The sequence below is a fragment of the Micromonospora sp. NPDC047465 genome, from assembly GCF_040643125.1.
Taxonomy (GTDB): Bacteria; Actinomycetota; Actinomycetes; order Mycobacteriales; family Micromonosporaceae; genus Micromonospora.
Genome location: NZ_JBEYTP010000023.1, coordinates 1 through 55,970 on the forward strand (window position 1 = coordinate 1; position 55,970 = coordinate 55,970).

General features: G+C 70.2%; 58 protein-coding genes and 3 pseudogenes (1 of these 61 running past the window's edge). 28 read left to right on the forward strand and 33 right to left on the reverse strand.

The window, feature by feature from the left end:
* Positions 1-154 precede the first annotated feature (154 nt).
* The 3 genes from ABZ793_RS20735 to ABZ793_RS20745 form a co-directional block, all read right to left on the reverse strand.
* Complete coding sequence (locus ABZ793_RS20735; protein WP_357459604.1) at positions 155-907, reverse strand: SDR family oxidoreductase; 753 nt, start codon at positions 905-907, stop codon at positions 155-157.
* 62 nt (positions 908-969) lie between these two features.
* On the reverse strand, positions 970-1,557 hold the full coding sequence (locus ABZ793_RS20740; RefSeq protein WP_357459608.1) for a hypothetical protein: 588 nt from the start codon (positions 1,555-1,557) through the stop codon (positions 970-972).
* 220 nt (positions 1,558-1,777) lie between these two features.
* Positions 1,778-2,311, reverse strand: a complete 534-nt coding sequence (locus tag ABZ793_RS20745; RefSeq protein ID WP_357459611.1) for an HAD domain-containing protein — start codon at positions 2,309-2,311, stop codon at positions 1,778-1,780.
* Positions 2,312-2,494: 183 nt separating this feature from the next.
* On the opposite strand from ABZ793_RS20745, the gene ABZ793_RS20750 reads away from it, so the two are divergent.
* The 5 genes from ABZ793_RS20750 to ABZ793_RS20770 all read left to right on the forward strand — a co-directional run bounded on the left by ABZ793_RS20750 (position 2,495) and on the right by ABZ793_RS20770 (position 5,341).
* Positions 2,495-3,247, forward strand: a complete 753-nt coding sequence (locus ABZ793_RS20750; RefSeq protein WP_357459614.1) for a hypothetical protein — start codon at positions 2,495-2,497, stop codon at positions 3,245-3,247.
* Positions 3,248-3,570: 323 nt separating this feature from the next.
* Entirely contained in the window at positions 3,571-3,897 is a 327-nt protein-coding gene (locus ABZ793_RS20755; protein ID WP_357459616.1) for a DUF6331 family protein, read from the forward strand.
* A 183-nt stretch (positions 3,898-4,080) separates the two neighbouring features.
* A complete protein-coding gene (locus ABZ793_RS20760) occupies positions 4,081-4,533 on the forward strand; it encodes a hypothetical protein (RefSeq protein ID WP_357459619.1) in 453 nt (150 codons plus the stop codon).
* Positions 4,530-4,928: a hypothetical protein gene (locus ABZ793_RS20765; protein ID WP_357459622.1), complete on the forward strand. Its 399-nt coding sequence runs from the start codon at positions 4,530-4,532 to the stop codon at positions 4,926-4,928. Before ABZ793_RS20760 ends, ABZ793_RS20765 begins: the two co-directional genes overlap by 4 nt.
* 260 nt (positions 4,929-5,188) lie before the next feature.
* Positions 5,189-5,341 (forward strand): hypothetical protein, encoded by a 153-nt coding sequence (locus ABZ793_RS20770; protein WP_357459625.1) that lies wholly within the window; start codon positions 5,189-5,191, stop codon positions 5,339-5,341.
* A 73-nt stretch (positions 5,342-5,414) separates the two neighbouring features.
* Here the strand turns inward: ABZ793_RS20770 and ABZ793_RS20775 are convergent, their stop codons facing one another.
* The 9 genes from ABZ793_RS20775 to ABZ793_RS20815 form a co-directional block, all read right to left on the reverse strand.
* Positions 5,415-6,938, reverse strand: coding sequence for an aldehyde dehydrogenase family protein (locus ABZ793_RS20775; protein ID WP_357459628.1), 1,524 nt, complete (start codon positions 6,936-6,938; stop codon positions 5,415-5,417).
* Positions 6,931-8,418: an NAD(P)/FAD-dependent oxidoreductase gene (locus ABZ793_RS20780; RefSeq protein ID WP_357459630.1), complete on the reverse strand. Its 1,488-nt coding sequence runs from the start codon at positions 8,416-8,418 to the stop codon at positions 6,931-6,933. The genes ABZ793_RS20775 and ABZ793_RS20780 overlap by 8 nt, the downstream gene beginning before the upstream one ends.
* The gene (locus tag ABZ793_RS20785; protein WP_357459633.1) at positions 8,402-8,701 is read right to left on the reverse strand and encodes a (2Fe-2S)-binding protein; all 300 of its coding nucleotides are present in this window, start codon (positions 8,699-8,701) and stop codon (positions 8,402-8,404) included. Before ABZ793_RS20785 ends, ABZ793_RS20780 begins: the two co-directional genes overlap by 17 nt.
* A complete protein-coding gene (locus tag ABZ793_RS20790; RefSeq protein WP_357459636.1) occupies positions 8,698-9,855 on the reverse strand; it encodes an FAD-binding oxidoreductase in 1,158 nt (385 codons plus the stop codon). Before ABZ793_RS20790 ends, ABZ793_RS20785 begins: the two co-directional genes overlap by 4 nt.
* A gap of 96 nt (positions 9,856-9,951) precedes the next feature.
* Positions 9,952-10,635, reverse strand: a complete 684-nt coding sequence (locus ABZ793_RS20795; RefSeq protein ID WP_357459638.1) for a GntR family transcriptional regulator — start codon at positions 10,633-10,635, stop codon at positions 9,952-9,954.
* On the reverse strand, positions 10,632-11,633 hold the full coding sequence (locus ABZ793_RS20800; protein ID WP_357459640.1) for a proline racemase family protein: 1,002 nt from the start codon (positions 11,631-11,633) through the stop codon (positions 10,632-10,634). The genes ABZ793_RS20795 and ABZ793_RS20800 overlap by 4 nt, the downstream gene beginning before the upstream one ends.
* A complete protein-coding gene (locus ABZ793_RS20805; protein ID WP_357459643.1) occupies positions 11,630-12,535 on the reverse strand; it encodes a dihydrodipicolinate synthase family protein in 906 nt (301 codons plus the stop codon). Before ABZ793_RS20805 ends, ABZ793_RS20800 begins: the two co-directional genes overlap by 4 nt.
* Positions 12,536-12,585: 50 nt before the next feature.
* Entirely contained in the window at positions 12,586-13,905 is a 1,320-nt protein-coding gene (locus ABZ793_RS20810; RefSeq protein ID WP_357459646.1) for an aminopeptidase P family protein, read from the reverse strand.
* Complete coding sequence (locus ABZ793_RS20815; RefSeq protein ID WP_357459649.1) at positions 13,898-15,247, reverse strand: alpha/beta fold hydrolase; 1,350 nt, start codon at positions 15,245-15,247, stop codon at positions 13,898-13,900. Before ABZ793_RS20815 ends, ABZ793_RS20810 begins: the two co-directional genes overlap by 8 nt.
* A 431-nt stretch (positions 15,248-15,678) precedes the next feature.
* Here ABZ793_RS20815 and ABZ793_RS20820 point away from each other — a divergent pair, with 431 nt between their 5' ends.
* The 4 genes and pseudogenes from ABZ793_RS20820 to ABZ793_RS20835 form a co-directional block, all read left to right on the forward strand.
* Positions 15,679-16,035 carry a sigma factor gene (locus tag ABZ793_RS20820; RefSeq protein ID WP_357459652.1) on the forward strand — a complete coding sequence of 119 codons (357 nt, stop codon included), beginning with the start codon at positions 15,679-15,681 and terminating at the stop codon, positions 16,033-16,035.
* Entirely contained in the window at positions 16,032-16,940 is a 909-nt protein-coding gene (locus tag ABZ793_RS20825) for a CU044_5270 family protein (RefSeq protein WP_357459655.1), read from the forward strand. The genes ABZ793_RS20820 and ABZ793_RS20825 overlap by 4 nt, the downstream gene beginning before the upstream one ends.
* A 92-nt stretch (positions 16,941-17,032) precedes the next feature.
* Entirely contained in the window at positions 17,033-17,359 is a 327-nt protein-coding gene (locus tag ABZ793_RS20830; protein ID WP_357459657.1) for a sigma factor, read from the forward strand.
* A pseudogene (locus ABZ793_RS20835) lies at positions 17,341-17,500 on the forward strand (IS5/IS1182 family transposase); the annotation flags it as partial. The gene ABZ793_RS20830 and the pseudogene ABZ793_RS20835, both read left to right, overlap by 19 nt.
* Here ABZ793_RS20835 and ABZ793_RS20840 read toward each other — a convergent pair.
* The 3 genes from ABZ793_RS20840 to ABZ793_RS20850 all read right to left on the reverse strand — a co-directional run bounded on the left by ABZ793_RS20840 (position 17,484) and on the right by ABZ793_RS20850 (position 21,184).
* Positions 17,484-17,972, reverse strand: coding sequence for a DinB family protein (locus tag ABZ793_RS20840; protein ID WP_357459660.1), 489 nt, complete (start codon positions 17,970-17,972; stop codon positions 17,484-17,486). The pseudogene ABZ793_RS20835 and the gene ABZ793_RS20840 sit on opposite strands and share 17 nt — an antisense overlap.
* A gap of 153 nt (positions 17,973-18,125) precedes the next feature.
* The gene (locus ABZ793_RS20845; protein ID WP_357459663.1) at positions 18,126-20,495 is read right to left on the reverse strand and encodes an ABC transporter permease; all 2,370 of its coding nucleotides are present in this window, start codon (positions 20,493-20,495) and stop codon (positions 18,126-18,128) included.
* Positions 20,492-21,184: an ABC transporter ATP-binding protein gene (locus tag ABZ793_RS20850; RefSeq protein ID WP_357459666.1), complete on the reverse strand. Its 693-nt coding sequence runs from the start codon at positions 21,182-21,184 to the stop codon at positions 20,492-20,494. The genes ABZ793_RS20845 and ABZ793_RS20850 overlap by 4 nt, the downstream gene beginning before the upstream one ends.
* A 152-nt stretch (positions 21,185-21,336) precedes the next feature.
* Here ABZ793_RS20850 and ABZ793_RS20855 point away from each other — a divergent pair, with 152 nt between their 5' ends.
* Together ABZ793_RS20855 and ABZ793_RS20860 are read left to right on the forward strand one after the other, a co-directional pair.
* Positions 21,337-22,143, forward strand: coding sequence for a histidine kinase (locus ABZ793_RS20855; RefSeq protein WP_357459668.1), 807 nt, complete (start codon positions 21,337-21,339; stop codon positions 22,141-22,143).
* Positions 22,144-22,184: 41 nt separating this feature from the next.
* Positions 22,185-22,862 carry a response regulator transcription factor gene (locus ABZ793_RS20860; RefSeq protein ID WP_357459671.1) on the forward strand — a complete coding sequence of 226 codons (678 nt, stop codon included), beginning with the start codon at positions 22,185-22,187 and terminating at the stop codon, positions 22,860-22,862.
* A 324-nt stretch (positions 22,863-23,186) separates the two neighbouring features.
* On the opposite strand, the gene ABZ793_RS20865 is transcribed toward ABZ793_RS20860, so the two are convergent.
* Positions 23,187-23,951 carry a hypothetical protein gene (locus tag ABZ793_RS20865; RefSeq protein WP_357459674.1) on the reverse strand — a complete coding sequence of 255 codons (765 nt, stop codon included), beginning with the start codon at positions 23,949-23,951 and terminating at the stop codon, positions 23,187-23,189.
* 78 nt (positions 23,952-24,029) lie between these two features.
* Here ABZ793_RS20865 and ABZ793_RS20870 point away from each other — a divergent pair, with 78 nt between their 5' ends.
* From ABZ793_RS20870 to ABZ793_RS20885, 4 genes and pseudogenes are all read left to right on the forward strand, one after another.
* The gene (locus ABZ793_RS20870) at positions 24,030-24,572 is read left to right on the forward strand and encodes a replication-relaxation family protein (protein ID WP_357459878.1); all 543 of its coding nucleotides are present in this window, start codon (positions 24,030-24,032) and stop codon (positions 24,570-24,572) included.
* A gap of 46 nt (positions 24,573-24,618) precedes the next feature.
* The gene (locus tag ABZ793_RS20875; protein ID WP_357459677.1) at positions 24,619-25,266 is read left to right on the forward strand and encodes a hypothetical protein; all 648 of its coding nucleotides are present in this window, start codon (positions 24,619-24,621) and stop codon (positions 25,264-25,266) included.
* A 165-nt stretch (positions 25,267-25,431) separates the two neighbouring features.
* A pseudogene (locus ABZ793_RS20880) lies at positions 25,432-25,774 on the forward strand (transposase); the annotation flags it as partial.
* Between the two features lie 16 nt (positions 25,775-25,790).
* Positions 25,791-26,075 (forward strand): hypothetical protein, encoded by a 285-nt coding sequence (locus tag ABZ793_RS20885; RefSeq protein WP_357459882.1) that lies wholly within the window; start codon positions 25,791-25,793, stop codon positions 26,073-26,075.
* Positions 26,076-26,410: 335 nt separating this feature from the next.
* Here the strand turns inward: ABZ793_RS20885 and ABZ793_RS20890 are convergent, their stop codons facing one another.
* Positions 26,411-27,289, reverse strand: coding sequence for an RNA polymerase sigma-70 factor (locus ABZ793_RS20890; RefSeq protein ID WP_357459679.1), 879 nt, complete (start codon positions 27,287-27,289; stop codon positions 26,411-26,413).
* 463 nt (positions 27,290-27,752) lie between these two features.
* On the opposite strand from ABZ793_RS20890, the gene ABZ793_RS20895 reads away from it, so the two are divergent.
* Positions 27,753-27,908 carry a hypothetical protein gene (locus ABZ793_RS20895; protein ID WP_357459682.1) on the forward strand — a complete coding sequence of 52 codons (156 nt, stop codon included), beginning with the start codon at positions 27,753-27,755 and terminating at the stop codon, positions 27,906-27,908.
* A gap of 141 nt (positions 27,909-28,049) precedes the next feature.
* Positions 28,050-28,808: an NAD(P)H-binding protein gene (locus ABZ793_RS20900; protein WP_357459684.1), complete on the forward strand. Its 759-nt coding sequence runs from the start codon at positions 28,050-28,052 to the stop codon at positions 28,806-28,808.
* A 641-nt stretch (positions 28,809-29,449) separates the two neighbouring features.
* Here the strand turns inward: ABZ793_RS20900 and ABZ793_RS20905 are convergent.
* Positions 29,450-29,542 (reverse strand): annotated as a pseudogene (locus ABZ793_RS20905) (methyltransferase type 11); the annotation flags it as partial.
* Positions 29,543-29,661: 119 nt separating this feature from the next.
* Between ABZ793_RS20905 and ABZ793_RS20910 the strand changes: the two are divergent.
* Positions 29,662-30,021, forward strand: a complete 360-nt coding sequence (locus tag ABZ793_RS20910) for a hypothetical protein (protein ID WP_357459687.1) — start codon at positions 29,662-29,664, stop codon at positions 30,019-30,021.
* Here the strand turns inward: ABZ793_RS20910 and ABZ793_RS20915 are convergent.
* The 3 genes from ABZ793_RS20915 to rpmF are packed head-to-tail and all read right to left on the reverse strand — an operon-like array spanning position 30,012 to position 32,144.
* Entirely contained in the window at positions 30,012-30,740 is a 729-nt protein-coding gene (locus ABZ793_RS20915) for a methyltransferase domain-containing protein (RefSeq protein WP_357459690.1), read from the reverse strand. The two genes, ABZ793_RS20910 and ABZ793_RS20915, sit on opposite strands and share 10 nt — an antisense overlap.
* A 1-nt stretch (position 30,741) precedes the next feature.
* Positions 30,742-31,968, reverse strand: a complete 1,227-nt coding sequence (locus tag ABZ793_RS20920; RefSeq protein ID WP_357459692.1) for a GTP-binding protein — start codon at positions 31,966-31,968, stop codon at positions 30,742-30,744.
* Positions 31,965-32,144 (reverse strand): 50S ribosomal protein L32, encoded by a 180-nt coding sequence (gene rpmF, locus ABZ793_RS20925; protein ID WP_357459694.1) that lies wholly within the window; start codon positions 32,142-32,144, stop codon positions 31,965-31,967. Before rpmF ends, ABZ793_RS20920 begins: the two co-directional genes overlap by 4 nt.
* A gap of 436 nt (positions 32,145-32,580) precedes the next feature.
* Between rpmF and ABZ793_RS20930 the strand changes: the two genes are divergently transcribed.
* Together ABZ793_RS20930 and ABZ793_RS20935 are read left to right on the forward strand one after the other, a co-directional pair.
* Positions 32,581-33,372, forward strand: a complete 792-nt coding sequence (locus ABZ793_RS20930) for a hypothetical protein (protein WP_357459697.1) — start codon at positions 32,581-32,583, stop codon at positions 33,370-33,372.
* Complete coding sequence (locus tag ABZ793_RS20935; RefSeq protein ID WP_357459699.1) at positions 33,369-34,514, forward strand: class I SAM-dependent methyltransferase; 1,146 nt, start codon at positions 33,369-33,371, stop codon at positions 34,512-34,514. The genes ABZ793_RS20930 and ABZ793_RS20935 overlap by 4 nt, the downstream gene beginning before the upstream one ends.
* A gap of 52 nt (positions 34,515-34,566) precedes the next feature.
* Here ABZ793_RS20935 and ABZ793_RS20940 read toward each other — a convergent pair whose 3' ends face one another.
* On the reverse strand, positions 34,567-35,292 hold the full coding sequence (locus ABZ793_RS20940) for a class I SAM-dependent methyltransferase (protein WP_357459701.1): 726 nt from the start codon (positions 35,290-35,292) through the stop codon (positions 34,567-34,569).
* Between the two features lie 87 nt (positions 35,293-35,379).
* Here ABZ793_RS20940 and ABZ793_RS20945 point away from each other — a divergent pair, with 87 nt between their 5' ends.
* From ABZ793_RS20945 to ABZ793_RS20970, 6 genes are all read left to right on the forward strand, one after another.
* Positions 35,380-37,365, forward strand: a complete 1,986-nt coding sequence (locus ABZ793_RS20945) for a condensation domain-containing protein (RefSeq protein ID WP_357459703.1) — start codon at positions 35,380-35,382, stop codon at positions 37,363-37,365.
* Positions 37,366-37,381: 16 nt separating this feature from the next.
* Positions 37,382-38,308 (forward strand): NAD(P)/FAD-dependent oxidoreductase, encoded by a 927-nt coding sequence (locus ABZ793_RS20950; RefSeq protein ID WP_357459706.1) that lies wholly within the window; start codon positions 37,382-37,384, stop codon positions 38,306-38,308.
* 375 nt (positions 38,309-38,683) lie between these two features.
* Positions 38,684-39,118 carry a transposase gene (locus ABZ793_RS20955; protein ID WP_357459709.1) on the forward strand — a complete coding sequence of 145 codons (435 nt, stop codon included), beginning with the start codon at positions 38,684-38,686 and terminating at the stop codon, positions 39,116-39,118.
* A 350-nt stretch (positions 39,119-39,468) separates the two neighbouring features.
* The gene (locus ABZ793_RS20960) at positions 39,469-39,843 is read left to right on the forward strand and encodes a metalloregulator ArsR/SmtB family transcription factor (protein WP_357459712.1); all 375 of its coding nucleotides are present in this window, start codon (positions 39,469-39,471) and stop codon (positions 39,841-39,843) included.
* On the forward strand, positions 39,840-40,346 hold the full coding sequence (locus ABZ793_RS20965) for an SRPBCC domain-containing protein (RefSeq protein WP_357459715.1): 507 nt from the start codon (positions 39,840-39,842) through the stop codon (positions 40,344-40,346). The genes ABZ793_RS20960 and ABZ793_RS20965 overlap by 4 nt, the downstream gene beginning before the upstream one ends.
* Positions 40,334-40,897 carry a dihydrofolate reductase family protein gene (locus ABZ793_RS20970; RefSeq protein ID WP_357459717.1) on the forward strand — a complete coding sequence of 188 codons (564 nt, stop codon included), beginning with the start codon at positions 40,334-40,336 and terminating at the stop codon, positions 40,895-40,897. The genes ABZ793_RS20965 and ABZ793_RS20970 overlap by 13 nt, the downstream gene beginning before the upstream one ends.
* Here ABZ793_RS20970 and ABZ793_RS20975 read toward each other — a convergent pair.
* On the reverse strand, positions 40,876-41,259 hold the full coding sequence (locus tag ABZ793_RS20975) for a CheR family methyltransferase (protein ID WP_357459721.1): 384 nt from the start codon (positions 41,257-41,259) through the stop codon (positions 40,876-40,878). The genes ABZ793_RS20970 and ABZ793_RS20975 overlap by 22 nt on opposite strands.
* Positions 41,260-41,568: 309 nt before the next feature.
* On the opposite strand from ABZ793_RS20975, the gene ABZ793_RS20980 reads away from it, so the two are divergent.
* Both ABZ793_RS20980 and ABZ793_RS20985 read left to right on the forward strand, forming a co-directional pair.
* On the forward strand, positions 41,569-42,132 hold the full coding sequence (locus ABZ793_RS20980; RefSeq protein ID WP_357459723.1) for a hypothetical protein: 564 nt from the start codon (positions 41,569-41,571) through the stop codon (positions 42,130-42,132).
* Positions 42,133-42,159: 27 nt separating this feature from the next.
* The gene (locus tag ABZ793_RS20985) at positions 42,160-42,342 is read left to right on the forward strand and encodes a hypothetical protein (protein ID WP_357459725.1); all 183 of its coding nucleotides are present in this window, start codon (positions 42,160-42,162) and stop codon (positions 42,340-42,342) included.
* A 621-nt stretch (positions 42,343-42,963) separates the two neighbouring features.
* On the opposite strand, the gene ABZ793_RS20990 is transcribed toward ABZ793_RS20985, so the two are convergent.
* The 10 genes from ABZ793_RS20990 to ABZ793_RS21035 form a co-directional block, all read right to left on the reverse strand.
* A complete protein-coding gene (locus ABZ793_RS20990; protein WP_357459728.1) occupies positions 42,964-45,723 on the reverse strand; it encodes a DNRLRE domain-containing protein in 2,760 nt (919 codons plus the stop codon).
* A 20-nt stretch (positions 45,724-45,743) separates the two neighbouring features.
* Positions 45,744-47,138, reverse strand: coding sequence for a DNRLRE domain-containing protein (locus ABZ793_RS20995; RefSeq protein WP_357459731.1), 1,395 nt, complete (start codon positions 47,136-47,138; stop codon positions 45,744-45,746).
* A gap of 11 nt (positions 47,139-47,149) precedes the next feature.
* A complete protein-coding gene (locus tag ABZ793_RS21000; protein ID WP_357459734.1) occupies positions 47,150-48,208 on the reverse strand; it encodes a dihydrodipicolinate synthase family protein in 1,059 nt (352 codons plus the stop codon).
* On the reverse strand, positions 48,208-49,251 hold the full coding sequence (locus tag ABZ793_RS21005; RefSeq protein WP_357459736.1) for an NAD-dependent epimerase/dehydratase family protein: 1,044 nt from the start codon (positions 49,249-49,251) through the stop codon (positions 48,208-48,210). Before ABZ793_RS21005 ends, ABZ793_RS21000 begins: the two co-directional genes overlap by 1 nt.
* Complete coding sequence (locus ABZ793_RS21010; protein ID WP_357459738.1) at positions 49,232-50,776, reverse strand: beta-N-acetylhexosaminidase; 1,545 nt, start codon at positions 50,774-50,776, stop codon at positions 49,232-49,234. The genes ABZ793_RS21005 and ABZ793_RS21010 overlap by 20 nt, the downstream gene beginning before the upstream one ends.
* The gene (locus tag ABZ793_RS21015; RefSeq protein WP_357459740.1) at positions 50,776-51,591 is read right to left on the reverse strand and encodes a sugar phosphate isomerase/epimerase family protein; all 816 of its coding nucleotides are present in this window, start codon (positions 51,589-51,591) and stop codon (positions 50,776-50,778) included. Before ABZ793_RS21015 ends, ABZ793_RS21010 begins: the two co-directional genes overlap by 1 nt.
* Before the next feature lie 76 nt (positions 51,592-51,667).
* Positions 51,668-52,696 (reverse strand): Gfo/Idh/MocA family oxidoreductase, encoded by a 1,029-nt coding sequence (locus ABZ793_RS21020; RefSeq protein ID WP_357459743.1) that lies wholly within the window; start codon positions 52,694-52,696, stop codon positions 51,668-51,670.
* Between the two features lie 111 nt (positions 52,697-52,807).
* Entirely contained in the window at positions 52,808-53,668 is an 861-nt protein-coding gene (locus ABZ793_RS21025; RefSeq protein ID WP_350705222.1) for a carbohydrate ABC transporter permease, read from the reverse strand.
* On the reverse strand, positions 53,661-54,629 hold the full coding sequence (locus ABZ793_RS21030; RefSeq protein ID WP_350705220.1) for a sugar ABC transporter permease: 969 nt from the start codon (positions 54,627-54,629) through the stop codon (positions 53,661-53,663). Before ABZ793_RS21030 ends, ABZ793_RS21025 begins: the two co-directional genes overlap by 8 nt.
* Before the next feature lie 35 nt (positions 54,630-54,664).
* Positions 54,665-55,970 carry the 3' portion of a sugar ABC transporter substrate-binding protein gene (locus ABZ793_RS21035; RefSeq protein ID WP_357459746.1) on the reverse strand. Its footprint extends 14 nt past the window's final position, so 1,306 of the gene's 1,320 nt are visible here — the last part of the coding sequence; its start codon lies off the right edge, out of view — the gene reads right to left on this strand; it ends in the stop codon at positions 54,665-54,667.

Consider the following 55,970-nt stretch of genomic DNA (forward strand, 5'->3'; position numbering starts at 1 on the left):
ATCCGCCGCTACATCATCTGGCGGAACAAGAACGCCACCGACAAGCGCCTACGTCAGGTAGTCAACAGGGCGAACGTTGCCTGACGCGGCACTAGTTGACGACATCGGCGCGCGGCCCGTCCCGGTAAGGAACGGGCCGCGCGGGACAGTAGGGTCAGTGCGCGGTTTGCCCGCCGTCGACGACGTAGATCCCGCCGGTCGCGAAGGACGCGAGCGGCGAGGCGAGGTAGAGCACCATGCCGGTCATCTCCTCGGGCTCGGCCGGCCGGCCAAGCTGGGAGCCGGCGACGACGACATCGCGCATCGCCGGGTCATCGAGCCAGCCCTTGGTCATCCCGGTGGCGACCAGGCCCGGCGCGAGCGCGTTCACGCGGACTCCTGCGGTGGCGTAGTCGATGGCCGCGGCCTTGGTCAGGCCGACAACGCCGTGCTTGGCGGCGACATACGGAGACATTCCCGGGTCGGCGATCACCCCGGCGATCGAGGCGGTGTTGATGATCGATCCACCGCCGTGCTCGGCCATGTAGGCGATCTCGTGCTTAAGGGCGAGGAAGACGCCCTTGAGGTCAACGTTGATGGTCCGATCCCAGTCCGCCTCGGTCTGCTCGAGCAGCGGACCCGTGGGAGGGAGCACTCCGGCGTTGTTGAAGGCGACGTCGAGTCCGCCGTACGTCGAGACCGCGGTCCGCACGAGGTTTTCGACCTCGTCGTTCTTCGTGACGTCGGTGCGGACGTACATCGCTGTGCCGCCGTCGGCGGTGACCAGGTCGACGGTCTCGGCAGCGCGCTCGTCCACGTCACCGATGACGACCTTGGCTCCCTGGCGGGCGAACGCGCGGGCAGTCGCCCGGCCGATGCCGGTCGCACCTCCGGTGATCAAGACGACCTTGTCGGTGAAGTCCAGCAACGGCGCAACCATGAGAGCTCTCCCTTCTGGGCGATCGGTCGATCACCCAGATAATTGAATGTTCAAGTATCTTGTGCAGCGCACCCGGCGCCGCCTTTATTCCCCGACAGCCGGCGTTTGATCCACCCAGCCGGGTGTCTGGCAAGCGTGCCGGCGAGCAAAGCAACGCGCGGCGAGCGGCTGGCGGCGAGTGGCGAGCGCACGTCTAGGAGTGCTTTCTTCTCCTCCGGCCCGTCGAGCACGATCTGCCGCTCGCCGTCTGTCAGTTCGCTCCAGGGCACATCGGTGCGCATGCCGAACTCTCGTGCGATGTCGGGCTGGACGTTGAACCCGAAACATCTGCCAAGGGACGGCGGCACCGTCGTCGATGGTCTTGGACGGGTCGGGGACGAATGCGGCGTCATCGACCGCGCGTACGACGCCGATCCCTTGGCAGCCGGGACAGGCGCCAGTGGAGTTGAAGGAAGGTCCTCCGCGCTCGGCGGGTGCACCCGCTCACCGCACACCGGGCAGTCGAACGCGACCTCTGCCGCGACGTCGATCGTCGGGGAGCCCGATGACCGTTGGGGCACACGTGCGAGGAGAGTCGTGGGAACATTCAGCCGCAGGACGCTCAGCAGTTCGGTGGAGGTGCCGAAGGTAGAGCGCACGCCTGGCACGCCGGGGAACGACTACTGACTCCAGCGCGACCGGCTCACACCCCAACGCCGGCTCTTCGGACAAGCCACTTCCCGGACCCGCCACCAACCAGCCTAGAACGTTGGTCGCCGCACCGTCTTGGCACAGAGGGGAGCCAAGACCGAGCGCTGTCTGGATCGACCATCTATGACGTTGTGTGACACGCGGTTAGGGGCATGAGCGTGCAGCTGATCAAGCGCCGTCGTTACCTTGCCCGAGCCATTGATGCACCGCCGCGAACGCTGCATCGGTCAGTCCCGCAAATGGGTCGACACGGTGCAGCAGCGCCTGTCCCGGGTGGTTCGCGGCTACCCATCGCCGGTCGGCGTCGGTTATCTCATCGTCAAGCCAGACGAAAGGGCGGCCGGCCGCCCACCGAGTGAGGAACACCGTCTTCCAGTGCAGACCATGCTCAGGTTCCTCACCGGAGTCCGGCCACTCCACCACTGGGAGCACCGGAAGGCCCAGTCGTGGCGAGATGATCTCGTTTGCCTCCGCCATCCATGTAGTGGCCCAGACCAACTGGCATCCCAGGGCCAGCAGGCGCCGTCCGTCATCGAGGTCAAGCCGATCCAGGAGAGGATTGCCCCAGCCGTCCGGTGCCTCGGCGTTTACCTCTACCCCGGTCGAAGGGCGGTCCCTTGTCGTCGACCGGCCCCTGAACGGGATGAGCACGCCATCTACGTCGAGAAAGATCAGCGGTGGTTGAGCGACGCTGGGAAGCACTCCCGAACCGTATCGCTGATCAGGGTGCCCTCCGGGAGCCGGTCTCTCCGCACACAGCAATCAGGAGCGTGCAGCCGTGGGGCGATTGCAGACGGTCATGGGACGGCCAAGCGCCGATGCTCAGTCGGCGGCAAGAGCGGATGTGGCTGTTCGCCGGAGGGAGGGCACGACTACGGTGCTGCTGTGATGGCGTGGGAGCTTTGGCGGCAGGACGACAACGGCAACCGGGTCCGGATGGGCACCTTCGCTGACCGGGTTGAGGCGCTGGCCAAGGTCCTGGCGCTGGAGTCTGGTGTGGTGCACAAGCAGACCTACTGGGTCGACGGGCCACCCGGGCCGGTCTGCCGCACAAACCGCGACCTGTACCGGCGCCTTGCCCGGGAAGGCGAAGGTATGAACGCGGCCGCGCGTAGTTTGGACGTGTTCCTGCGTTCGTGGTGGCGCGTTGCCCGGCCGCTGTCGGGTCGGGCCTCGCTGGACCTGGATTCGGTTGCCGCGATGGTCGTGGCGGCAGGCATGGTCGAGCCGGCGCCGCTGCAGGCATCCTGGCGTTCCGCCTCGTTTCGCTACACGGACGAGCCGACGTCGTATGCCGACTGGGAAGCCATCGTGCTGTCTCAGATCGCGGACCTGGCCGACTTCGCCGATCAGGGACCGCTGGACGAGTACGCCCGGTTAGGCATTGACGCCCCCCGGACGGCAGGATGCGTGCGAGCCACGGACATCCGCTGGTACAACTTTGATCCGCAGGCGTACCTGGAATGTGGGATGGCCGGAGCACTGGGCGGCTGGAGCGAAGACGACGGCCTACGGAAACCAGTTCCTGGCCCCGTCGTGCCGTTGGTGAACGAACCGGAGCCGGGCGAGCACACCATCGGCTTCCTCGGCTGGGCCGATCTCGCAGAACTGGCCCGGTGCGGGCAGGAGTACGAGTAGCACCGCGGCCGAACTCAGCCCGACAGACCGCTTGCAACGCTTGCGGCAACGCCACTGGAGCGACATCAAGCCGCACCTCGTGTAGCAGCCGCCCTCATCCCAACAGGCAGGCGCACACGCTCACCTCGGCCAATGCACCTCATCGGCACGGCCGAGAGCGGGCGGGCGACCGTGCCGGGGTCCTAACTCAATGACTTTTCGGCGACGCGATCGCCGGACGATCCGGGCCGGTGGCCGTCAAATACCGCAGAAATGTGGTCCGGTGACGGGCGCTAGCATCGGCTACCGTCACCGTTGCGGTGGGCTCAGCGGAAGGAGCGGCAATGGTGGACGTGTCGGTCGAAATACCACCGCCCCTCAGCAAGTGCATCACCTTTTGCGAGGTCGAGTGTGTCCGCGCGTGCTGCGGGATCGACGCCGTCTCCACCGATCCCGCCCTTATCGAAACGTGGTGCCGTCAGGTGGGGTCGGTCGCCGTGGTCAAGGCTCGGCTTCAACTGGCCGAGCTGATCGAGGTGGTCGAGGACCGCTCGCACCGCGTCACGTCGACATTCCTGAACCACCGCACGCACGATGACGCCGCGCGGCGTCAGTTGCTGGACTTCCTGGCCGCGTTCGAATCGGGACTGGCGGCCGGCGACGCGGCGTGAGCGGTCGCGTGCCCATCTCCGTCGCAACCTCCCTACACATACTGCTTGAGTAGATCCTTGCCTCCCGCCATCACTGTCTGCCGCCGACCCGCCCTCCGGGGAGCGGGCCGCCGCCCGGTCCGCTACGTCAAGCGGACCTTGACGCACGTACGGACGCTGCCGGAACAGACTGAGTCGGCTCTCGTGTCACGGACCGCGTCCCCGGCCCCGGCCGGGGTGCGGCTCGCGCCGTTCGCGGTGGTGGAGGTTCCGTTGACCGTGGGAGTCCGACAGCTCCCGGCCGAGCAGAGCGTCACCGTCACGATCGACGCCCCGCACGGCATGCTGCCGGACGGGCCACGACAGTTCGCCGCGAGCGCCACCACGACCTTCGATGCGGTGTGGCGCAACGTGGCGCTGGCATCCGAGGGCGCCACGGCCACCGCGTCGGGCTGGTGGCGGCAGTACGTGCCATCGCACGTGATCGACGGCAGCGTGGTCGGCGTCGGTAGTCGCTGGATCTTCGCCGCTGCGTCGCTGGCGTGCTCACGCCGGAGCCGGCGTGAGCACCACCTCACCTGGGCTCGGATGGTCGCAGTCCTCGACGGTCATCGGTGGGGGGCGGCATTGCTCTCGACTCGTATCTTGGCCGGGTGACGAATCGCTACCTTCTGCCCTCGCTGACTTTCACCCGCCATGCAGTCGGCCTGCTGGCCGGCCTCGCACTCGGCGTCGCGCTGCTGTCTGGTTGCAGTTCAGAGGGCGCCTCCACCGACTGCGAGCGGAACACTTGCACGGTCACCTTCGCCCGGGGCGCCGACACCAGCGCCAGCATCCTCGGCTTCGAGGCGAAGCTGATCGACATCCAGGGTGACCAGGTGACGGTGACGGTGGCTGGGGAGGAGTTCTCGCTCTCCCCCGGCCAACCGGCCACCGAGGCAGGGGGCTTTTCCGTGACCCTGGACAGTGTCACCGAGCAGCAGGTCGTCATCCGGGTCGTGCACGACATAACGGCTGACCGGCACGCTCCGGCGGCGGAGAGCGCCGCCTGACGCGATCCCTGAGCCTGCGCCGCTCGGAGCGTGGCGGCGCAGGCTCAGGGCCGACGAGCGGACGACGTCGCGTGCGCTGCCGGTGTTCCGGCTGCCGCGGAATACGCGGCTGCGGGTGACGCAGACTCACCCTTGGGCTCCCGGTCGACGTCCGCCTGCCGCACGACGAGCAGGTCCAGTTCGCCGCCGTAGGGTTCCGACTGCTCGCCGATGCGGCCCGCGTCAAGATTCTGTGGGCGTTGCTGCAGGGTGATTCATCGGTGGCGTGCCTGGCCGAGCTGGTCGGCGCGGCGCCGACCGCGGTGAGCCGTCGCCTCGCGAAACTGCGCCTCGCCAGTTGGTGCGCGGCCGGCGCGAGGGACCTTCGTCAGCTACTCCGCTGCCGACCTGCACGTGCAGCGACTGCTGGCTGAAGCGCTCTAGCGCCGACCGTCACAAGAGCCCTCTCCGGCCACCGGCCGGGGCACCATCCGCGCCCGACCCGGTTCAGGTCGTGCTGACGCCGTCGACCGTGCGGGGGACGCGGAGCGGGTTGGCCTCGCGCAGCTCCGGCGGAAGCAACGGGTCCGGGACGTTCTGGTAGCAGACCGGGCGCAGCCAGCGCTCGATCGAGGTGCTTCCCACCGAGGTCGAGCCGCTCGTGGAGGCGGGGTACGGTCCGCCGTGGTGCATGGCGGGGGCGACCGTCACCCCAGTGGGCCAGCCGTCCACCACGACCCGTCCCGCGATCTCGCTCAACCCGGCGACCAGGTCCGCCGCCGCGTCGTCCCGCTCGTCGGCGGCCAGGTGCACTGTCGCCGTGAGGTTGCCCGGCAAGGCGTTGAGCACCGTGTCCCGTTCGGCTGTCGAGCCGTAGCGGACCAGCACGGTGACCGGTCCGAAGCACTCCTCGAGCAACTCCCGGTACGTCCCTCCGTCGAGCCGCGACGCCGCGACGGTCAGTACGCCCGGCCGTACGGCCAGCGGCACTGCGTCATCGCCGGCCTCGCCCGCTCCGAGCGGTTCCGCCACTCCTGGTAGCGCCGCGCGGGCGCGTACCCCGGCGAGGAACGCCTCCCGCATGCGCGGGTCGAGCAGTGGCCCGGACGGGACCGTCGCCGCGACGACCGCCTGGACGACGGCGTCACCCGCTGGTCCCTCGGGCAGCAGGACGAGACCCGGCTTGACGCAGAACTGGCCCATGCCCTGCGTGTACGAGGCCGCCAGCCCCGATCCGATCTCCTCTGCCCTGGTTTCGGCTGCGCGTTCGGTCACCACCACCGGGTTGAGGCTGCCCAGCTCGCCGTGGAACGGGATCGGCCGCGGCCGGGAGGTTGCGATGTCGAACAAGGCGCGGCCGCCGCGCACCGAGCCGGTGAACCCCACGGCCGCGGTGAGGGGATGGCGTACGAGTTCCGGGCCGGCGTCGAAACCGTGGACCAGGCGGAGGACGTCCTCGGGTAGGCCGACCTCGGCCGCCGCCGACCGGAGAATCCGGGCGCAGAGGACGGAGGTGGCGGGATGGTCCGGGTGTGCCTTGACCACCACCGGGCACCCTGCGGCCAGAGCGCTCGCGGTGTCGCCGCCTGGCACGCTGAACGCCAGGGGGAAGTTGCTCGCCGCGAAGACGCCGACCACGCCCAGCGGCACCTTGTAGCGACGCAGGTCGGGGCGAGGTGCGGGCTGCGCCGACGGGTCGGCGTGGTCGATGATCACGCCCAGGTAGGCGCCGGCCGAGACCACGTCCGCGAACACGCGCAGCTGGTAGCACGTGCGGGCGAGTTCGCCGCTGAGCCGCACCTGGCCGAGCGCCGACTCCGCGTCGGCGGTCGCGATGATCTCCTCGCCGTTCGTCTCCAGGAGCGCGGCGGCTGCGCGAAGCAGGTCCGTACGCGCGGCGCGGTCTTGCAGTGCCGCACCGGCGGCTGCGGCCGTGCGCACCGCCTGGTCCACATCGTGCGCTGTCGACTCGGCCGCCACGCGCTCGCGCGGTCTGCCGGTACGCGGGTCGACGCTCAACACGTCATTCACCGTATCGTCCTCTTTCTTCCTTCTCGGCGGGCGTCGTGTCCTCGGCCAGGGCAGCGAGCTCTCCCAGGGGCACCGGCACAGCGAGGCTGCGGGTGGCCAGCGGGCGCAGGTCGTCGGTCGTGGTGTCACGCCCGGTGAGCCAGGCCGCGATCTCTGCGGTGGCGAGGCCGCACACCCGTCCCTGACACCAGCCCATCCCAGGCCGGGCCAGCATCTTCAGCGTGCGGGCATCCTCGGCGCCGAGGTGGTCGTGTGCCCGGCGCAGGTCGCGGTATGAGACCTCCTCGCAGCGGCAGACCAGTGTCGTCTCCGACAGCCACTCGGGCCATGCGCGTGGCAGCGGATAGGTGCGGTGCATGGCGGCGGCGAACCCGCGGCCCCGCCGGACGGCCCGTCGCAGCCGCCTCATCAGCGCCCGGTCGGTCGGGCGGCCGTGCGCGTCGGCGAGGGCGAGTGCGGCCAGCCGCCCCTCGTGGACGGCCAGCGCCGCGCCGCCCACACCGGTTGCCTCACCAGCGACGTACAGTCCTTCGACGCTGCTGCGCTGACGGTCGTCGACGGCCACGACGAGCGATCCGTCGGTGTCCTTCGCCGTTTCGGCATCGAGCATGAGCGGCAGTTCGAGCGAGGGGGTGAAGCCCCAACCGAGTGCGACGAGGTCGGCGGCGATCTCCTCGTCCGGCCCGGTCGGGCGGCCGTCGCGGTCCACCCGGGCGACCCGGACCGCCTCCGCCCGGTCCTTTCCGAGTACCTCACGGATCACGGTCCTCGTCCGGTACGGGATGCGGTGTCGGGCCATCAGCGTCGCGTACTGCAGTGCCTCGACGCCCTTGGCTGGCGCGGACATGGCGCCGAGCGGATCGCGTAGCCAGCCCAGCGTCGCGTTGGCCTCGATGACGGCTGCGACGGTCACTCCGGCACGCGCGAGGCCGGTGGCCACGGGGAGCAGGAACGGGCCGGTGCCGGCGATGACCGCCCGCCGCCCCGCCGCCGTGCGATGTCCCTTGAGCAGGGCCTGCGCTCCCCCCACGGTCATCACGCCGGGCAGGTCCCAGCCGGGCACGGGTAGTTGCCGGTCGTATCCTCCCGGGCACAGGATCAGCGTTCGCGCGACGAGCGTGAGGTCCGCGCCGTCCAGCGGGGTGACGGTGGACGTGGCGGCTGTCATCCGGAGCGTGAAGGTCCCGCCAGCGTCGCGGGTGATGAGAAAGACCTGGTGGCCGGGGAGGTAGCGGACCTGGCCAGTTGTGCGGAGGGCGTTCAGGCGGTCCCGCAGCCGGGCGAAGACCGGCCAGCCGTGATGGCCGACGCGGTCGTCGGGACGGGGGTGGGCCTCGTCGTAGTGCCGCCAATACTGCCCGCCGGGTTGCGCGGCGGTGTCGATGAGGGTGACCTCGAGGCCAGCCTCGGCGGCTTCGACGGCGGCGGCGAGGCCGGCTGGTCCCGCGCCGACCACGGCGACGTCATGCACGTGCGGCATCGCTGTCCCCCCGGTCGCCGGCGTCTGGTGTGTCCGGCCCGGCGTCGTCGCCGAGGCGCATGCCGTCGGCGGCGGTGACGAGACAGGCGCGCTGGTCGGGAACGCCGTCGACGGTGATGAGACAGTCGAAGCAGATGCCGATGCCGCAGAACAGTCCTCGCGGCGTGCCGCCCCTGCGGGTGGTGCGCCAGCTCGTGATTCCGGCGGAGATCAGCGCGGCGGCGACGCTCTGGCCCGGCTCGGCCGGCACGACGGCCCCGCGGAATGTCATCTGGTGTGTCATCGAAACGCCTCCTCGTCCTGCGCGAAGCGGTCCGGTGCGAACGGCGTGAGATTCAGGTCGGTCCGCTCCCCCACGAGCGCTTGGGCGATCAACTTGCCGGTGCCGACGGACAGACCGATGCCTGCGCCCTCGTGGCCGCAGGCGTGCCAGAGGCCGGGTGCGCGGGTGTCCGGACCGATGACGGGTAGATGGTCTGGGCAGTAGGGACGGAAGCCGAGGTAGGTGCGCATCACCTGGATCTGCCGGAGCATCGGGAACAACGCGATGGCCTTGGCCGCGAGCGAGCCGACAGCGGTAACGGACATGGTCCGGTCGAGTCCGACGCGCTCACGTGACGCGCCGATGAGGATCGTGCCGCCGACGGTTCCCTCGACCACGGGCGAGGTTTGCAGTGCCGCGTCGGAGCTGCCCACGTCGGCGACATACTCGGCGGCGTACACCTTGTGACGGATCGTCCGGGGCGGCATCGGCTGGGTGACCAGGACGAAGCCCCGTCGGGGTAGCACGGGGACACGCACTCCGGCGAGGCCGGCGATGTCGCCGGCCCACGTGCCGGCGGCGTTGAGCACCGCGCTGGCCGGGATGTCTCCTGTCGAGGTGCGTACGCCCGTCACCCGCGGGCCGTCGCGGAGGAACCCCGTCACCTCGGTGTGCGTACGCACGCGCGTGCCGCGCTCGCGGGCCTGCCTTAGCAGGTGGGCTGCCACCAGCATCGGCTGGACCTGAGCATCCTGTGGGTAGTAGGCGCCACCGGCGAGCCGTGGCGACAGATGCGGCTCGTAGTCGCGCAGCTCGGCTTGCGGGACGTCGCGAACCTCGACGCCGCAGCGGCGCTGATGGACGGTGAGGTCGCGCAGTGCGGCGTGGCTCTGCTCGGATGCCGCTACGACCAGCCCGCCCTTGGCTTCGAACTCCCACAGGTCGCCGTGCTCGGCGAGGTCTTCGCGCCAGACCCGCTGCGAGTACAGTGCCAGGTCCAGCTCGGGGCCGGCCTGTTTGTCGGACACCAGCACGTTGCCCTCGCCGGCGCTGGAGGTGCCGCCGGCGATCGCACCGCGCTCGACGACGACCACCCGCAGGCCCGCCAGTGCCGCGAAGTACGCGCTGGCAGCGCCCACCACGCCTGCCCCGACGACCACCAGGTCCGCGCTCACGCCGTCGCTTCCCCACCGTGGATGGCGGCGTGGGGCTCGACCGTGCTGTGCCCGAGGGTTCGCTCGCGGCGCTCGGTCATGCCGCCCCGCTTCGCCTCATGGGGCGTCCTTGGCGCTGTCTGCCCACAGACCGCGAACGTGGCCGATGTGGCGGTGCATCAGCAGTTCGGCCCCGGACGGGTCGCGGGCTTCGATGAGGTCCAGGAGCTCGTGGTGCTCCGCCGCCGAGCGGACCAGTCTGCCGCTCTCCAACAGGGGGGTCAGACCGAGCAGCCGGGTCCGCGAGCGCAGGTCGGACACGACGTCCATCAGGAACCGGTTGCGGCTGTAGCCGAGCAGGGTGAGGTGGAAGACGTGGTCGGCCTCGATGTAGCCGACCAGGTCGCCGCGCTCCGCTGCGTCGACGATGGCCTGTGCGAGTGCCCTCAGCTCGGGGAAGTCCGCCTTCGGGATCACCGTCACGACATTGCGCACGGTCGGCGGCTCGATGAGCAGCCGCACGGCGGCCAGGTTGTCGAGGTCCTCCTCGGACACCTCGGTGATGCGGAAGCCCTTGTTCGGGTGAGGTACGGCCAGGCCGCTCTTCACCAGGTCGAGCATGGCCTCCCGCACGGGTGTGGGTGATACGCCGAGCTGCGCGCCGAGCGCTGGAGCCGAGTACACCACGCCGGGTTCCAGCTTGCCGGAGATGATCGCCGCACGCAGGGCCTCCCTGATCCGGTCGCGGAGGTTCTCTCTGCGACCGATGTCGGGAAGGTCCGGGACGGGCACGGGGCTCACAGCAGGAATCCTGCGGGGAACGGGTCGGTGGGGTCGAGGTGGAGCTGTGCCGTCGCGGTGACCCATGCCCTGCCCGTGATCGACGGCAGGACGGCAGGGAGCGACCCGACGGTGGTCTCGCCGAGCAGCCGCCCGGTGAAGCGGGTGCCGATGAACGACTCGTTGACGAAGTCCTCGCCGATGCCCAGCTCGCCGCGCGCCCACAACTGCGCCATCCGGGCGCTCGTGCCGGTGCCGCATGGGGACCGGTCGAACCAGCCGGGGTGGATGGCCATGGCGTGTCGCGACAGTTTGGCGGTGGAGCCGGGGGCCTTCAGGTAGACGTGGTGGCAGCCGCTGATGTCGTCACGTTCGGGGTGTACCGGCCGGTCCTGCTCGTTCACCGCATCCATGATCGCCAGGCCTGCGGCGAGCAGGTCGCCGGCGCGGGCGCGGTCGAAGGGCAGCCCGAGGTCCGCCAGATCGACGATCGCGTAGAAGTTTCCGCCGAAGGCCATGTCGTAGTCGACCGCGCCGACGCCCGGTACCTCGATCTTCCGGTCGATCGCGTACGCGAAAGACGGGACGTTCTGGATGGTGACCGACTCGGCCGCGCCGTCGCGCACTGTCACGGAGGCGACGACCAGGCCGGCGGGAGTGTCGAGCCTGATCGTGGTCACCGGCTCGACGAGGGGCACCATCCCGGTCTCGACGAGGACCGTCGCGACGCCGATCGTGCCGTGGCCGCACATCGGCAGCAGTCCGGAGACCTCGATGAAGAGCACGCCGTAGTCGGCGTCGGGACGGGTCGGTGGTTGCAGGATCGCGCCGCTCATCGCGGCATGGCCGCGTGGTTCGTACATCAGCAACGTGCGGACGTCATCGCTGTTCTCCATGAACCACAGCCTGCGCTCGGCCATGGTTGCTCCGGGGATGGTGCCCACGCCGCCGACGACGACCCGGGTGGGCATGCCCTCGGTGTGCGAGTCGACGACGTGGAACGTGCGGCGGGATCTCATCTGTAGCCCTTGGCGAGCACCGCTTCGGTGTCGGCGATGATCCTGGCGGCCAGTTCGGACGGCAGCGGCAGGCGTGGCGGACGGCAGGCGCCGCCCTTGCGGCCGGCGACGTCCATCGACAGTTTGATCGACTGGACGAACTCGGTCTTGGAGTCCCAGCGCAGCAGCGCGTGCAGGTCCCGGTAGATCGGCAGGGCCTTGGCGATGTCGGCGGGGTCGCCTGAGGTGACCAGCCGGTAGAGCTCCACGGTGCTCTCCGGGATCGCGTTCGGGTAGCCGGCGATCCAGCCGACGGCTCCGGCGATACCCAGTTCGAGCAGCACGTCGTCGGCGCCGACCAGAATGTCCAGGCCAGGGGCCAGTTCGCTGATCTCGTACGCTCTGCGCACGTCGCCGGTGAACTCCTTCACGCCGACGATCAAGCCCTCCTGGAACAGTTCGGCAAGCAGCGCAGGCGCCAGGTCGACCTTGGTGTCGATGGGGTTGTTGTAGGCGACGACAGGCAGTCCGGCGCGCGCGACCTCGCGGTAGTGCTCGACCACTGCCTGGCGGTCGGCGCGGTAGGCGTTGGGCGGCAGCAGCAGGACGGAGGTGGCTCCGGCCTCGGCGGCCTGCTCGGCCCAGCGGCGGGCCTCGAGCGCGCCGTAGGCGGCGACGCCGGGCATGACGCCGAATCCGGCGGGGGCGGCCTGTACGGCGGTCTCGACCACGCGCTCCCGCTCCTGCGGGGTCAGCGTCTGGTACTCGCCGAGGGAGCCGTTGGGCGTCACGCCGTCACAGCCTCCAGCGGCGAGGAACCCGACGTGCTCGGCGAACGCGTCGTAGTCGATGGAGAGGTCGTCGTGGAGGGGCAGCGCCGTCGCGACGTGCACGCCGCGCCAGGGCTTTGCGGGGGTGGTCACTGCTGGCTCCTCATCGGTCGCACGAAAGTACACAGTGCAATTTCACATCATCACTGCATGGCCATCCACTTCTCCAGGCCGTCGGCCTCCAGCGGCAGCGCGCTGGACAACACCTCCGAACCGTCGGGCGTGACCAGCAGGTCGTCCTCGATACGCACACCGATCCCGCGCAGCTCCGGAGGCACGGTCAGGTCGTGCGGGTGGAAGTACAGTCCGGGCTCGACCGTCAGCACCATGCCGGGCGCCATAGCCGCACCCTGATAGGCGTCCTCCGCAGCTCGGCCGCAGTCGTGCACGTCCAGCCCCAGGTGATGGCCAACTCCGCACACCAGATAGCGCCGGTGGTGTTGCCCGGTGTCGGACAGCGCCTCGTCCACGGAGACCGGCAACAGTCCCCAGTCCGCCAGGCCCCGCGCGATCACCTCCATCGCCGCGTGGTGGAACTCGGTGAACCGGCGGCCCGGGCCCACCGCCGCCAACCCGGCTCTGTGGGCCTGTTCCACCAGGTCGTGTACCTGCCGCTGCGCCGGCGAGAACTGCCCGGAGGCGGGAAACGTCCGGGTGACATCGGCGGTGTAGTAGCTGTTGACCTCGACCCCCATGTCGAGCAGGAGCACCTCGTCCGGCAGCACCGGGCCGTCGCAGCGCACCCAGTGCAGTGTGGGCGCGTGCCGGCCGCTACCGACGATGGTGGTGTAGCCGGGGCCGTTGCCGTACGCCCGGGCGTACCGGTCGAAGGTGCCCTGCAGCCACCGCTCCCCGGGCCCCGCGATCGCGGTGGGGATCTCGCGGACGACCGCGGCGAAGCCCTCGACGGTGCGGTCCACCGCCTCCCGGAGCTGCCCGATCTCCCACTCGTCCTTGTACATGCGCAACTCGGCGAGGGTCCGCGCGACCTCCTCGTCCCGGGTCACGTCCTCGGTGAGTTCTGCGCGCGGCCGAACCTCGACGTTCAGCGCCCGCGCCCAGTCGGCCAGCCCCGGCGCCGCGCCCACCCACAACTCGCCGTAGCGGGCGTCGGCGAAGAACCCGGGGTCACCGGGCTGGGCCGGCGACGGCAGGTAGAGAGTGGCGTCGCCGCCGCGCAGCACCACGACGGCGTTCTCGACCGAGCAGCCGGTCGTCCAGACGAAGTCACTGTCCGGACGGAAGTCGTAGCTCGTGTCGTTGCTGCGTACGGGCGCCTCCCCCGCCGCCAGCACGACGGTGCGGCCTGGGAGGGCCTCGGCCAGGCGGGCCCGGTGTGCGGCGGCCGCCTCGGCGGCGCCGGGCACGACCGACGGGGTGCGGTCGGGCACGTCCCAGCCGGTGGCCATGTACTCCGTGAACGCCGCGACGTCGGACAGCTTCGGCGGCTTGCCATCACGCAACGGAAATTCCCTCCTGCCGTGGAGCGGACAGGTTCCTGTCGGCTCCATCGATGTCTCTGACTCCTGCGCCCATTTCGCGGAGCATCTCGGTCAGCCGGGCGAAGACCCGGTCGTCCTCGCGGATGCCGTCGTGTTCGTACTCGTTGGTGATCCAGGTCCGGACGTTGCCCACCCGGGACGCCGTGTCCATCTGCAGACCCGCGTCCACGTACATGTCGTCGTGGTAGACGGCGGCCACCACCGGGATCTCGTTGGCGGCCAGCCGGTCGAGGTCATAGAGCGGCGGCCACTCGTCCCGGACCGCCAGCGCTTCCACGGCGTCGCGGAACGGACGCAGCTCGGCGATCTCCTGGAACATCCAGGGGTAGATCATCTCGCCGGTGAACAGCAGCGGCCTGGCTTCCTCGGCGAACTGCGGATGCCTCTCCCGCTCCGCCTGGGCCGCCCAGCCGGTGGCAGCGGTGCCATGTCCGTAGATGCTCTCGTGCAGGGCCGCGAACAGCGGGTTGTCACTGTACGCCGTCCTGGCCAGCACCTGGTGCAGGAACGTCGCGGACAGCTCGTCCCCAGAGAACGCCTCATCGAGCAGCCAGTGCATGCGCTCGTATCCGGGCTTCATGCCGAGGTCGATGCCGAGCGACTGCAACCGTCGGACCGTGAGCACATCGCCGTCGGGCAGCAACACGTCGCCTTCGGCCAGCCGGTCGGCGATCCGACCCACCTGCGCGACCTGGTGCGGGTACCGCCGGTAGAACTCCCTGTTCTTCGCCTCCACTCGCGGGTAGGTACGCCTGTAGACCTCCGCCGCCGACGGGTCGAGACCGGGCAGGCCACCGGTGACGTAGCAATCGCTCAGGCCCTCCGGAGCCTTCGACAGGTACGTCAGCGTGATGAAGCCGCCGTACGACTGTCCGAGGGTGGACCAGCGCCCGCCGCCGAAGACGGACTTTCGCAGGTGCTCGTGGTCGGCCACGATCGAGTCAGCCCGGAAGCACGCGAGGAAGCGGGCAGCCTCCTCCGCCGTCGCGAAGGCGCTCATCCGGCGGCCATCGACGCGGGTGCTGCGGCCAGTGCCACGCTGGTCGACCAGGACCACGCGGTAGTCGCGCAGTGCCAGGCCAAGCCAGCCGAACCGGGTGAGCGGACGGGGGCCCTTCCCGCCGGGTCCGCCCTGCAGGTAGACCAGGCACGGCAGGTCCTCCCCGGCCCGCATGGGATCGACGATCTCACGGGCGAAGACCTGGATGCTGCCGCGCGTCGGGTCAGACCAATCCAGCGGCACCTCGCTGACGTGGTCCCGGATGCGCATGCCAGGGATCGTGTAGGTCGCGGTGACGGTCATCGGCACCCTCCTTTCGCCGCTGCGGCCGGCTGAACCTCTGTCGCCCCTGCGGCACCGAACACGATCACCACCTGCTGCGGGCACGCACGCCTCAATCAGTAAGGTGTGCCATTGCACTGATCGTAGGTGGAGATCCAGCATCTGCCAAGCGTGCTCGCGGCGCCGACCAGCGAGGGAGGGCCAGGCAGCGGCCGCTCCCCGGGTGGCGGGGCAACGGCAGGTAGTGAGGATGGCGAACTACCCCTGGGCATGCGGCCACTACAGCGGCTCGCTCCGCCGGGCAGGGATGTGGAGGCTCGCGGGCCGCCGCACCAGGACGGTCAGGGTGATCGTTGGTGGCCACCCGTGAACCGTCTTGCCGCGACGTGCGGATAACAGGTGATGCTTCCCTGCTCCGCGAGAGGCCTTGCGTGAAAGAACCCAGACCAACGTTGGACGCCGACGTCGGCGCGGTGACGGACGCAGCGATCATCGAGCGCTCCGTGCAGGACCCGGCGACCTTCTCGACGATCTTCGACCGACACGCGCCGCACATCCACCGTTACCTGGCACGGCGCCTCGGTGTGCCGGCTGCGGACGACCTGGTCGCGGAGACGTTCCTCGCGGCGCTCCGCCGCCGGGACCGCTTCGACACCACCTGTCCGAACGCCCGGCCGTGGCTGTACGGCATCGCCACCAAGATCGTTGGCCAGCACCGGCGAAGTGAGGAGCGCGAATACCGGCTGCGGCAGGGTACGTCCCCGCGACGAGCGAGGCATCGCACGCCAACCTGGTCGCCACCACGGTGACGGGGCTGCCGGCAGCCGAGCGGTTGGAGCTGGCCCGCAGCAAGCTGGAGGCCGCCATGGCGGCGACGGCCGCTGAGCCGTTGCCCGCGGTGTCCACCCTGCACCCGACGCCTTCCCGCTCGAGGCGACCGGCCTGGCGGCTAGTGCTCAGCGGGGTGGCGGCGGCCGGTCTAGCGGGGGCGATCACCTCCGTACTGGTGCTCGTACCGGACCAGCCCGGTGGCAGCACGCCACCCGCACGGGCCGATGCCACCCAGATTCTGCAGAACGCGGCGGCCGCCGCGCTGCGGGTGCGGGATGTCGATCCCCGGCCGGACCAGTTCGTCTACACACGCCTGCAGCAGGGGCGTGATCTGCGGGAGAGCTGGACGTCGGTGGACGGAACGCGGGACGGTCTGGTTATCGAGACCTCTGCCGCTGGCCGCACGGAGGTAGTCGTTCCCGGCTGCCGAAATGGGCGGGCGGTGGTGCTGAAGGGGGGCCGGGTGGTTCCGGGCGAGACCGAGCGGTGCACCCCAGCACCCGCCTACCGCGCCGGCCTGCCCACCGACGCCGCCGCGATGCGGGCCTTCCTGGCCGAGGATGCCAAGGGGGAACCGGGCGACGCCAATGCCGTCGGCAAGGAGATCCTCCACTACCTCACCGACAGCTACCTACACCCCCGGACCCTGGCCGCGCTCTACGAGGCCGCGGCGACGATGCCGGACCTGCAAGCCGTGAAGCCCGTCAAGGGCACCGCGGGCCGACCGGGCATCGGGATCACCTGGCCATCGACGCACGGCTCGGGCGAAATCGTGCTCGTCTTCCACCCCGATACCTACACCTTCCCCGGAGTGGGCGGGCCGGCAGGCGGATCGGCGGTGTTGGCCCTCGCCATCGTTGACCGAGTCGGCCAGAGGACCTGACATCCGTTCCAGCGGCCAGCCGCCTCCCAGACATGAACTGTCCAGCCACTGGATGCGGACAACGGAAGATGCTCTTCTGCGAAAGGCCTACCATGCGACTCCTGCGACGGCGGACGAAGAATGCCGGCGACAGTGTATTGACAGACGCCGACATCATCGCTTGGTCCGAGGAGGATCCCGAAATCTTCTCTACGATCATCGACCGGCACGCACGGCGCATCCATCGCCACCTAGCGCGACGCTTCGGTGTGCCGGCCGCAGACGAACTTGTCGCTGAGACATTCGTCGCGGCGTTTCGTCTTCGGAATCAGTTCGACATCACCCAGTCCGACGCTCGACCCTGGCTTTACGGGCTCGCCACCGATCTGGCCAACCAGCACCGGGCGGCAAGGCAGACCTCCCGCCGTTCGACAAGGTGACCTACCGCAAGCGCAACATGGTCGGACGCTGCATTAACCGGCTCAAACAGTGGCGGAGGCTGGCCACCCCGATACGCCAAACGCGCATCCCTCTACCGAGCCAGCCGCGTCCTCATCGCCGCCATCATCTGGCTTCTATGATCGACAGAAACCTAGTTGCTGCGTTTGCTGGCATCGAGGGCAGCCTGCTCCACTCGCTGGCGGTAGTCCAGCCACCATGACTCGTCGGCGGGGGCAGGTTGTCGTTCCTGGGCAGCAGCCCGGCCGCGCCATCGATGAGTTCGCGCACGATGTCAGCGTGGCCGGCGTGCCGTTGTGTTTCCGCGATGACGTGGACTAGGACGCGGTGCAACGTGACCGCTGCATCGCCCCACCACGGCACGCGGCCTACCTCATCCAGCGCAAGGGCTGCAATGGTGGTGTCGGCGTGGGCGATCGCGCGACGGTACAGTGCGACGATCTCCTCGCGGGTCTCATCCGCGGTCGCCCACATGTCGGCATTGGTCTCCGTTCCGTCGCCGACGTACGGCAGCTCCTGCTCGAACGGTCGGCCGAACACCACGCCGAAGTAGAGAATTCTCCCGTGGCCGCACGACGGGGCACGGGAGGACATCCTCAATTCGGCACACTCCGACGCCAGCGACTGGCGCCGACGTCACTTGGGTGACGAGCGCTTCGCGGTACCAGAAAGTTCACCACTGCCTGCTTCCGACCCTGTCAGCTCGGGGCCTGCGGTGTCTGCGTCCGGAGGCCCCGAGCCGACGGCTCACTCGGTGTGGAGCACCTCGGCGATCGTGAGCCGGGCCGCGCCGCGGGCCGGGACCAGTGCACCGAGGAGCGCGATCACGACGCCAGCGAGGGCCATGAGCGCGAGCGTCGGCGCCTGCCACACCTCCAGCACCGAGTGTGGGATGGCGATCCGGGCCGCGTCGGCGGCGGCCGGCACGATGTACCTGTGCGCGACGATCCCCAGGGGGACGCCGAGCACACCGCCGGCCGCGCCGACGACGGCCATCGACGTCAGCACCATCGTGACGACCTGGCGTGGCGTCATCCCGATCGACTTGAGCATGCCGAGGTCGCGGCGGCGTTCTCGGACGTTGAGCACGACCGTGTTGAAGACGCCGAGGGCCGCGACGGTGGACAGCAGTAGCGAGAGCACCGACGAGAAGCCGATCACGGTCACCGCGAAGTCGCTGAGCTGGGAGGTGTCCCACGCGTCGATCCCCGGGTCGGCCGCTTTGACCGCGGCGACGTACGCCGCGACGTTGCCACCGGTTTTGAGCTGGACCTGGTAGTACACCTCGTGTGGTTTGACGGCGCGGTCCGGTGCGAGTTCGGTGAGGACGCGCCAGTCCACGAACATGCCGGGCGGTCCGGGCGCGCCGTCCATCGTCTCGCCGATCACGGTCAGCACCGTCCGCCGTCCGCCGAGTTCCAGGGTGAGCTTGTCTCCGACGTTCAGTCCACGCTCACGCATGAGTTCCGACGGCACGACTGTCTCGTGCGCCCGCGTCATCCAGCGTCCGGCGGTGAGCTCGTTTTGGTAGCCCATCGACGAGTAGTCACCGCGGACGAAGTTGACGGTCAGCGGCTGGGTCTGCCCGATGGTGGGGACCGGCAGTCTGAGGACAGGGGTGACCCGGGCGACGTCCGGCAGCCCGCGCAGCAGCTGCTCGACCTGGGCGTCGGTCCGAGTGGTGGTGGCCTGCGGCCCTGTGGGCGGCAGCTGACCTTCGGGGGCGATTCGCGTCCGGCCGTCTGACGGCCGGACCCCGATCTGTCCCGAGGCCTGGTGTTCGATCGTGGAGATCCGGGTCAACGTGTCGGCCAGTCCGGTCGCGAACGTCACGGTGGTCACGCCGAGCAGGACGGCCACGACGGTGAAGGCGGTCCGGGCCGGTCGCGTGAACGGCAGGCCCAGCCCGAGGGTGACCGGACGCGACAGCCGGAGACCGGCGAGCCAGCGCTGGGTCCGCGTCCCATGCCCGGTCCGTGGGGAGCTGCCGGCGCTGATCGCTTCGGCGGCCGACAGTCGGTGTGCCCGGACGGCGGGCACGAACGCCGCCAGGGCGACGATTGCCGGCACGCCGCCCAGCCCGGCGGCCCAGATCCAGACGCCGACGTTGATGCCGACGTCGAGTCCGAGGCCCTGGAACCCGTCGCTCAGCAGCGGCTGGGCGGCGAGGGTGCCGACGACGGTGCCGAGGACACAGCCGATGAGGGCGGGTACCGACACCATGACGAGGTAGACGGCGACAACCTGGCGTGGTGTGAATCCGAGCGCCTTGAGGATCCCGATGTGCCGGAAGCTGGAGACGACCGCGCCGCTGACCACGTTGCCCACGATGACGACCGCGACGATCAGTCCGAGCATGCCGAACGTGGCGAGGAACGGCACGTACACGCCGATGTCCGAGGCGACCTTCTCCTTGACGACGAGATACGGCTGCGCGGCGATCAGCGCGCCTGGTGGCAGGTTGGCCGTGACGGCGGCCAGGTCGGCGTGGACAGCGGGCTTCGTCGACACGTCACCGGTGAACCGGTAGAGCATCTGGGCCGACGTGGGGTGCAGCGCGGTCATCTGTTCCGGTGACACCCAGGCGTCAGCGGTCTGGCTGAGACTGTGAGCCCGGCCGACGACGGTGTACCGCTTGCCGCCGAGGGTCACCTCTCCGCGGTCCGGCGGGAATCCCCTCGAGTCGGCGCCGGGATCGGGCTGGTTGAGGACGATCTCGCCGGGGGCTGTGGGCCAGCGCCCCTGCCAGAGGTTGAGACGGTCCACCGTGCCGCCCGGGTCGGCGCGCCCCACGACGGTCAGCGGACCCCGTGGGCCCGGCCCGCCGCCGTCGGTAAGGTCGAGCGTTACCTGCCCGAACGGTCCCGCTGCAGCCGCCACGCCGGTTCGCTGGCCGGTGAGCTGCGCGTCGTTGACCTTGGCGAGGTCGTACACGGCGATCGCGTGTGGCCCCTGCTGCCTGGCGAAGGCGCGGTCGAACGGCGCCGAGGACGCCTCGAGCAGCGCCAGCGCCACAACGATCGTCGTGGTGGAGAGCAGGACGACCAGGCCGATGACGAACGTCTGCACCCGGCGTCGCCGGACTGCGGCCCGCGAGGCCCGCCACACGGCGCTCATGCGCGTTCCAGACTGCGTTCGCGGGTGATCCGCCCGTCGGCCAGTTCGACCACACGGCTGGCACACCGCGTCGCGAGCCGCTCGTCGTGGGTGACGATGAGCAGGGTCTGTCCGATCTGGTTGAGGTCCAGCAGCAGGTCCATCACCTGCTCGCCGGAGCGGCTGTCCAGGGCGCCGGTCGGCTCGTCAGCGAGCAGCAGCGCCGGGCGGTTCATCAGGGCCCGGGCCACCGCGACGCGCTGGCGCTCGCCGCCACTGAGAGCCGCCGGATACGCGTTACGCCGGTCGGCGATGCCGAGTTCGTCGAGCAGTTCCATGGCCCGTTTGCGTGCCGGGCCCGCCTTGGTGCCGGTCAGCTGGGCGGCGAGCGTCACGTTGTCGATCGTCGATAGGTCGTCGAGCAGGTTGAAGAACTGGAAGATCATGCCGATCCGGTGCCGCCGGAACAGCGCCAGCTTCGTTTCGTTCAGCCGGCCCAGCTCCTCGTCGTGGACGCGCACCGACCCGGATGTCGGCCGGTCCAACCCGGCGATCATGTTCAGCATGGTGGACTTGCCGCAGCCCGACGGGCCCATCACCGCCACCGCCTCACCGGTGCGGATCTCGAGCGACACGCCGTCGAGGGCGGTCGTGTCGCCGTACTCTTTGCGGACTTTGTCCAGCCGTACGACGCAGGTGTCAGTGGTCATGGCAGCACGCTATGGCCGCGGGTAGCGCCCGGCCGTCGGTCCCGGGATGTAAACCGTCGGGGCTGTCATCCCAGGGATGTACCCGGCTGGACACCGGGGATGATGTGGCGCCGATCCGCGTTTGCGAAGATTCTTGGGTGGGATTGGGGGCGGTGTGGCTGGTCGGCGCGCTCGTCGCAGCCTGCGCGACCGCGGTATGGCTCGGTGTCGCACTCGTCCGGGCCCGGCGCGAGCACCGTCGGGCGCTGGAGGAGCGGGGCTGGCTCCTTGAACGGGAGCGGGAGAGCGCGGCCCGGACCGCGGTCGACGCCGAACGTGCCCGCATCGCCCGGGAGCTGCACGACATCGTCAGCCACAACGTGAGCCTCATGATCGTGCAGGCCGCCGCCGCACGCGAGGTGCTCGCGACCATGCCCGTGGAGGCCGCAGCGGCGCTGTCGGCAGTGGAAGGCGCCGGAAGGACCACGATGACCGAGCTGCGGCATCTGCTCGGCCTGTTGGCACCCCCGGCGGACGGCGACGATGGCACGGACGGAGCCGATTTGGCACCGCAGCCCAGCCTGAGCAGGCTCAGCCCACTGATCGACCGAATCGCGTTCGCCGGCCTGCCGGCAGAGGTGCGCATCTCCGGTGAGCCCCGGCCACTGCCGTCCGGGATCGACGTCACCGCGTACCGCATCGTCCAGGAGGCATTGACGAACGCGCTGAAGCACGGCGCCGGAGGCAAGGCGGAGGTGACGATCCGCTACGCCGAGCACTCGCTGCGGGTGGAGGTGCTCACCACGGGCCCCAGCGTGCTGACGGGCGACCAGCCTGCCCCGCGCGCCGGAGACGGCGCCGGGCGAGGATTGCTGGGGCTGCGACAGCGCGTCGCGGTCTACGGTGGCGATCTCGACGCCCGCCGGCGGCTCGGCGGCGGATACCGGGTCCGCGCCCGCATCCCGGTGGAGCACCCGTGAAGGCCCAGCCCGCCCCTGCCAGGCTGCCCGGGCCGGCGCCTTTGCCCTCGCCGCGTGTGCTCATCGCCGACGACCAGGAGCTGATCCGCACCGGCTTCCGGCTGATCCTCACCGCCCGCGGCATCGACGTGGTCGGCGAGGCCGCTGACGGCGTCGAGGCGGTGGCGGCCGAGCGGCGGCTGCGCCCCAACGTCGTGCTCATGGACATCCGCATGCCGACGATGGACGGGCTCGAGGCAACCCGACGCATCCTGGACCACAGCCCCCGCTGCCGGGTGCTCATGCTCACCACCTTCGACCTCGACCGGTACGTCTACGCCGCCCTGGCACTTGGCGCCAGCGGCTTCCTCCTGAAGGACGTCACCGCCGACCACCTCGCCGCCGCCGTACGCCTCGTCGAGACCGGCGACGCCCTCCTCGCGCCCTCGATAACCCGGCGGCTCGTCCAGCGCTTCGCCGGCGCGAACCAATCGGCCGCCGACGGATCGACCCCCGCCATCCACCGGGATCTCGCCGCGCTGACGCCGCGCGAGCTGGAAGTGCTGACTCTCCTCGGCCGCGGTCTCTCCAACACCGAACTGGCCCAGGCGCTGACCCTGAGCGAGGCGACGGTGAAGACCCACGTGGCGCGGATCTTCGCCAAACTCGCCCTCCGCGACCGTGCGCAGGCGGTCGTCCTGGCCTACGAGACCGGCCTCGTCACGCCCGCCGACACTTGATCGCACCCCGCGCGTGTGGGACGGATGGCGTGGTCGGAAACGGTCGCTATCGGCGGGCCTGGAACAGTTCCAGCCGCTGGTCGCTTGACCGGCGCGTTCCTCGCCAGCCGGGGCTGCTCGGCTCCGAAAGGGATCTCAGCCACATCCTTCGGATAAGTCGTCCAGCGAGGGTCCTGTATTCGGCAGATTCGGTCACCGAAGGCGCGGTCAGCGGTATGAAGGGATGAGTCGGTGAGACCAACGGGTGAGGCGGGGCGGGTTGGACGTCGCGCTTGCGGAAGCTACTTTTAGGCTTGGGCTACGTGCCGAACCTGCCAACGGGTCTCAGCCGCTCAGGCCAAGCTGGGGATACAGGGCGTCGGGGGCGGCGACGGCTCCTTGCGGCCGCATGACGTCGATGTCTGCACCGAAGTCGCTGTAGCGCAGGGAGGCGTTCGGCATGCCGTTGGCGGCTGGGATCAAGAAACTGACCAGTCGGCCATCGGCATCCAGCGTTGCGCGGAACGCGTTGCTGCCCGCACCGTCGGGAAAGCCACTTGGACCGGGGCGGAGGTTGATCCCGCTGCCGGTGCCGACTCGGGTCAGGTCGATCGTCCCGGTAATTTGAGAGCCGTCTGCTCGTGCGGTGGTGATCGCGTTGATGAGGCGCGCCGAGCCGCCGGGATCGTTCTTGCCTGGGGCGAAGCTCAGGGCGAAGTCTGACGGCACCCGGGCCGGGTCGAGGTTCATCCATTCGTGGCCGACACCCGGGAGGTCCAGGCCGGTCTTCATGTAGACCTCATTGTCGATCATCCGGATCTCGGTGACCCGACCGAACGCGGAAACCGTGGCGTCGGCGCGCTTGTTGACGTTGTCGGTGTGCGACAGCGTCGTGACCTGACTCGCGATGTCGACATCGACGCGAAAGCTCGTCTGATCGATGAACTCTGTGCCTGACTTCAGCAGCTCGATCGCCTTGGCCGTAGTGGCGGCGTCAGCGCTGACGGTCGGCACCTGGGCGGGTTCGTTTCCCGTCCGCGCGCCAGCCGAGCACGCCAGCAAGAGCAGCGTTCCTGCAGAAATCGCAGCCACCGCGGCTCGACGTGTCATAGCCGCATCGTAGGCGGCTCTCGCCCGTCCGAACCTCGTCTTACTGCTGCTCCTCGACGTTCCAGCAGGAAGCAACGGCTGTCCTACCTGCACCGGCTGACCCTGCGCGACCGGCAACTGCTGGCCTGGCTTGCCGAGCACTACGTGCTGTCCACCGCCCAGATCACCACCGCGCTGTTTCCGTCGGAGCGCTCCGCGCAGCTGCGCCGACGGCAGGCGGCGGCCCTCCCCTGCCCGCTCAACCTTGTCGATCAGGAGGTCCCGTCGGGATCCGCGGCCACACATGGCTCCATCCCCTTGGTCATCCGGCCCCATCCGGGGCGGGCGGCCCGTCGCCGTTTCCCGGCGCCCGGCGCCTCGCCCGACCTCCTCCCGCCTTCCCTGGCGACAAGCGGTCGTTGTCATCCGGAGTTCGGACTGCGACACAATTCTCATGTCCACCGAGGCGATGGGCGCGGCGCATGGACGGGCAGCTCCACAGGAGACCGAACGACGTGCCCAACCGGCGTTGCCGGCCTGCTCGGACCTGTGAAACGCCCGAACCGCCGTCAATACCGCCCACGACAAAAGCGCATTTTTCCGCCGCTCTATAGACACCCTTCAAAGCGCTTCTTAATATGATCCCTGCCGTTCGGCGAATTCCCCCATCCCCCGTCAGGAGACAGACTTGTTCAGGCATTCACTTCCGCTGGTCGCGGCGGCTGTTCTCGGCCTTTCCGCCGTGGCCACTCCCGCCCAGGCCTCCCCCGTCCAGGCCGCTCCCATCCAGGCCATCCCGGCCCAGGCCCGCACGGTGGCGCACTCCGGCCTGGGTGTCCAGGTCGCCCCCACCGGTTGCACGACGTGGGTGGAGTGGGTCCAGGAGGGCAGCAACAGCTACTACTACGGCCGCGGCAACGTGCAGTGCGCCACCGGCCGCTACAAGGTCAAGCTCCAGTGCCGCAACCTGCAGACAGGCGTGGGATACGTCGTCTACGGCGGCTACGCGGTGAACGCCCCCGGCACGGCCACTACCCAGTGCTACAGCGGCAACGTCGCCGAGGGCGTGTACCCCGTCGAGGACCCGCTGCCCACAGTCGGTGTCACCGGTTGCGTCTCGTGGGCGGAGTGGGTCCACGAGGGAAGCAACCACTACTACGGCCGGGGTACCGCCCAGTGCGACACCGGCCGCTACCGGGTCCAGATCCAGTGCCGCAACGTCCAGACGGGCCAGCGGTACATCGTCTACGGCCCGACGGTGAACGCCCCCAGTATCTCCACCACCACCTGCTACCAGGGCAATGTCGCGGACGTCGTGTTGGGCGTACCGGCGTGAGGGCTGACAGGGTGGCCCTGCACCGCGACTAGGAGGCCATACAAATAGGACAATGGGATCGGAAAGGCGGGAAGCGGGCATAGACATCAGCAATCATGAAGGTTCCTACGCCTAGTGATCACTGGAACGCCTGTGCCCGCTGTCCATCATGGCTGAGCGAACCCTTTGTGGGACCAGCTCGCCGCGCTGCTGCCCGTACGACCCACCACCGATCCGAGGCCACCCCCACCGCCGACGCATCGCCGACCAGATCGTGTTTCAAAGCTCCTGCAGGCGGCTGCTCGTATGAGGCCATCGCCGACTCGACCTGCTCGGCCACCACGATCCGCAACCGCCGCACGAATGGATCAACCTCGGAGTGTTCGCCCGGCTCAAAGCAATCGCGATCGACGCCGACGACCGTATCGTCGGCCTGCTGCTCGACGACCTCGCCATCGATGGGTGCATCACCAGGGCCCCCGGCGGCGGCGAGGTCGCCGGCAGGTCCCCGATCGACCGCGGCAAGCGGTGCGTCAGCCTCAACCATGAGCGTCTGGTGGAAGGACGCCACGACAAGTGGGACCGTCGGGGTCCTCGACGACGCCAGCAACTGCCTGACGCTGCTCGGCGAAGCCGTGGGCAACAGCCACACCACAGCGCAGGGCACCGTCGTGCTCTGGAGCGACGAAAGCGTCGTCTACGCACGCGCCCTTACCCAGACCATCGCCAACCTCCGCGATGGCGGCTGGACCTTCGCCCACGGCCCGCAAATCGACGCCGACGTCGTCACCCGTATGAGCGCTGACCTGAAGATCCTCCCGCAGGGGTGAACGCGCCAAGCGTCGAGCAAAACCGGCTCTTCACGCGAGCCGGCACCCGAGACCGATCCCACCGGTTCAACGTCAGCGTCGGCTGATGCTGTCGCATGGCTCATTTCGAACAGATCAACGCGCCCTGCATCTGCCTACCCCGGCGCGTCTACACCAACCAACTCAAGCCGGACACGCGCCACGACTTTACCGGAGCCCCGACACCAACCCACGAGCCACGCCCACCGCGCCATCAACCGCCCTGAATCGCTCATTTACCAGGCTCTTACGTGGCCGTTGTTGCTCCTCGGTCTTGTCGTCGCCGCTATTTGCCGGCGCTGCCGGTCTCGCTAAGCTCAGCGGGTCACGGCGGTCTCCCGCTCTATACGCGACAGCTTTTCCGGATTGCGTACGTGATAGGCGCCGGTGACGTAGGCGTTCTCCACTCGCACCGCTACCACGCCGTCGATTTCGCCGTTGACTCGGACGAGCAGTCCCGGGCCACCATTGATCTGCACCAGCTCGACCGACCTTTCTGCGTCGCGTTTCCACCAGCCGAGGGCCAGCAAGCGAGCAACGTTGTCAGCCCCCACGATGGGCCGCAGCAGGGCATGCTTGACACCGCCGCCGTCGCTCAGGGCGACGACGTCCGGCGCGAGGATGTCGAGCAGGCTCTGCAGGTCGCCGGTTTCGACCGCTCGTTGGAAAGCCTGGAGCGCGGCCCGGTGCTCGGCAGGGGAGCCGGTGCCGCGGGGCCGGCGCGCGGCGACGTGTGCCCGTGCCCGGTGGGCGATCTGGCGTACCGCGGCCGGGGTCTTGTCAACGGCTTCGGCGATCTCGTCGTAGTCCACATCGAACACCTCGCGCAGCACGAACACCGCCCGCTCGGTCGGCGTGAGCGTCTCCAACACCAGCAGCATCGCCATCGAGACGCTGTCGGCCAGTTCGACGTTTTCGGCCACATCCGGCGCGGTCAGCAGCGGCTCGGGCAGCCACGGCCCAACATAGGACTCCTTGCGTCGGCCCAGCGTCCGCAGCCGCTTCAGCGCCTGCCTGGTGGCGATCCGGATCAGGAACGCGCGCTGGTCCAGCACCGTGCCGAGGTCGACGCCCACCCACAGCAGCCAGGTCTCCTGCAGGACGTCCTCGGCGTCGACGGCGGAGCCGAGCATCTCATAGGCGAGAGTGAACAGCAGGTTACGGTGAGCGACGAACGCCTCGGTGGCCGCGTCCATGCGACTGCCACGAGCTGTGGCCGTCGGTTGCTCACTTCGTTCGCTCATCGCTGGTTCCCGCCTGTTGGTTCGCGACCGTGCCATATCCATGCGATCCCGGTCCCCGCCGCTTTGTGACACCGACGATCCGTGGGCTACGTCACATAGGTCCCGCTGTCACAAAAAGCAGGTCGCCGGGATCTCTTGCACGTAACGACGCAACACCACGAGTAAGGAATTCCCAGCATGTCCACACCCACGACGACCAACCTCCGGTCGCGCATGCCCAACCCTCTCCGTTCGTCCCCGAGATGGCGAGAGTTGGCGCAGGCCTGCACAAGGTCTCAAGAACGGTTCGATTCCCCCGACGACCATCAGCCTGCTACAGCTGCGCGCCGGGCAGATCCTCGGCAGCAGGTAATTCACCATCCGGGAGACCAACATCCTCCGCAGGATCGCGGAATCAGAGGAGCGCATCACCGCCGTGGCCACCTGGCACGATGCCACTTACTTCACCGACGCCGAACGGGTCGCGCTGGAGCTCGTGGAGGCGGTCCTCACCCCGAACCCGTCCGGAAAGCGCGTCCCCGATGAGCTGCACGCCAAGGCGTCCGCGCACTACGACGACACGGCGATGTGATCGCTCATCATGGCGATCGCCCACATCGGCCAGCTCGGCCTCGCCGTCGAGGGCTGTCTTCACCCCCGCCGCTCTCATCGCCAAGCCGATCCCCGGCATGCCCCCCGGCCAGAACTACAGCGAGTAAGAAAGGCACACAGCATGAGCATCACCAAGTTCGCGGTGGCGGGAGCAACCGGACGGCTCGGCCGCCACGTCGTCGACGTCCTGGCTGAGAGAGGACACCATGTCGTGCCGATGTCCCGAGCCACCGGCGTGGACATCATCACCGGTGAGGGCCTCGCCGAGGCCCTCACCGGGGTCGAGGCCATCATCGACGTCGCCTCGTGGCACTCCTCCGACCAGGAGGCGGCGACGGATTTCTTCCGCACGTCGGCCCGCAATCTGCATGAGGCGGGCCAGAAGGCGGGGGTCGCCCAGATCGCCATGGCGTCCATCATCGGCGTCGACAAGGCCACCGCCGGTTTCGTCGCCGCCAAGAAGGTACACGAGGAACTCCTCCTGTCCGGCCCGCTCCCCGTCCGCGTCCTGCGGGCCGCACAGTTCCACGAGTTCGTCGGTCAGCTCCTTGACTGGCAGCAGGGCGACGTCGCCTACATCCCGACCCTGCCCACCCAGCTCGTGGCCTGCCGCACCGTGGCCGAGACACTGGTCGACGTTGCCCTCGACCCCGACGCGCCCGCCGCAGGAAGACCGATCCCCGAGGTTGCCGGACCCCGCAAGGAGACCATGTCGGAGGCGGCCCAACTCCTCGGCGCCCGCCGAGGCATCAAGGTCGTCGGCGTCGACGGCTCCGGCATGCCCGATGCCGAGATCGCCGCCAACGGCGGGTTCCTGCCCAGCCCGCACGCCAAGCTCGCCGGCCCCACCTTCCAGGAGTGGCTCGACACCCAACCCTGACCCCGGCCGGAGCCGGCCGACCATCACCCATCAACCAGCACATCACAAAGCGCCGGGTGAAGGGAAAGAAATCGGCATGCGAGGCGTACGCGGCGGAATGCACACCTATTTGTTCGCTTTGACCGACGGCGGCGGCACGGTGCCGCCTGAACTCGGCGTCGCCCGCCGACTGGTCGAACGGGGACACCGGGTGACCGTGCTTGGCGAGGACTCCATGGCCGCCGAGGTCGCTCGCACGGCCGCGGTATTCGTGCCATGGACGGAGGGGCTCAACCGGCGGGACCGCGACCCAGCCAACAACCCGTACAAGGACTGGGAGCTGGGGCCGATCGCTCAGGTACGCGCCATGGCAGACCACCTCGTCGCCGGCCCGGCCGCCGGATACGCCCGCGACCTGCTCGGCGCCATTGCTGATGAGCGTCCCGATCTGGTACTGACCTCGGTGTTCGCGTTCGGCGCCATGGCTGCCGCCGAGTCGGTGAACCTGCCGTTCGATGTACTGCTGCCCAACATCTACCCGTTCCCCACTAACGTTCACCGGGTTTCCAGTGGCTTGTTGTGGATCCTCGCTGTAGAGGCGAGCGACTCCCCACCGATGGTTGGTGGGGCGGGCCACAGCGGGCCAAACCTGACCCTCGCACCGGACCGAAGAAGGACACACCAGTGCGGTCATAGGTCGCGGCGGCCTGCTCGAACACCTCGATGGTCGCGTCCGACTGCCCACCGCTGGTCATCGACGTTCTCTCCTCGTCCTCGCCCCGCCAGGTTCGGTGCCACCGGCACTGGTCACCGGCAGCACAACGAGCATGGTCAAGTAGATGAGAATGTGCCTGACAGTCGCATCTGGTGGCCGATGACCACGTCGATGGAGTCAGGGCTCCGGTCTGTCCGCCCGCCGAATGAGTTCGACAACCGCATCGATGTGCTGGGGCTCCTCGATCGGGCCGATCAGCGTCCCACGCTGGCCCGCCGGCTCTGTGCCGGTGAGCAGGAGCAGGGCGGGCGCGCGGTGACAGGCGCCGAGGCACTCCGCCCGGATCAGGACGCCACCGTGGCTGATCCGGACCGCCTGCCGGAGGACGTCGGCGAGGTCCGCCGACTCGCCATCGGACGCTTTCTGGCGGCTGCGGTGACGCAGCGCGCGGCAGCGGTGACCGTCGCAGTAGGCGACGGTGACAGCAGCGCCGCGCGGCGGTGGGATGCTCATCTGTGATCCTCGGCCGTGAGGAACGCCATCAGGGTGTGGTCCGCCCGCCGGTGGACCACCGTCGCGTCGGCGAACCCGGCCCTGCGGGCGGCCCGGCGGTGCCAGTCGGCTGGCGCGACGAATTCCGCGCAGCTGAGGCCACGCAGAGCGCTCGCGCGCTCCCTCAGTAGCGGCGCCATCGCCGGTTCCCCGGTCAGCGCCGTCCACCACGCGGTCCACGGGTCGGTCCCGCCGCTCTGGCGCTGCACGGAGACGGGGGCGTCCGGCATGGCGTCGCCGACGAGGAGCAACCCGTCCGGTCGCAGCAGCTGTCGGGTCTCGGCGTACCAGTCGCGCACCCGCTCCTCGGGTAGGTAGTGCACGGTCATCAGGGCCAGCACCAGGTCGTAAGGGCCGCCGGCCGGCGGGAGCCACCGCGGCGAGCCGATGTCGGCACGCACGGTACGCACGTGCGGCAGGGCAGCGTCGGTCAGCGTCAGCAGGGCCGGGTCGACGTCCAGCACGGTGACGCGCGCGCCGGGCCAGCGCCGCAGCACCGCCTCGGCGGTGGCGCCTGGGCCGCCTCCCACATCGAGCACCCGCTCGGGTGGGCGCCCGTGGACCCGTTCGGCGGCGGCGAGGCCGGCGGCGAGGAGACCGTCGCGGTCGGGTTGGTAGTGGCGCATCATGGCTTCCCAGTCGCGCCGCCACCGGGCGACGTCGTCCAGAGTGAGGATGGCTGGCATCTCAGACCGGGACCGGTTCGGCGTGGTCGTGCAGGTCGCCGAGGTTCCATGCGGGGAACGGGTCGGGCAGCTCCCGCCAGGCGTCCTCCCCGGCGGCGATCTCGGCGTCGGTGAGCAGGCAGGCGGTCAGGGCGGCCCGCAGGCCCTCGCCGCGCAGGCCGACGCCGATGAGGACCAGTTCCTGCTGCCGGTCACCGAAGACGGGATGCCAGCGGGACGTGAGCTCGGCCCGCTCGGCGGGATCCTCCGGCCACTCCCCCGACACCGCGACCGGCACACCGACTGGGTCGCACCGCCCCGACGGGCCGGCCTGTGACCACAGCGCCTGCACGTCCGGGCGGCTGGCCAGCCACAGGAAACCCTTCGACCGCACCACACCGTAGGCATCCAGGCCCCCGGCGAGCAGATCCCACAGCCGCTGAGGGTGGAACGGCCGGTGGTCGCGGAACACGATGCTGGAGATGCCATACTCCTCGGTCTCCGGCACGTGCTCGCCGTTGAGCTCGGCGACCCAGCCAGGCGCGGTCTCCGCCCGCTCCAGGTCGAACCGGCCGGTGTTGAGGATCTCCACCGGCGGCACCCGGCCGTGCACGGCCCGGACCTGGCGGGCGGCCGGGTTCAGCCGAGTCAGCAGCGCCTCCACCACCGCCAGATCATCCGTCGCGACGAGGTCGGTCTTGTTGACCACCAACACGTCGGCGAACTCGATCTGGTCGACGAGCAGATCGGCGATGCTGCGGTCGTCGCCCTCGTACGCCGACAGCCCACGCTGCTCCAGCGTTTCCCCCGCCTCGATGCGGGCCAACAGGCCGGCGGCGTCGACCACCGTGACGGTCGTGTCCAGCCGGGCCAGGTCGTCGAGCACCTGCCCGCCCTCCACCCCGAAGGCGAACGTGGCCGCCACCGGCATCGGCTCGGAGATCCCGCTGGACTCGATCAGCAGATAGTCGAAGCGACCCAGCCGCGCGAGCCGGGCCACCTCGTCGAGCAGGTCATCCCGCAGGGTGCAGCAGATACAGCCGTTGGTCAGCTCCACCAGCCGCTCCTCGGTCCGCGACAGCGACCCGCCGTCGCGAACCAGCGCCGCGTCGATGTTGACCTCGCTCATGTCGTTGACGATCACCGCCACCCGCAGCCCGTCCCGATTCGCGAGGACGTGGTTGAGCAGGCTGGTCTTGCCGGCCCCGAGGAAGCCGGACAGCACGGTCACCGGCAGCCGTCCGATCACGGCTGGTCCACCACCTGACGCCCCTTGTAGAGCCCGCAGTGCGTGCAGGCCCGGTGCGGCACCACCATCTCCTTGCGCGGGCACAGGCACGGGGTCAGCTGCGGAACCTGTGCCTTCCACTGCGCCCGCCGGTGCCGGGTGTTCGATCTCGACGTCTTCCGCTTCGGTACGGCCACAGCAGGTCTCCTTCACTTGTCGGCCCCGGCTCGACGGGGCCCGCAAACGATAACGGTTTTCGTTTTAGTCCTCCACGGCGGGTCGGAACTTTCGGAAACTCCGGCACGTCTTCGGAGAGCAGTCCAGATCCAGTCCTGACCCAAAGCCCAGCCCGACTCCCGGCCGGTGGAACGGAGACGTCAATCATGAGGCTCAGAAAGCGGCTGCTGGTGGTCACCGCCGCCGTGGCCGCCGCCATCGGCCTGGCCGCCGCACCCGCGTCGCCGCCGCCATCGAGACCGGCCACGTCGACGTCCTCGACGTCGACCACGCCAACCGGGCGCCCACCCTCAACATCAGGACGTACAGCCCCGCCGACGACGACCTGCCCCCGGCGGGCACACCCCTGCGGCCCCCGTCGAGCTCAGCTTCCCGGGCGGGCGTCCGGACTGCGTCGTGCTCAACTCGGTCACGCAATGCTTCCCCACCGTCGCCTACCTGACCCACGTCGTTGCCACCGCCATCGACCTCGTCGCCCCGGGCGGCGCGGTGGTCGTCGGCGACGTGCGCCACGCCGGCCTGCACGAGCACTTCTGCCGCTGGGCCGAACGCGCCGCCGACCCGGACGCCGACGACGCCACCGTGGCCGCGCGGGCGACGGCCCGCGCGGCGCGGGAGGAGGAGCTGCTCGTCGACCCGGCCACCATCGCCGCCGCCACCGGCGGCACCGGCCGGGCCGTCCATGTCGGCGTGTACGCCAAGACGATGCGGGCCGACAGCGAACTCACCCGGTACCGCTTCGACACCGTGCTGCACGTCGACGCCGCGGCCCCGGCGTCGCGTCCGCCCGCCGTGCGGTGGGCCGACCTGCCAGCACCCGACCGCCTCGACGCGGTGCGGGCGCTGCTGGCCGACGGACCCGTCCACGTGCACGGCATCCCCAACGCGCTGCTACACCCGGGCGACTCGGACGCGGTCACCGCGCACGCGCTGCAGAACGTGGCGGGCGACCGCGGTGCGGTGCTGCTGGACCCACGCGACCCCACGCTGCTGGAGCTGGCCGCACCGGCCGGCGCCGTTCCGGTTTCGGCCGCCGCCCTTGCCGGCGGCGACCGGCAGGCCCACGAGCCGCTGCCCGCGTTCGTGCGCCGACGCCTGACCGAGGAGGCCCGTCGCACCCTGCGCCGCCGCCTGCCCGCAGCCGCCGGCACCCCCGTCCGCGTCGGCCTGAGCCGGGCCGCCGGATGAGCGTTGAGTTGATCCAGCGGCGGGCGACGCAGGCCGGCGAGCAGGCCATGGCCGGGGTGAACCGGGCGGCGTTGCCGGGATTCATGCGCCGGCTCGACGAGGCGGCGCTGGTGGCCATGGCGGCCGCGCTGCACGCTGGCGGCGCTTTCCGGGCAGGTGTGGCGCGCACCGCGGACGAGGTCGGTGACCTGCTGCGCGTCGCCCCTCGGCACCGGTGGATCCTGCGCCGCTGGCTGGCCGTGCTCACCGCCGAGGACTGGCTGCGTCACGACGCCGGCCCCGGCCGCTACCACGGGCTACGCCCGGCCACCCACGATGATCTGGCCGCCACCGCCCGCGACCTCGACGCCGCCCGCGCCGGCCTGGGCTACCCGGCCGCGATGACCCGATTCTTCACCACCACCGCGACGCACCTGTCGCAACTGCTCCGCGACGAGGTCTCCCTGCAGGCACTGCTGTTCGCCGACGACGACCTGGCCACCGCCGAGGCCGCCTACAAGGACAACGTCATCAACGGCTACCTCAACGCGGTCACCGCCGCCGCCCTCGCCGAGTTGGCCAGCCGGCACCGCGGGGCGCAGCGGCTACGAATCCTGGAACTCGGCGCCGGCGTCGGCGGCACCACCACCGACGTGCTGCCCACGCTGGCTGGACAGCCGGTGACCTACCACTTCACCGACGTGTCCCGGTTCTTCCTCGACACCGCCCGGGACCGGTTCGCCGCCTACGACTTCCTCACCTACGGGCTGTTCGACGTCAACCGCCAACCCACGGAACAGCTACCCGCCGGCTCGCAGGATGTCATCGTCGCCGCCAACGTCGCGCACAACGCCGTTGACGTGACCCGGCTGCTGGCGGGGCTGCGCACGCTGCTGGCAGCCGGCGGGCACCTGCTGCTCATCGAATCCTGCCGCGAGCACTACCAGATCGCCACGTCGATGCAGTTCCTCATGTCCGCCCGCCCGGGCACCCCGGCGGCCGGCAGCGCGGATCTGCGGGCAGGAACTGATCGGATCTTCCTCACCCGCACCCAGTGGCTGGCGCAACTGGGTGCCGCCGGGTTCACCGGCGTGCTGGACCTGCCGCACACCGACGATCCGCTGAGCGCCCTCGGTCAGCACGTCTTCCTGGCGGCCCGGTGAGCCGGCCGGCCGTCCTGCCACTGCGGCCACCGGCCGTCGCGGTGCCGCTGCCTCACCCGGCCCGTATGGCACGTACCACGTCCATGGGGCCGACCTCGGCGTGCAGGCCCGCCTCGGCCAACTCGGCCCTCAAGTCGTGCGGCGACAGTACGTGCCAGGGGTAGTCGACGGCGTGTTCCCGCAGCACCACGCCGTCGCGGTCGAGCACTCGGTAGCGCATCTGCCAGGTCACCGTGTGGGGCCCGGCCGGCTCGGCGGCGCCGCCGCCCTCGTAGGTGTGCCGGCCGATGCGCACCGCGCTGAAGGTGGTGAACCCGACCACCGCCGGCTCGGCCGGCGGCTGCAGGTTGACCACCAGGGGCGCGCCGGGTGCCAGGCGCGCGGCTACCCGGTGCCAGAATTCGCGCCGGTCCTGCGGGGGCAGGTGTCCGATCATGTTGGCCGCGAGCACCGCGCCGAGCTGCTCGGGTAGTGGCGCGCCGAGTGCGTCGTCGGCCAGCACGGTGACCCGCTCGCGCAGGTCCGCGTCGGCGGCGACGCGTGACAGCAGCACCGCGCGCAGGACCGGCGACGGCTCCACGGCCAGCACCGTGGCGGTGGGGCAGGCGGCAGCCAGTATCTGCGTACCGAGGCCGGTGCCGGCGCCGACGTCGAGCACCGGCCCGTGCTCGGGATCGACCCCGCGCAGCGCCGCTCGCACCGGATCGCGGAGCACCTGCCATGCCGGTCCACTCAGGACGTCGATGAACTCCCCGGACGCTTCGTACCCATCTTCCATGCCGACAGGTTAGTGGAAACCGTTCTCATTTTCGACTAGGCTGGCCTGGTGACATGCCGGTCATCACCGCTGGAGGCTGCGACGCCCATGACCCTCACCTCGACCGCCGCCCCCACCGAGCACGACCAGACCATCGTCCTGGCCGGCATCTGGGCCGAGCTGCTCGGCATCGACCCCGACGTGCTGCCCCGTGACGTCAGCTTCCTGCGTCTGGGCGGCGATTCCGTGCTGGCCGTACGGATGTCCGCGCTGGTGCGCCGACGGCTCGGCGTGCAGCTCGCCCTGTCCGACGTACGCGTCGACACCACGCTCACCGAACTGGCCACCCTCGTCGCCAGCCGCGCCGCCGGCACCTTGACCGGCGACCGGCTCCTGCCCGTAGACCTGCGCCGCCGCGCCGACCCGGCAGCGCCGTTCCCGCTGCTGCCGCTACAGCAGGGCTACTTCGTCGGCCAGCAGGACGGCTGGGAGCTGTCCTACGACTCCGCGCACTACTACCTGGACCTCGCCCTGACCGACGTCGACCCGGACGAGGCGCCCGAGGCGCTGCGCGACGCGCTGCAGCGCCTGGCCGCCCACCAGCCCACCCTGCGGGCCCGGGTCACGCTGGAAGGCCACCAGCACGTGCTGCCGCTCGAGCATCCCGGCGCGGTTCCGCCGCTGCACGTGCTCGACCTGCGCGATGATCCGGACCCCGACGCTCGTCTGGGGGCGCTGCGCCGTGAGATGAGCACCCGCGGCCCCGATCCCACCCGCGGGCCCGGCGTGGACGTGCGGCTGAGCCTGCTGCCCGCCGGCCGGGGTCGGCTGCACCTGTCGCTGAGTTTGCTGCTGGTCGACGGCTGGTCGTCCAACGTGCTCACCCGCGAGCTGCTCACCCTCGCCGCCGACGTCAACGCCACCCTGCCCACCCTCGACGTCGACTTCGGCGACTACGTCAACGCCCTCGAGCAACTTCCCGCCACCACCGGATGGCGCGCCGACCGAGATTGGTGGCGGGCGCAACTGCCGAGCTGGCCCGGAGCGCCGGCGCTGCCGCTGACCCGCGACCCCGCCGAGGCGACGCCTCAGGTGATGGAGAACCGGGAGGCCCGGCTGCCGGCAGCCGTCTGGACGGCGCTGCGGCAGCGGTGCGCCGAGCAGGGCGTCACACCGTCCGTCGCCCTGCTCACCGTCTACGCGGCGGTCCTGGCCCGCTGGGCCGGGCACCACCGGCTGCTGCTCAACACGTTGCAGCTCAACCGGCTTCCGCTGCACCCCGACGTGCACCGCCTCGTCGGCGCGTTCGCCTCGACCATGCTGCTGCCGGTCGACCTGCCACCCGGTGCCAGCTTCGCCGAACTGGCCGGGCAGACCCAGCGCCGGTTCGCCGAGCACATGGCCCACAACCTCGTCTCGGGTGTCGAGATCGCCCGCGACCTCGCCCGCCTGCGGGGCACCCACCGACCGGTCGCCCCGGTGGTGTTCCTCAGCACCATCGGCATGGACGCGGCGATGGGCGAACGGGCGCCCCAACACGCGGGCCCGCTCGGCGACGTGAACGCCGCCGACCACCACCACCAGCTGCGTACTCCGCAGGTGGCCCTCGAGGCGCGCCTGTTCGAACTAGACGACGAACTCGTACTGGTGTTCAGCACCGTCGCCGAGATCCTGTCCGGCGGGCACGTCGACCGGGCGTTCGCCGAGTTCGTCGACCAGGCTGCCGCCCTCGCCGAGCCCGACGCCTGGCATGAGGTGGTGCCGCTGCCTGCGGCACCGGGCCCCGACCCCCTCCCCGGTGGCCTACGCCTCGGGCTGCTCGACGAGGCACCGCAGGCCAGCGACGACGAGCCCGGCCCGCCCCGCGATCGCGTCGAGGAACAGATCGCCGCCCTCTTCGCCGACCTGCTCGGCGTCGCGGTCACCGACCGCACCACCAGCTTCTTCGCCCTCGGCGGTGACTCCCTGCTCGCCGTGCGCGCACTCGCACGGCTCGCCCGCGACGGCCTCCCGGGCGTCACCGTGCGGGACTTCCTCGCCACGCCCACCGTTGCCGGCCTCGCCGCCGCCGCTCGCCCCACCCCGACCCAGTAGAGGGAGCACCAACGAGGTGTACGACGTCATCATCATCGGCGCTGGCGCCGCCGGGCTCAGCGCCGCCCAGGTCCTCGGCCGCCAGCAACGCCGCACCCTGCTCATCGACGGCGGACCGCCGCGCAACCACCCCGCCGACGGCATCCACATGTACCTCAGCCGCGACGGCTTCCCACCCCTGCACCTCCTCGGCACCGGCCACCGCGAACTGGCCGCCTACCCCAGCGTCGAGATCCGTCAGACCCGCGTCGAGGCCGCCCACGGCAGCATCGACGACTTCACCGTCACCCTCACCGACGGCACTGCCCACCACGCCCGCCGCCTGCTACTGGCCACCGGCCAAGTCGACGAACCCTGGCCCATCGACGGCGTCGCCGAACGCTTCGGCCGCAGCGTCTTCCACTGCCCCTTCTGCCACGGCTGGGAAGCCCGCGGCAAGAGCATCGGCGTGCTCGGCCGTGAACCCGCCCAGGTCATGCTCGCCGCATACCTCGCCGACCGGTACACCGACGACGTCGTCGTCGCCACCCACGGCCCGCACCAGCTACCCGAGCCGATCCTGGACAACCTCAAGGCGCTGAACATTCCCCTCATCGAGCAGCCGGTCACCGCGCTCACCGGCGACCTCGACGCCCTACAGCTGCACCTCGCCGACGGCACCACCCTGGACCGGCAGGTCGTCTTCCACCGGGCGCCCACCCGCCAGCACGCACCCCTGGCCGCCCAGCTCGGCGCCGACCTGCTGCCCGACGGCTACGTGCGCGTCGACGAGTTCGCCCAGACCAGCGTGCCCGGCGTGTCCGCCGCCGGCGACCTCGCCCGCCTGCCCGCCCTACCCGACGGGCTCACCCTCGTCAGCCAGGCCACCGCCGACGGCGTACGCGCCGCCGTCTGGCTCGAACAGGGCCTGTTCCGCACCGGCCTACCCGTCCCACTTGGCTGACAGCCCTTGGCCGACTGCCACGCCGAACGCTCCACAACGAGGATGAAGATCATCATCGCAGTGCGCGGCCCGGCGGGGTCAACACGACCATGTGCGGTCGGGTCTGGGCAGGGATGGTCGGTGGTGACGGTGGAACGCTCAGCAGATACCGTGAGCCGGCGTTCGCGCCGACGTGTCGACGCTGCCTGACGCTGATGGATCGCCTGTTCCCCGCGCCCGCGATCGACCCGCGGGTGCCGATCGTCGCGCAGCTCGTGTTCGAAGCAGTCCGCGCCCACGGATACGCAGCGGTGCGGGGCGTGCCCGGTGATCAGCTCGCGGTCCTACGGAAGGAGATCCGGTCGCTGATCAGGCGACGTCGCCCTGCTGGGCACCGTGCGCCCGCGCGACGTGGTCGGCAAGATCCGCCGCCGGCTGGCCTCCGAGCTGATCGGCGAACTCGTCGTCATCGACAAGAAGATCAAAACCGCGAAACAGGAACTCACCGACCTGGTCAACAGCACCGGAAGCCGACTGATGAACTTGGCCGGCGTCGGACCGTCCGGCGCCGCCCGCCTGCTCGGCGACATCGCTGACATCGCCCGGTTCACCAGCCGCGCCCACTTCGCCTCGTGGAACGGCACCGCACCGATCGACGCCTCGTCCGGCGACCAGAACCGGCACCGGCTCTCCAGAGCCGGAAACCGGCGCATCAACCGGGCCCTGCACATCATGGCCTCGTCCAGCTGCGCCGGGACACCGAAGGACGCCGCTACTACCGGCGCAGACTGGCCGCGGGCAAGACCCCGATGGAGGCCCTACGAGCACTGAAACGGCGGCTGTCCGACATCGTCTACCGGCAGATGATGGCCGACGCGAAGCTGCTCAAGACGGGTCCGGGAGGACACGCGGGGGCGACTCTGCAATCCAGCGCGGCCGATCTGAACCCCGAGATCGACACTTCGGAAAAGTCACTTCCCGGACCCGCCACACCCCAGCCTAGAACAACCCTCGCCGCGACCACTTGACACAGACGGGTGCCAGAAGCGGACACCGTCTTGCCGCAGGTCGTTCGGCAGCACGTCAGCGGCGGGACCGAGCCGGCCCGGCGACTCATCCGTTGACAACATCGCTCGTGTCTCAATACGCTTAACATGGTGGTTAAGTGAAGGGAGCCTCCGATGGCTGGCACCGATCAGCTCAGCGCGGTGTTCTCGGCGCTCGCCGACCCGACTCGACGGGCGATCATCGCCGAACTGGCCGAACGCGACGCCACGGTCACAGAGCTCACCGCTCCTCTGTCCATCTCGATGCCGGCGGTGTCACGGCACCTGAAAGTGCTCGAGCGCGCCGCGCTCATCTCGCGGTCACGGTCGGGCAAGTGGCGCGCGAGCCACCTCGAAGCTGCCCCACTGCGCGAGGCGGCCGACTGGATCGAGCGCTACCGGCGGTTCTGGGACTCGTCCCTCACCCGCCTCGATGCCCACCTCGCCGCGGTGCAGGCCGCCGGACCGGCAACGGACCGGATGGTCGACGACCCCAGGGAGCTCGAATGAAAACGGAAACTCCGCAGCTCGTCATCTCGCGTGTGTTCGACGCGCCGCGGGAGCTCGTCTACCGAGCCTTCACCGATCCCGACCACTTGGCGGCGTGGTGGGGCCCGATCGGCAACTCACTGCCGCGCGACGAGATTGAGTTCGACGTGCGCCCCGGCGGCTTTCAACGGTGGACGGAGGTCAATGCAGCCGACCCCGAGCTTCGCGTGCACATCCACGTCGACCTCACCGACGTCGCCGACGGCGAACTACTCGAAGGCGTCATGCACGTCAGTGGCCGGCTGCAGGAGGACATCGAGCCGTTCGAGACGAGACTGCGGGTCGAGTTCTACGACGAGGCCGACGGACGGACGCGACTGGAGATCCGCCAGTGGCTCCCCGATCATCTGGCGCACCCCAGCGAGGAGGGTTGGCGCCAAGCGTTCACCAAGCTGGACGCCACGCTGATGAATGTCCAGGCTGTTGCAGCTAATCATCGAGAGGCAGAGGCATGGCCAAGCTGATCTACGTGACGAACGTGTCGCTTGACGGCTACATCGAGGACGAACGCGGCGCCTTCGACTGGTTCCCACCCGACGACGAGGTATTCGCGTTCCACACCGACCTCCTGCGGTCTGTGGGCACGTTTCTCTACGGGCGGCGCCTGTACGAGGCGATGGCCGTCTGGGAGACCGACGCCGCTCTGGCCGCGCAGTCCGAGCTCACGGCCGAGTTCGCGAGCGCCTGGCAGGCGGCGAGCAAAGTCGTGTACTCCACGACCCTCGCCGCGGTGTCAACTGCCGACACCCGACTCGAACGCCGTTTCGACCCCGCCGCAGTACACGAACTGAAGGCCACGGCCAGCAGCGATCTCACCGTAGGAGGTGCCAACCTCGCGACGCAGGCTTTCAAGGCCGGGCTGGTCGACGAGTGCCAGCTGTTCGTCCTGCCCATTGTCGTCGGCGGGGGCAAGCCAGGGCTGCCGACCAGCATGCGCGCCGACCTTGAGCTCCTCGATGAGCGCCGATTCCGAAACGGCGTCGTACACCTCCGCTACCGCCCTCTCGGGCAGTGAACGACAGCCCTGTCCGATCGCCGGCGGCGCTTGCATGACAGGCGGAGCGCTGACGACTGATTCGGCCGGATGAGGTCGCCCATCACGAACTCGGGTTGCGTCAAGTCGGACAGGTTCGGCGGGCAGCAGGTGGCCGCCGGGTACCGGCCACCGCGGGCGACGGCCAGGGCCTCGCGGTGTACGTCGGTGGCGACGATCCGGCGCGGGTGCGGCCAGCAGGCGGTGCGCATGGCAAGGGTGTACGGCTCTTCCCCGGTGGCGCAGCCTGCCGACCACACCGTGGCCGGGGCGCGGAGGGAGCGGCGCCGGAGGGTGTCCAGCAGGACCGGCCAGAGGTCGCCGTCGCGGCCCCAGTCGGTCACCGGAGGTCTACACGTACACCGGGTCGGCCGCCTTCACCGCGGCCATTCGCTCGACGAGGTCGGTCACGGCCACGTCTGCTCGGGGAGCCGCTCGTCCCGCGCCTTGGCCTTAAGTTGCGGCACACCGCCTCGACCTCGTTGGTGAATTCGTTCAGATCCACCGGGGCAGCCTGCGGTCCACCGTCGGCTGGAGACCGGAGCCGTGTTGCGGCCCGCCTTCATAATGAGCGGATGCCCGTCGTCGCAGGTGGTACCACGACAGCTGTACGCCCGCGTGGCCGTGTCGTCGCCGGTTGGATGGTCGGGGTCGTGGCGGCATGGGGAGTCGTCGCCGGGCTGCATCTCTTCGGCCTTCGGCTGGCCAACCTGTGGTTGCTCGGCCTGATCATCACCGGGCTGGGCTGGCTGCTGGCGATGGCTGTCACCGGGATCGCCCTGGTGGCCCTGTGGCGCAGGGTCGGGCCGGTCAAGGCGCTGACGCTGGTGCTGGTTCCTGGGTTGCTGGCCCCGGTGGCGATCGTGGCCGTCGACTGGACGGCCGTCTTCGTCCACAACTTCTACCGCCTCCACCGGGACGACTTCCGCACTGCGGCCGGGCTCGCCGACAAGGTCACGGCCGAGTACGGCGACCGGTACGGCCTGGTTCTGCCGAAGGATCTGCGGCACCTGTCGTCCATGGGGCGGGCGGTGCGGATCGGCACCGAGGGCAGCGGGCCGACGGGCATCCTCCTGCCGGTCTGGGTCGGCACGCCAGACGGCGCGGCCGGCTACGCGTACCTCACCGGAACGCCGGGTGACACGAGCCTCGACTGCTTCGCGGACCCCTGCCGGATGCGCTGGTCGCTTGGCGACGGCTGGTACTGGCTGGACTGACACCGGGGCGGGACACGGGTGCCGTCGGTGGCGGATCCCGTAGGCGGCGGGTGGTCGGGCCTCATGGCGGAAACCGGGCTGGTCAGCCGCAGCTACTGCCTCGGTGGTTTCGTGCCGGTGCAGGGCGAGGGCACGTTCACCGAAACACTGGTGCCGATCGACGGCGAGGCGACCCTGCGCGTCGACGCGCCTGAACCTGACTCGACGTAGCCGCGCTACGCAGGGCGATCCACGGGCCGAGGGCAAGCGATGGTCCGGGGCGGCGTTCGACCTGCCCGAGGAGCTGAACGTGAGGAGGGGTAAGCAGCCACCGTGGATCGTCTCGGACGAACTCTGGGCCGAGATCGCACCGCTGCTGCCACCCCGTCCGCCCCGGCGTTCTCGGCTGTCGTGATCTGTCCGGTACGCCTGGTCCGCGGCGGTGCCGCGCTGCCCGATCACGACCGCTGGTGACCCTCCGGGACACCGGCTACTGGCACGTGGCTGGCACGGCGGCGTGGTGGGCGCGCGGCTGTCCGGCGGCGTCCGGCTACCGTCCCCGGCCTTCGGTCGGGGGCGGTAAGCCGTACCGCTGGCTCTCCGCGCGCCTGGACGTTTGTATACCCGGTGGCAAGCCGCGGAGCGGCGCGGCAGCCGAGCGCCCTGACATCGACGACGGCCGGCCACGCTGGCGCTCGTCACGGCCCAAATCTGATTCACGTATTCTGCGAGTGGTAACCATCGTGCCCGGCATCAGCGATGGCGGTCCTGCTTTCTCGCCAGCAGGACGGCGTTGGCCGGGCTCTGACGCCCATCGACATCTTGGAAGGATGGGCGCCAGAGCCACCGGTGTCAGTAGATGATCAGGTACGGCTGCCGGTCGCTCTCCCGACTGTCGATGGCGACCAGTCGCCCAGCGGTCGTGTCGTCGGAGAGTCGAAGCGTCAGGGCTCCGTCGGCCAGGTTGGTGTTTACCGCGCCGGTGACGTCAACCGAGTACCAGCCGGGGCGATCCACCCGGACGGTCCCGAGCACGCTTCCGCCCGCGCTGGACGGGCGGCTGTTCCAGCTCACGCCGCTCTCCGACCATGCGTCGTCGGCCAGCGCCCGCACCGTCACCGGTGCGGCGCCGGCGCCCGGCGACACCGAACTGACATGGAAGTACAGCCGGGCGGAGACAGTCGCGGTGCCCGGATAGCCGCCGAGTCCGGCCTTCAGGTAGGCCATCCGGTCGCCGTCCGGACTCTGCGTGTCGGGGAGGTCGGCGATCTCCAACTCGCTCGCTGAGCCGTAGGCGGTGTCCGCGTACGCACCGGCGCGTACGAAGGTGTCGGCGACCACCGGCGTCGTGGTCTGCCACCTGGTCTCCACGTTCCGGGCCCGGTCGTGAGCGGATGCCCAGTAGAAGCCGGGTGCGGTGATCCGTAGTGGTTGGAAGCCCACCTCACCGGCCCGGAAGCCGATCGTCTCCGAGACGCCCGACGCCTGGCCGTCCGAGTTCGCGTTCATCGTCAGGTACCGGCCCGCCATCTTGGTGAACCGGCCGTGTACGGCCGCCGCCACCGGCTCCCCGGTGACCAGATCGGTCACCCGGAGCCGCACGGTCGCCGGACCGCCCGCGGCGGTCACCGTCAACTCGGAGACGATCAGTGGCCGCAGGTGGGTGCCGGCGGTGGTGGCGGAGACAGCCGGCGAGGCCGGCCCGACGTTGCCGTGTACGTCCACGGCGGCGACCCGGTAGTGGTGGGTGGTGTCCGGCAGCAGGCCGGAGTCGGTGAAGGTCAGGCCGCGCGACTGCCCGGCGAGGTTCTTCGGGTCGGGCGTGAAGCCCGGATCGGTGGACCGGTAGATGTTGTAGTGCTCCACCTCGGTGTCGTCGAAGGCCCGGCCGTAGACGAGATCGATGCTCTGGTGGTCGAAGGCGTTCGCCGTCGGCGGCGAGCTCACCACGCCGGGCGGGCCGGTGTCGGCCGGCAGCGGCGCGTACACGGCGTTGGGTCCCCACACCGACGGGAGCCAGCGGATGGAGTCGTAGTGGTGCATCGCGATGCCGCCGAATGCCGGACTGCCGGCGAAAGCGTCGTACACCTTCCGCAGTTCGCGCTCGGCGACGGCGCGCCCCTCCTCGCGGAAGGTGATGGTCTCCGGGTCGCCGCTCCAGGCGATGTCCAGCGTTTCCACCCCGATCACCACCGAGTTCGGCTTGCCGATCGCCTCGGCGTACGCGATCTCGGACTGGGCCTGGGCGATGATGCCGACCGACCCCTCCGCGGTGTCCCGGTAGTCCATGATCGAGATGTAGTCGCTCATGTCCTGGATGTGTTCGCTGAGCGGTTTGGTGGCGCCCTTCCAGGTGATGCCGGTGCAGCACGGGTTGACGTCCAGCCAGCGCGGGATCGCCGGACCGAACGCCAGTGGCGAACCCGCCGCGTTCCTGCGCTGGATCAGCTTCTCCAGAATCTCGAGCCACCGCAGTTGCAGCGCCGGCTTCTCGGCCGCGAACCCGGGATAGATGTAGGGCTCGATGTCCACGTTGACCCCGTCGAACCGCTCCGCCGGCCGTGAGGCGAGGTTGTAGTTGAGGATCTTCTCCATCTCCCGGACCGCGCGGGGGTGGTAGCGCTCCAGCCCGCCGAGGAACGGCGGTTGGGTCCCGCCGGCGATCGTGGCGTACACCGTGAAGCCCTGCGCGTGGGCCCAGCTCACGAAGTCCCGCACCTCGGCGCGCTTGTCGTAGAGCATGTCCAGGTCGCCGTACCGGTCCACGCCGACATAGAGCGTGGTGATCGGCCGCGAGCCGAAGGTGTCGGCGTCGCGCGCCGTCGTCGCCAGCAGTCGACGGGATCCGGGGTTCAGGATCAGGCCGTACGACGCCCGCTCCCAGATCCACATCGCCCGGTCCTGCGGGCCGACCCGTACCGGCTCGGCAGCGCCCGCGCCGACCGCGACGTAGACGGTCGGGCTGTACCCGGTGTTGCCGTACGCGTCGACCGCTCTGGCCTCGATGCTCACGATGGCGTCACCGAGTTCGCGGGGATCCCACAGATGGGTGTAGGTGCCCTTCTCCCCGAGCGCCCGCAGCCAGGCTCCGCCGTTGACGCGTACCGACACCTCACGCACGGTGTTGTGCGCGGCGACCGAGACGCGGACCGGTGTGGGCTGCCGCACCGTACCGCCGTCATCGGGACTGGTCACCGTCACGACCGGGACGTTGGCGGCCGGGTTGTCCACCCGCAGGGTGACGAACGGGGACCAGACACCGTAACGGTTGTCGGTTCGCTTGGCGCGCACCGCGACCTCGATCTCACCGTCCACGCCGGTCGTGTCCAGGTCGTAGTACCAGGTGCCGGTGTCGTCGCCGCCCGGGTCCACGGTGTGTACGCGGGGAGTGCTGCGGCCGTCGAGCACGACGGTCAGTTCGTACACGTCGGTGTAGCTGCCCGACAGGCGGACGGTCCCGGCCGGCACCGCGTCACCGCTGGTGTGCGAGTCGATGGTGACCGAGGGCGCGGCGGCGGAGGCGGGTTGCCCGGGCGGCAGCAGCAGAGCGGTCAGCACGGCGGCAGACAGCGTCAGCCGCGAGCGCCAGGACGTGCTTCGGATCAGGGACACGGGGGTGCTCCTCTCGGGGGTCAGGAGATGAGGAGGTACGGCTCGGTGCCCGCGCCGTACTCGCGGGAATCGATGACCACCAGCCGGTCGGCGGCCGAGTCGTCGGCGAGTCGGAAGGTGATCTGGCCGTCGTTGAGATTGCTGTTCACGGCGCTGGTGACGTCGATCGCGTACCACCCGGGTGTCGTCACCTGCAGGGTGCCCAGCAGGGTCGCTCCCGCGGTGGGCCGGTTGTTCCACGTGATCGTCGACTCCGACCAGCTGTCGGCGGTGAGCACGCGGACGGCGATCGGGACCGGACCGGTCCCCGGGGCGACCGAACTGACGTGCAGCCAGAGCCGGGCGGAACTGGCCTGCGTGTCGGGAAGGTTGGCCTTCAGGTAGGTCAGCCGATCCACGTTCGGGTCTGCGGCGTTGGGGGCGTCCTTGACCTCCAGCCGGGTCGTCGACCCGAAATTCGTGTCGCTGTACGTGCCGCTGCGTACGTGTGCGTCGGTGGCGGCCACGGTCCGCGGCACCAGGGTGTCCCGGCGCGGGATGCCGCCCGCGCGGAACCCGGCGATGGCGGACTCCACCTCGGTGGTGGTGAGGGAGGCGTCCCGGACGTGGTAGACCCAGTCGACGTCGAGGACGTACCTGCGGGACGTCGGCGAGGAGACCAGGCCGCCGTTGGCGAACCACACGGCGTACTTCAGGAACATGAACGCCTCGGGGGCGTAGTCACCGCCGTGACTGGCGACGAGCACGCCGTCGACGTAGTACCGCACCTCGCCGCCGGTCACGTCGAGTGTGAGCAGGTGCCATCCGTCGTGGCTGCGGGACAGGACGGTTTCCAGCGCGCGGGGATCCCAGGGGCTGTCCTGATACGTCTCCCAGGTCACCATCTGCAACGCGGTGCCGGCCGACCCGAGGCCCCCGTTGGGGACGTATTCGTAGTCCAGTTCGCTGTAGTTCGGGTCGAGGGGGTGGTTGAGCTGCGAGATGGTGTAGAAGGTCTGGACCACCTGATCGCCGTCCGGCCCGCTCTCCGGTGCGTCGGTGAACCGGATCCGGGTCGCGTAGGTGCCCTCGAAGAACCGTTGCCCCTGGGAGACCGATGCCTGAGTGGTCGTCTGGCCGGTGCCCTGGCTGGTGGCGGCGAGCCGCATCGCCCGGTCGGCGCCGGAGCCCGCCATGGAGACGTTGTCGGCGCTCCAGGTGGCACCCGACACGCCGGGCCCGCCACCGCCGGTGCGCACCGTCCAACCGAACGCGGCGAACGCCGGATCCGCGGGACCGGCGTAGCTGAAATCGTCGAAGAACTCCTGGGGCGCCGCGGCGGTGCGCGCCGGCGCGTGCACCCTGGACGGTGTCACCGCCAGCGGGACCGACGCCACCGCCAGCGCGGCGGCCAGGACGGCGTGGGGGACGTTCATGGCTCCTCCTGCTATGTGTCGAGCCAGCGGTCCAGGTGCGCGGCGACGAACGCGTCGTCCTGCAGGTCGGGGTACGCCCGGATCACTCGGTCGAGTTCCGCCGCCTGCCCGGGCGACAGCCGCTCCTGCTCGTCGAGCAGCCGTACGTTGTCCAGCAGGCCCTGGCGCCGCAGCACCTCGTGGATTCCGGCGACGCAGCCGGCGAAGCCGTTGGCGACGTCGAAGACGGCCGCGTTGGCGTCGGTCAAGCTCGCGGCCGTCGTGAGCAGCTCCTCGTCGAGCTGTCCGGTCCGTGCCGCCTCACGGGCCCGCTCGAACAGTTCCACGGCGCGGCGGGTCCACACGGCGTACTGGCCGAGCAGCCCACCCACGATCTGCTTGCTGACCTGGCCGCCGTTCACCGGGAAGCGGTACGTGGTGAGCAGGTCGACGATGATGTTGTCGTCGTTGCCGGTGTAGAGCGCGATCTCCGCCGCCCGTGAGGACTCGCAGACCGCCCGGACGACATCGAGGGTGCGGTACCGGTCGAACGGCGCGATCTTGATCGCCGCCAGGCAGGGCAGCTCGGCGAGCCGGGCCCAGAAGTCGAACCCGAGCGTCCGACCGCCGACTGCGGGCTGGAGGTAGAAGCCGAACACCGGGAGCACCTCGCCGACCGCCGCGATGTGCGCGATGAGCTCGTCGTCCGTCAGCTCCGCCAACCCGCGCAGGATCACCATGGCGAGGTGGTATCCGAGGTCGGCGGCGAGCTTGGCCTCGACGACCGCCTGGTCGGTGGTGCCGGAGACTCCGGCGACCAGCACCACCGGCCGGTCGCGCGGCGCCTCCCGCACCGTGTCGACGGCGATCCGTAGCACCGGTTCGAGCAGCCCGGCCTCCCGGATCGCGAACTGGGTGGTGTGCACCCCGACCGCCAGGCCGCCCGCCCCGGCGTCCAGGTAGTACCGGCTCAGTGCACGCTGTCGGCGCTCGTCGAGCCGCCCGGTGGCGTCGAGCGCGAGCGGGTGAGCCGGGATCACGACGCCCTCGCGCAGCGCGGCGCCGACATCCAACGGTAGTGCTGCCGACATCAGAAACGCCCCTCTCGCTCCTGAAAGTGGGTGTCCTTGCCGTGGGTTTCGCCGCCGCCGAGCACCCATTCGGCGGTCCACTCGATCAGCGTGCGCAGCGGCACGGCGGGGTAGCCAAACAGCTCGTTCGCCCGCGCGGCGTTGGAGAGCAGCGCGGTGGGCTCCGCTGCCCCGGTGAATGTCGCGGGCACCCCGAACAGCTCGCCGAACCGCTGCGCGATCCAGCGCACGGAGGCGGTCTCGGGGCCGGCCAGGTTGAGCACCAGCGGCGGTGCCGCGCAGTGCTCGAAGAGCCGGAGTGTGGCGGCGTTGACGTCTCCCTGCCAGATCACGTTGACGTTGCCCATCCGCAGGTCGACGGGCTCGCCCCGGTGCACGGCACGCGCGATCTCCAGCAGCACCCCGTACCGGAGTTCCACCGCGTAGTTCAGCCGTACGATCGCCATCCGGGTGCCGTACCGGTGTGAGAAGTGCTCGAACACCCGCTCCCGGCCCAGGCACGACTGTGCGTACTCGCCGACCGGACCCGGTGGCGTCGCCTCGTCGGCGCCGCCGCTCACCACCGGCACCAGGGGATAGACGTTGCCGGTGGAGAAGGCGACGATCCGCGAGTCGCGGAACCGTTCGGCGACCCGCCCGGGAAGGTAGGTGTTGAGGGCCCAGGTCTGGTGCTCGGCGCCGTCGGTGCCGAACTTCCGGCCGGCCAGGTACACGATGTTCGCCACGTCGGGCAGGCCGGCGAGCGCCGCGTCGTCGAGCAGGTCGGCGCGGAGCAGCTCCACCCCCGCGCCGCGCAACCGCTCTACCAGCTCGGGCCCGGGATTGCGGGCCACCCCGATGATCCGGGCCTGCCGGCCGGCCCGGTCCAGGGCGCGTCGCGCCATCAGGGCCAGCTCTGGTCCCAGCTTTCCGGCGACGCCGAGGAGCATCAGGTCGCCGTCCACCCGTGCCAGGCTCTGCACCACCTCCTGGCTGGGCGTCGAAAGGGCCTCCTGGAGGGCGGTCAGGCTGCGCGGCGGGGCGTCAGCCACGTGAGTGGGCATCGGTCGGTGCCTCCTTGAGGGACGGCTGTGGCTCGGTGCGGGGCGACGGGACGGCGTCGAGCGGCCGGTACGTCGCGCCCGCCGCGGCGAGGCGGGGCAGGTGCGCCGTGACCCGGTCGCGGAAGCTGGCGAAGGAGTGCCGGGGCGCGGTGGACCAGACGGTTTCGCTGAACGCGCAGAGGCGGGGAAACGCCATGCGCTCCACGTCCTCCGGCCGCGGCATGTACTCGGTCCACAGTTGGCACTGGGCGCCAAGCGCCCCGACGGGCTGGTCGGCGTCGAACTCGTACACCCGCTCCAGCGGCGTGTGTCCGCCGATCGCGAGGGGTTCGATGTCCCGGTCCTGGCTCTGGTAGTAGTCGAGGTAGAGGTGCTCGTGTGAGGCGAGCACCACGTCGTGGCCGTCCTGGTGGGCCGCCATGGCCGCGCCGTCGCCCCGCCACGGCATCGCGATCGCGTTCGGCACCCGCAGCGCGGTTTCGGTGTCGTACCAGAAGACGGGGCGGCGGCCGCGGTCCGTGACGAAGCTGGCGAGCTCTCCCACGTACCAGCCGAGCAGGGCTCGCTCGTCGGGCAGTCCCAGCTCGGCCAGGCGTGCCGGGACGGCCGGGTTGGCCCGCCACTGCCCGGTGGGGCACTCGTCGCCGCCGAGGTGCAGGTACTTCCCGGGGAAGAGCGCCATCACCTCATCGAGCACGTCGCGGTAGAACCCGAGCGTCGTCTCGGAGACGTCGAGCACGTGCTCGCTGATCCCCCAGTCGGTCCAGACGTCGAGCTGCCGGCCGGTGTTGCCGAGCTGCGGGTACGCCGCTATCGCCGCCTGTGAGTGGCCAGGGCTGTCGATCTCGGGCACGACGGTGACGAACCGTGTCGCGGCGTACGTCACGATCTCCCGGATGTCCTGCCGCGTGTAGTAGCCGCCGTGCCGCACCCCGTCGTACCGGCGGGGGGTCTGGCGGGCGTGTCCGACCAGGGTCTCGGCGCGCCACGCCCCGATCTCGGTCAACCGCGGGTAGCGCGGGATCTCCAGCCGCCAGCCCTGGTCGTCGGTGAGGTGCAGGTGCAGCACGTTGAGCTTGTGCAACGCGAGCAGGTCGATGAAGCGCAGCACGAACTCCTTGGGCATGAAGTGCCGCGCCACGTCGAGCATCACGCCGCGCCAGCCGAACCGGGGGGCGTCGGCCACCTCGAGGTACGGAAGGCTGACGGTCCGGCCGGACGCGCCGTCCGGCAGCAGCTGGCGCAGCGTCTGGGCGCCGTAGAACACCCCGGCAGGCGCGCCTCCGGTGATCTCCACACCGCGCACGTCGACGGTGAGCCGGTAGCCCTCCGGTGCCAGGCGATCGTCGAGGGCCAGGCGCACCGGGGCGTCGGACAGCACGGCGCGGGTGAACCCGGGCACCTCCGCGAGCCAGTCGGCGACCCCCTCGGCCTCGGGCACGGCCACGACCGGCACCGGCCCGGCGACATGCAGCGCACCGGAGTGCCGGCGAATCGCCGCGGGATACGGGATCAACGAGGTCATCACGTCGCCCGGTGCGCAGCGATTACCGCCCGGAACGCGTCGAGCGCGTCGGCCAGCGGCGGCGCCTCGGGGAACCAGGCCCGTTCCCACTCCAGGGACAGCCAGGCCCGGTAGTCGAGGCGGTCCAGCTCGCTGAGGATCTGGCCCAGCGGGACCGCGCCGTGCCCCGGCAGCACCGGAGCCAGGTCGTCGGTCGCCCGGACGTCCTTGAGCTGTACGTGTCGCAGCCACGGCGCCAGCGCGTCGGCCGCCTCGCGGGCGCTCTCCCCCACCCGCCACGGGTTCACCGCGTCCCACAGGGCGGCCACCACGGGCGAGTCGACCTCGGCGAGCACCGCCGCGACGGCGCGTGCCGAGCAGAACACGTCGTGGGTCTCCAGCAGGATCGTCACCGGCCCGCCCTCGATCCTCCGGGCCACCTCGCCGAGCCGCTGCACCGCCACCGGATGCGGGTCGGCCTGGCCGTCCCGGCCGCCGAAGACCCGCACGTAGCGGGCGCCCAGGTGCTCGGCGATCTCGACGTGGTGCAGCAGGTCGGTGACCGGGTCACCGTCCGGTGCTGCGATACGCACGTACGAGGCGACGCAGATCGGCTCGACACCCGCGTCCGCGAACCGCTTCCCGGTCTCTCGCAGCGTGCCGGCCGGGGTGTCGGGCGCGACCGGCTCACCCTCGGCGCAGCGAAGCTCCACGCCGTGGCAGCCGGTACGCCGGGCCAGCTCCAGCACCGATTCGACCGGCTCGGTCGAGCAGCCGAGGGTGCTGAACGCGAGTCGGCCCGCTGCCCACGCCGGTACCGTGTCGACGCCGCTCACGCCGCCACCTCGCTCCGCTCCGCGGCGGCGCGAGGCGCCACGCTGCTGAGCCGAATGGTTCGCTCGCTCCGCTCGCTCACGCCGCCACCTCCACGGTCAGACCGGGGATCCGCACGGTGTCGGCACGCTCGGCCGACTCGTACAGCGCGAGCGCGGTGGCCACGACCGACTGCCCGTACGCCGCGTCGACCGCCGGCACCCGCCCGTCGCGGCAGCTCGCGACGAAGTCCGCCAACTGCTCCCGGAACGCCGCCACGATGTCGTCCTGCTCGGGCGTGACCACCTGCACCGCGTCGTCCCCCTGGTACGTCCACAGCCCGTCGCGCCGGGACAACCGCAGCGCGCCGTGCTCGCACACCACCTCGGTCTCGTCGTGGAACGGCAGGCCGGTCCCGGTGACCGAGAGCATGACCCGTACCCCGTTCGCCAGTTCCAGCAGGCCGACCGACTCGGTTTCGACCTCGACGCCTGGCTGGTGCCAGACGTACCCGTGCACGCTGACGGCGGGCGCGTCGCCGAGCCAGTGAGCCTTGTCGATACTGTGTGTGCCGACGTTCATCACGATGCCGCCGCCGGCGAGCGTCGGGTCGAAGAACCAGTCCGGCCGGGAACCCCGCTCGTACCGCGCGGTACGCCGTTCGGTGATCACCACGGGCCGGCCGAGGCTTCCCGACCGCAGGGTCCGCCACGCCTCGCGGACCGTCGGCAGGAAGTGCAGCACGTGGCCCACGGCAAGGCGTACCCCGCGGGTCGCGCAGGCGTCGATCATCCGCCGGGTGTCCTCGACGCTGGTGGCCATCGGCTTCTCCACCAGGACGTGCAGTCCGGCCGCGGCGGCGTCCACGGTGATCGGCGCGTGCAGCGTGTGCGGCGCGGTGATCAGCACTCCGTCCAGCTCGCCGGCGGCGAACATCACGGCGTGGTCGGCATACGCGTGGGCGCCGAACCGGGCGGCGAGCTGTTCGGCGGCCGGCAGCCGTACGTCGCAGACCGCGGCGACCTCGACCTCGGGCAGGCCGGCGGCCGCGTCGAGGTGCAGGGCGGCGACGCTGCCCGCCCCGATCACGCCGACGCGGAATGGTCGATTCCCCCATGTTTCGGTCACTGCACGTTCCTTTCGATCAGGACAGGTGTGTCGGTAGGGCGAGGGTGGTCAGGGCGCTCGAGGGCGGCCCCTCCCCACGCTCGTGGCGGCGGGGCGGCAGGCGAGCGCTGATCAGCCCTTGAGACCGCTGGCCATCGCGCCGCGAACGAAGTAGCGCTGGGCGAGCAGGAACAACAGCAGCATGGGCAGGAGCGACATCAGCGCGGCGGCGGTGACGAGCTGGTCGTTGCCCATGAACTGGCCCTGCAGGCTCATCACCCCGATGGGCAGGGTGTAGTTCTCCGGCGAGGTGAGGTAGATCGTGGGCTCGAGCACGGCGCCCCAGGACGCCATGAAGGTGAAGACGCCGAGTGTCGCCAGTGCCGGCTTGGCGAGCGGCATGTGGACCCGCCAGAACACCTGCCACGGGTTGGCTCCGTCGAGCGCCGCCGCCTCCTCGAAGTCGCGGGGGATCGCGAGGAACGTCTGGCGCATCAGGAAGATCCCGAACGGCGTCGCCAGCCAGTACGGCACCACCAGCGGCAGCATCGTGTCGAGCCAACCGAGGTGCTTGTACAGGATGAAGTTGGGGATGATCGTCACGACGGTGGGCAGCATCAGGGTGCCGAGTGCCGCGGCGAGCAGCACATCCTTGCCCGGCAGTTTCATCCGGGCCAGCGCGTGGCCCACCATCGCGCTGGTGACCACGTTGCCGACCACGGAGAGGCTCGCGATGAGGAAGCTGTTCCAGGCGTACAGGCCGAAGGGGGCGCGTTCCCACACCTGCGTGTAGTTGGACCACTCCGGCGGGTCCGGGATCCAGATCGGCGGCACCGCGACGTACTGCGCGAAGCTCTTCAGCGAGTTGGCCACGGAGGCGACGAACGGAACGACCATGATCGCCGCACCGAGGCCGACGAACAGGTACGCGGCCGGGTGTCCACGTCGGTCTTGGCGGCGCCGGACCCGGCCGCGCTGACCGGTCTCAGGCATAGTGCACCCACTTCTTCTGCAGGCGGAGCTGGACCAGCGTCAGGAGGAAGATCAGCGCGAACAGCACCCACGCGACTGCCGACGCGTAGCCCATGTTGAAGAACTCGAAGCCCTGCTGGTACATGAAGAGCACCGTCATCTCGCTCGCCCCGTTCGGCTGGCCGGCCGGTTGGCCCCGCATCGGTCCGGTCATCACGTAGACCTGCTCGAAGGCCTGCAGGGTGGTGATCGTCGAGAGGACCAGGACGAGGAACGTCGTCCCCGATATCCCGGGGAGGGTGACGCGGCGGAACCGTTGCCAGGCCGATGCGCCGTCGATCTTGGCGGCCTCGTACAGCTCCTCCGGGATGTTCTGCAGCCCGGCGAGGAAGAGCACCATCATGTAGCCGACGCCCTTCCAGACCGCGACCAGGGCGAGCGTCGGGATGACGAGCACCGGACTCTGCAGCCAGGTCGCCTGGGGCAGGCCGAGCCACCCCAGTACGGTGTTGGCCATCCCGAACTGCGGGTTGAAGACCGCGTCGGCGACGTACGCCACGACGACCCACGACGAGATGACCGGCACGAAGTACGCACTGCGCAGTAGCGAGATCCATCGCAGGCGTTGGTTCAGCGCGACCGCGAGCAGCAGCGCGAGGATCGTCTGGGTGGGTACGAACAGCACCGCGAAGTAGGCGGTGTTGAGCAGGCTCCGCCAGAACGCCTCGTCACCGAGCAGGCGGCGGAAGTTGTCCAGCCCGACCCACCTCGGTGGGGAGAGCGTGTCGTAGTCGGTGAGGCTGAAGTAGAGCAGGGCGAGTACGGGCCACGCGGTCAGCACCACCAGGTGTGCCAGGTACGGGAAGGCGAACACGGTCGCCCATGCCCGCTGACCGAAGCCCGGCCGTTCATCCCCGGTTCTCCTTCCGTCCCGGGGGGAGGGGCGACGCCCCTGTTCCACCCGGTCCTCGATGGTCGTCACAGCGCCACCTCCTCCCTCCGTCTGGCGGGGCTGACTCATTTCTTCGCGTAGAAGCGGTCGATGATCTGTTGCGCCTCCCGTTGCGCCTCGGTCAGCGCGTCACCGACGGGCCTCTCCTTGGCGAGCGCCCGGTCGACCTGGTTCGCCACGGCCGTGGTGTACTCGGTCCACACCGGGTTGAGGCCGAGGTCGTCGGCGTCGGCGAGGGCGTCGAGGAACGCCTGCCGGTCGGCCGGCGGGGTACCCGGCTTCAGGAACACGTCGGACGCGGCCACCTTCTTGTTGATCGGGATCGCCTCGCCGATCCCGGCCCAGGTGGTCTGTGGTTTCTCGGAGGCAAAGTACGTGATCCACTTCCAGGCGGCCTCGGCCTTCCGCTGGTTCGCGGCCTTGTTGATCACCCAGGAGTTCGCGATCGCCACGTGGCCGCGGCCCGCCGGACCCTTCGGCATCGGTGCCACGCCCAGGTCGATCTTCGCCGCGTTCGCCGGGATGGTGCGGGCGTAGATGCCGAACTGCATCGCCACCCGGTTGCTGGCGAACATCGTGTGCGGGCTGCCCAGCGCCTTGGTCGTGACCACGTCGGGGCCGGCCTTCTCGGTGTACATCGCGTTCAGCATCCAGTCCAGCGCCGCGCGGCTCTGCGGGCTGTCGACGACGACCTTCCGCCCCCCGTCGGCGACGACGTCCCCACCGAACGCCTTGACCATCGGCCACCAACTCTCGGTGAAGCCGGGCGAGTAGACGCGCATCCCCCACACGTCGGGCTTGCCGTCACCGTTGGTGTCCCGGGTCAGCTTCTTCGCGGCCGCGGTGAGGTCGTCGTACGTCCAGTCTCCGGTCGGCTCGGCGACGCCCGCGTCGGCGAACATCTTCTTGTTGTAGAAGAGCACCGGGGTCTGCGCGCCCTGCGGGAAGCCGTAGATGTGGCCGTCGGAGTCGCGGTTGAGGTCCACGCCGTAGTAGTCGTCGGTGTTGACGGTCTTCACGAAGTCGCTGAGGTCACGCAGGCTGTTGCGGCCGGCGTACTCCTGCACCAGCACCCCGTCGGAGAGCCACACGTCAGGCCCCTTGCCGCCGGCGAGTTGGGTGCGCAGCCGCTTGAAGAAGTCCGTGTACGGCGCCGATTCCAGCTCCAGCTTGACGCCGGAGTTCGCCTTCATGAACTCGTCGGCGAGCGAGCGCATCGTCTTGTCGGCCGGGCCGCCCGCTTCCGCGTAGTAGCCCAACCTGATGGTCACCCGGCCGCCGCTCTCCTCGTCGCTCGCGCCGCAGCCGATCATTGTCGCGGCGAGCGCCGCGACGCCTGCCAGGGCGACGAGACGCCGGCCTGGCGAGAAG

Bases quoted from the DNA above. Each gene is read 5' to 3' on its own strand.
- ABZ793_RS21025 (WP_350705222.1), bottom strand. From the start codon at position 53,668: ATGCCTGAGACCGGTCAGCGCGGCCGGGTCCGGCGCCGCCAAGACCGA.
- ABZ793_RS20935 (WP_357459699.1), top strand. From the start codon at position 33,369: ATGAGCGTTGAGTTGATCCAGCGGCGGGCGACGCAGGCCGGCGAGCAG.
- ABZ793_RS20755 (WP_357459616.1), top strand. From the start codon at position 3,571: ATGGTGGACGTGTCGGTCGAAATACCACCGCCCCTCAGCAAGTGCATC.
- ABZ793_RS20850 (WP_357459666.1), bottom strand. From the start codon at position 21,184: ATGACCACTGACACCTGCGTCGTACGGCTGGACAAAGTCCGCAAAGAG.
- ABZ793_RS20970 (WP_357459717.1), top strand. From the start codon at position 40,334: ATGGCCAAGCTGATCTACGTGACGAACGTGTCGCTTGACGGCTACATC.
- ABZ793_RS20890 (WP_357459679.1), bottom strand. From the start codon at position 27,289: ATGGACGCGGCCACCGAGGCGTTCGTCGCTCACCGTAACCTGCTGTTC.
- ABZ793_RS20900 (WP_357459684.1), top strand. From the start codon at position 28,050: ATGAGCATCACCAAGTTCGCGGTGGCGGGAGCAACCGGACGGCTCGGC.
- ABZ793_RS20965 (WP_357459715.1), top strand. From the start codon at position 39,840: ATGAAAACGGAAACTCCGCAGCTCGTCATCTCGCGTGTGTTCGACGCG.
- ABZ793_RS21000 (WP_357459734.1), bottom strand. From the start codon at position 48,208: ATGTCGGCAGCACTACCGTTGGATGTCGGCGCCGCGCTGCGCGAGGGC.
- ABZ793_RS20845 (WP_357459663.1), bottom strand. From the start codon at position 20,495: ATGAGCGCCGTGTGGCGGGCCTCGCGGGCCGCAGTCCGGCGACGCCGG.
- ABZ793_RS21010 (WP_357459738.1), bottom strand. From the start codon at position 50,776: ATGACCTCGTTGATCCCGTATCCCGCGGCGATTCGCCGGCACTCCGGT.
- ABZ793_RS20960 (WP_357459712.1), top strand. From the start codon at position 39,469: ATGGCTGGCACCGATCAGCTCAGCGCGGTGTTCTCGGCGCTCGCCGAC.
- ABZ793_RS20945 (WP_357459703.1), top strand. From the start codon at position 35,380: ATGACCCTCACCTCGACCGCCGCCCCCACCGAGCACGACCAGACCATC.
- ABZ793_RS20940 (WP_357459701.1), bottom strand. From the start codon at position 35,292: ATGGAAGATGGGTACGAAGCGTCCGGGGAGTTCATCGACGTCCTGAGT.
- ABZ793_RS20885 (WP_357459882.1), top strand. From the start codon at position 25,791: ATGAGCGTCTGGTGGAAGGACGCCACGACAAGTGGGACCGTCGGGGTC.
- ABZ793_RS20995 (WP_357459731.1), bottom strand. From the start codon at position 47,138: ATGAACGTCCCCCACGCCGTCCTGGCCGCCGCGCTGGCGGTGGCGTCG.
- ABZ793_RS21005 (WP_357459736.1), bottom strand. From the start codon at position 49,251: ATGCCCACTCACGTGGCTGACGCCCCGCCGCGCAGCCTGACCGCCCTC.
- ABZ793_RS20780 (WP_357459630.1), bottom strand. From the start codon at position 8,418: ATGCCGCACGTGCATGACGTCGCCGTGGTCGGCGCGGGACCAGCCGGC.
- ABZ793_RS20915 (WP_357459690.1), bottom strand. From the start codon at position 30,740: ATGCCAGCCATCCTCACTCTGGACGACGTCGCCCGGTGGCGGCGCGAC.
- ABZ793_RS20830 (WP_357459657.1), top strand. From the start codon at position 17,033: ATGCGACTCCTGCGACGGCGGACGAAGAATGCCGGCGACAGTGTATTG.
- ABZ793_RS20785 (WP_357459633.1), bottom strand. From the start codon at position 8,701: ATGACACACCAGATGACATTCCGCGGGGCCGTCGTGCCGGCCGAGCCG.
- ABZ793_RS20840 (WP_357459660.1), bottom strand. From the start codon at position 17,972: ATGTCCTCCCGTGCCCCGTCGTGCGGCCACGGGAGAATTCTCTACTTC.
- ABZ793_RS20815 (WP_357459649.1), bottom strand. From the start codon at position 15,247: ATGACCGTCACCGCGACCTACACGATCCCTGGCATGCGCATCCGGGAC.
- ABZ793_RS20800 (WP_357459640.1), bottom strand. From the start codon at position 11,633: ATGAGATCCCGCCGCACGTTCCACGTCGTCGACTCGCACACCGAGGGC.
- ABZ793_RS20865 (WP_357459674.1), bottom strand. From the start codon at position 23,951: ATGACACGTCGAGCCGCGGTGGCTGCGATTTCTGCAGGAACGCTGCTC.
- ABZ793_RS20910 (WP_357459687.1), top strand. From the start codon at position 29,662: ATGACCACGTCGATGGAGTCAGGGCTCCGGTCTGTCCGCCCGCCGAAT.